Genomic DNA, 55919 nt, shown 5'->3' with positions numbered 1-55919 from the left:
GACGTGCCCGATATGGGGGATGCCCTGCACGGTGGCCCCACACACGTAGATGGACGCCGTTCCACTCTGCGCGGGATGGAACTCCCGCGAGCTGCGCGTCGCCGTGTCGAAGAGGTGTAAGACCACCCGGAAAGGGTACGGGTACCGCGTGAGCGATGGCTCACCGGAGCCCGCATGCTAGCCGACGCCGTGTGCTCGCAGCGCCGCCAGGAGGGCATCGGGGCGGCCGGTGGTCGGCAGTGGGTCGACCAGGGCGAACGCGCAGCCCAGGGCCCTGGCGCCGCCGTCGGCCTCCTCGCTGTCACCCACCATCAGCGTATCTTCGGCGGGCACGCCGAGCCGGTCGACGGCGATCTGGAAGATCGCCGGGTCGGGTTTGATCACGCCCTCCTCGAACGAGAGGACGAACGCGTCGACGTAGGCGTCCCAGCCGCGCGACGCGAACGCCGGCCGGATGTCGAACGCGATGTTGCTCAGCACCCCGACGCGCAGCCCCCGGCCGGACGGCCCCTTGAGCGCGGCCTCGGTGTCCGGGTACGGCGTCCACTGCGTCGGCGTGATCAGCCGGTCGTAGAGCGCGCGCGCCTGCTCGGCACGGGGCACCCCCGACTGTTTGAGGACCTCGAGGTAGACCTTCTTGTGCAGGCCGGGGTCGAGGTCGCGGTTCTCCCAGGCGTGCCGGTGTTCGTCGTCGAGGTCGACCACTTGGCCGACGGGGGCGGTCATCCGTCGCATCAGTTCGGTCTGGGCCTCGAAGTCGAGCCTGTCCCCGCCGTGGTCGGTGAGGTCGGCCAGCCAGGATTCATCCTGCTCGAGGCGGAACAAGGTACCGGAGAAGTCGAACAGCACAGCCCGTATCGTCACTTGCCCAATTCTAGCGTGGAGTTACCGGTCACTGGGGAGCTAAGTGGTTTAAACCATCTACTCGTGAGTGTTCAGGCCGGTTCTAGCCGGTTGGAACGCTCACGAGTCAGGAGCAGTGCCGTCGCGATCGCCGCGACGCCCTCGCCTCGGCCGGTCAGGCCGAGTCCGTCCGACGTCGTGCCGGAGACGCTGACCGGGCCGCCGACGGCCTCGCTGAGCACACGTTGGGCCTCTTCGCGGCGGGTGCCGATGCGGGGCGCGTTGCCGACGATCTGCACGGTCGCGTTGCCGACCCGCCAACCGGCGGCTTCGAGCAGGCCCCGGACCTCGGCGAGCATCTCGGCGCCGTGGGCGCCCACCATGCGCGGGTCGCCGGTGCCGAAGACCGAGCCGAGGTCGCCGAGCCCGGCGGCGGAGAGCAGCGCGTCACACAGCGCGTGTGCCGCGACGTCGCCGTCGGAGTGCCCGGCGCAGCCGTCGACGCCGGGCCACTCGAGGCCCGCCATCCAGCACACCCGACCTGGCTCGATCGGGTGAACATCGACGCCGTTACCGACTCTCACAGGCTTTTCTCGTCTTCCTTCGCCGCCAGGACGGCGTCGGCCAGCACTAGGCCGAACGGGGTGGTGACGCGCATCGCGTTGGGATGGCCTTCGACGACCCGCATTTCGAGGGTGGTGAGGTCCACTTCGCCGGTTTCGACGGCGGCCCGCAGCGCGGCAGGTGTGAAGCCGAGCGGGGTCTGAGCGGTTCGCAGGAGCTCGCGGTCTTGAGTGGCGACAATCACGCCGGTTTCGTCGACGAGCTTCACGGTGTCTGCCATCGGCAGGACGGGGACGACCGCGGGCGCCCCGGCGCGGACGGCGTCGACGACGGTCCGGACCACCGACGGCGGCGTGAACGCCCGGTCGCCGTCGTGGACCAGAGCGACATCAAAGGCGGCAACGGTGATTTCGGGAATTTCGGTGGCTTCGATCGCAAGCCAGAGGGATGCTGCTTCCACCACCCGGCAGGCGTCGCCGCGTGCGCCGAGCTCCCGCAGCGCGGCGGTGAACATGACAGCGCGCCGCGGGGGAGCCACCACGACCACCAGATCCACGTATCCGGCGTCGAGCAGCCCCCGCACGGCGTGCGTCAGGAGCGTTTGACCATGTACCGGTGAAAGTACGTCGAGCTCACCAGGGGCACGATCGGCAGCGGTAACGAACGCGACGACGTTCATCGTCGTGGACGAATCCCTTTCCCGGGGTCAGACCGCCGCGGTTTCCAGAACCTCGTCGAGGAGGACTCCAGCCTTGTCCTCGTCTGTTCCTTCGGCGAGTGCGAGTTCGCTGACCAGGATCTGCCGAGCCTTGGCCAGCATGCGCTTCTCGCCCGCGGACAGGCCGCGGTCCTTCTCTCGCCGCCAAAGGTCGCGCACCACTTCAGCCACCTTGTTCACATCGCCGGAGGCGAGTTTCTCGAGGTTGGCCTTGTACCGACGAGACCAGTTCGTGGGCTCTTCGGTGTGGGGAGCACGCAGTACGTCGAAAACCTTGTCCAGTCCTTCTTGCCCGACCACGTCACGAACGCCTACGATCTCAGCGTTGTCAGCGGGCACTCGAACCGTGAGATCCCCTTGCGCGACTTTGAGGACGAGGTACTTCTTTTCCTCGCCCTTGATCACGCGGGTTTCGATGGCCTCGATGAGTGCGGCACCGTGGTGCGGGTAGACGACGGTCTCTCCGACCTTGAAAACCATGTGTCCTCTGCCCCTTTCGCTAACGCCATCTTAGCACGACGCGCGCGGGGGCACCTACCGGCCCGGATCCGTCGTCGCAGGTCAGCGGCCCTTTGTCACGGCGGACGGGGGTTGACAAACGTGCGTTTCCCATGCTCATGCAGGTGACGGCAAACTGGTTCGCGAATAATCGCAAATCCACTATGGACGGTGGATCTCGCGTTGATCTTCGCCGGGCCCGGCCTGGGGCGGCGCGCCCAACCCACACCAGGTTCTCCCGTGGGCGAGGCGCCCGGCTAGTCTTCGCGGTGTTGAGGCGACAAGCTGGGAAGGACTCGGACGTGAGGCTGCAGAATCGTCGCGTGCTCGGCTCTACCGGGATGGTCGCGCTGACCGCTGGAGCAGCACTGCTGCTCGCCGGTTGCGGGGCAGGCCAGATCACTCAGACGGCCACCCAGCAGCCCGCGGTGAACGGCGCGTATGCGCAGGTCAAGACCCTGGTGCTGCGAGATGCCGCGCTGGAGTTCCCGCCGACCGGGCAGGCTTACACGGCCGGTTCCCCGGCGTCGCTGACACTGCGGATCATCAACCAGGGCGCCCAGGACGACGAGCTGCTCTCGGTGTCCTCCCCGGCCGCCGATAGCGCCACCGTGACCGGCTCCAACGTGATCGTCGCCGGGCACACGCTCGTCATCGGCCCGGTGGACCAGCCCGAGGCGACCGGTGACTCGAACGCGCCGGTGGCACCGTCGACCACTCTGGCTGCGCCGTCGACCACGCCGACCACCCCGGGCACCGGCACGTCGTCCTCGTCCTCGGACAGCTCGTCCGCGACTTCTCCTTCTTCTTCTCCGGCGTCGTCGATCAGCGCCGCGCCGATCACCGTCGGCAAGGCCACGGTCGTGCTGCAGGGGCTCAAGCAGGCGGTGTGGTCCGGTCAGACGATCAACGTCGTCTTCACCTTCCGCGACGCCGGCCCGGTCACCGTGGCCATGCCGATCGCCGCGCCGACCGCCGCGGCTTCGTAAGCGGGAATTGTCGGACCTCGCGGCTAGCCTCTGCTGGTGGTCAAAAAGGTGCTTTCCTCGTACCGCTGCGGCGAGTGCGGGTACGAGGCGGCCAAGTGGGTCGGTCGCTGTCCCGAGTGCCAGGCCTGGGGAACGCTCGAGGAACGCGGTGACTCCCGCCCGGCGATAGCCAGGGTGGCGGCCGGGGCGCCTTCGTCGCCCGCCAGGCCGATCGGCGAGGTCGACATCGAGACGGCCCGCGCGAAGGCGACGGGTGTATCCGAGCTGGACAGGGTGCTCGGCGGCGGGCTGGTCCCCGGCGCGGTGATCCTGCTGGCCGGCGAGCCGGGGGTCGGCAAGTCGACGTTGCTGCTCGAAGTCGCCTATCAGTGGGCCCTGACGACCAGTCGGTCGCTGTATGTGACAGGCGAGGAGTCCGCGGGGCAGGTTCGGCTGCGCGCCGAGCGCACCGGCAACGTCCATGACGACATGTACTTGGCCGCGGAGAGCGACCTCGCGTCCATTTTCGGCCACGTCGACGCCGTCCAGCCCGGGGTGCTGATCGTCGATTCCGTGCAGACCATGGCTTCACCATTGGTCGAGGGCGCGCCCGGCGGGGTCACGCAGGTACGTGCGGTGGCCGCGGGCCTGATCGCGATGGCCAAGGAGCGCGGGCTGCCGGTCGTGCTGGTCGGGCACGTGACGAAGGACGGCTCGGTCGCCGGGCCGCGGGTGCTGGAGCACCTGGTCGATGTCGTGCTGCAGTTCGAGGGGGACAAGCACTCGACGTTGAGGCTGCTTCGTGGGGTGAAGAACCGCTTCGGCGCCGCCGACGAGATCGGCTGTTTCGAGCTACGGGAGGACGGCATCGTTGGGGTGCCGGATCCGTCCGGGCTGTTCATGAGCCGGACCAGCGAGCCGGTGTCCGGCACGGCGATCACCGTCGCCGTCGAGGGGAAGCGGCCATTGCTCGGCGAGGTGCAGGCGCTCGTCGCGCAGTCGAACATGCCCCAGCCGCGGCGCGCGGTCAGCGGACTGGACTCGGCGCGGGTCGGCATGGTGCTCGCGGTGCTGGAGAAGCGCGGCGGACTGAAGCTCGGCGACAAGGACGTCTACACAGCCACGGTCGGCGGCATGAAGATCACGGAGCCCGCGATCGACCTGGCCGTGGTGCTTGCGATCGCGTCTTCGGTCGAGGACCTCCCGTTGTCGCCGCGCTTGGTGTCCGTCGGCGAGGTCGGCTTGGCCGGCGAGATCCGGCGCGTCGCCGGCGTCGGCAGGCGGCTGGCCGAGGCGCAACGGCTCGGCTTCACCCACGCCCTCGTCCCACCGGATTCCGGCAAGCTCCCCGACGGCATCCGCGTCCTCGAAGTCGGCGACGTCGCCAGCGCCCTCACCGCCGCCAACTACGCCCGCTGAGTTCGCGAGTCCCACGTTCGCGACGCCGAGTCCCACGTTCAAGCATGGGGAATCGCACTTTCGTCGTAGGCCATTCAGGGATGGCTGGTGCAATAGTTATCGAATTTCGTGACGATTCCGGTGTCTGGCGGTGATTACCCGCCGGCCACCACTGGGGAAGGATCTGTCATGCGTGGAAGAAAACTCCTGACGGTCGCGGCCGTCTTGATGGCCGGCTTGCTCGCTTTACCAGGCCTGGCGCAGGCCTCGCCCAAGGTCGTGGCGCCCGCGCCGGCCTTCGTCAACGCGCTCGCCGCGCCGGCCAAGGTCGACGGAAACCTCAAACCCAACGCTGTGCTCGGCATCTCGTACCAGGTTCAGGTGACGAGCTACTGGTGTGGCCCCGCGGCGACGCGGATCGCGATGTCCGCGCGGACGTCCAACCTGCCGAGTCAGTCCACTTTGGCCTCTCAGCTCGGCACCACGACCAACGGCACCGACTACATCGGACAGGTCACCGGCGTACTCAACAGCGACCTAGGAACCGGTTGGTACGAAACGAAGAACATGCCCAACGACCCGCCGACGCAAGCCCAGCGCGACTTGTTGTGGCGGGACATCACCCTCGACGTCAACAATGGTTACGCGATCGTCGCGAACATCGTCGCCCCGGCCAACAACCACCCGCCGGGTTACCCGAACTACACGATTTACCACTACTTCACCGTGATCGGGTACGACAGCTCCGACATGACCGTCAAGATCGCGGACCCGGCGAACTTCGGCGGCAACCAGATCTACTGGCTCACCTTCAACCAGCTCGCGACCCTGATCCCGCCGAAGGGGTACTCGGCTTAGGTGCCGGTCAGATCGCCGGTGGTCTGACTAAGTTCCTCGAAGGCTCGGCGGCCGGTCGGAAGATCATCGACGCCGCCGGTGAGCTCGTCCAGAAGCTCAAGAGTGCTTGCGGTGCCAACAGCTTCACGCCGGACACACCGGTGTTGATGGCAGACGGGTCGTGGACACCGATCAAGAACGTCGCCATCGGTGTGGCCGTACTCGTGCACAACGTCAACTGCGTCGACGCCATGCTTGACAACGCGTCCGAGGACAAAGTGCTCAATGTGCACGTAGCGGGCGGAAAATCCATCGACGAGACAAAGGGAGTATTCGACGCTGGGAGCGATTTGGACGCGCTGGTGGACAAGGCCAACAAATGTGACTGCCGTGGCCCCAACCAGAACGGAAACTTCGAACGTCTTGTGGATGCGGGAAGGCCTGTTGGGAATGTTTCAAGGAGCATTGGCGGTCTGCCAACCAACTGGTACATGCTGGTGCAGGATAAATACGGCGGCATCATGACGATGTATCCGATTCCCAAGCCCATCGCGGTGCCGAAATAGGCGCGAGAGGCTAGAATCCAGGGAACCGAGTTGCAGCAGAGGGGCGCGTTGTGGGTATCTCCGTTTACTTGAGGAACCAGGTCCACGCGCAGACGTACGCGGGAACCGAGGTCTCGTTGCAGTTCGAGCGGGTGGTTGCCCAAGCCCAGCAGGATGAGCTCCTGGCCGGTGTCCACCCGCACGCGGACACGATGTTCAACGTCGCGCAGCTGTCCAAGATATCCGAGGAACTGACGACAGTTCAAGAAAGGTGTCCGGAACTGGCGGATGACATTGCCGCGCTGCGGGTGATCTTCGAGACCATTGAACGTCAACGCGGGTATCTCTGGGTTCTCGGGGACTGACCGGAAAAGCCGAAAGCGGCGCTGGGGCCGTCTTCGTTACTGGGGTTGTACGGAAGAGAAAGAACAGGTGTATCCGTCATGTCAAGAAACAGACACCCTCGGGATCACCTGGACCGACAGCTGGCTGATCCTGCCGGACCGCGACTTCGTCTTCAAGATCTTCGACACCGTCGACGACGTGAAGAGCCCGCTGGTCAAGGCCGCCGCGTTGCAGGCTTACCGTGACGGCGCCGCGGCGTCCACACTGTTCGTCCGCACCAGCGTCTTCGATCTCGACAAACGCGACAAGGACAACTACGCGCTGGCGAAGCTCGAACGCGACCAGGCTCGGAAGCTGAAGCAGTCCGCGTCGGCGCTGATGGCGATGCCGGTCACCGACCAGCAGCTCGACCTCGGCTACCGCGACTTCATCTACGACCTCTACCGCTTCATCACCGGCTACCCGAAGGCGAAGGCCGCTGCGCTCGACGCGTTCGGCGCGGGGGAGCCGGACCAGAAGATCTTCCTCAGCAACGGTCTGCTCGCCGCCAAGCGGCAGGACCAGCAGGACGCCATCGCGGCCGACCAGGCCAAGAGTGAGGAAGAGAAGGCGCGTATCGCCGCCCGCAACGCGCGGGCGAACGCGGCCACGGTCGTCCTGCTGACGACCACGGACGCCATGCTCGACCTGCCGGACGACTTCTTCATCCGCAAGCTGCTGGAGAAGGCCACCCCGGGCAGCGAGGTCGCCACGGCCGCGCAGACCGCGTTGAACAGCACCAACCCGGCTGACTGGAAGGCTTACATCGCCACCGGGATCTTCGCCGCCGACAAGCGCGACGTCGACATCGCGAAGGCCAAGAAGGCTGCCGAGGACCGCCGGATCACCGGTGAGATCAAGGCGAAGGCCGAGCACGGGCTCATGCGCCCGCGTCTCGCCGCTGCCGCTGCGGCCGCACTCGCCGGCTCCAACGACGACGTCGCGGCGTTCCTGAAGGACGGTCAGTACGCCGTCTCCGAGCAGTCCATCCGGGCCACGACGCCGGGGCTCAAGGCCTGGTACGTCAGCAGCGCGGGCGGCACCGCGTGGATCACCCCCGGCGACGCCGGCACCAGTGGTACCGTCGCGCTCGCCTCCGCGACCTGGAAGGTCGACGACGGACTCGCCGACCCGAACTGCTTCTCGCTCGAGTCGGCCCAGTTCGCGGGCAGCTACCTACGCCAGAGCGGTCTCCACGTGGCGCTCGACGCGAACGATGGCACCGCGCAGTTCAAGAACGACGCCACGTGGTGCGCGCACGCCGGCAACAACGGCGGCGGGGTCTCGCTCGAGTCGAAGGCCCAGCCCGGCCGGTTCCTGCGCCACTACGGTGCTCAGGTCTACGCGGCGAACAACTCCGAGCAGAACGTGTTCGACGCCGACCGACTGTACAAAGAGGACTCGACGTGGACGGTCGCCGACCCGAACCCGAAGGTCTCGACGGCGATCATCTCGCGCTGGTACAACGACGACGCGTTCCGCGCGTTCGTCGGCAACCCGAAGGCCGACGAGGTCTATGACGCCAACGGTGTCAACGGCTCGCCGGTGCGGTACCGCGACTTCGACAACGCGCGCGTCTACTGGAGCGCGGCCACCGACGTGCACTCGGTCTGGGGTCCGATCCTGGACAAGTACAAGTCCGTCGGCGAGTACAGGTGGCTGCTGCCGACCCAGGACTCGACCGGTGCGCCGGACGGGATCGGCTCGTTCAACCACTTCCAGAGCGGTGCGTCCATCTACTACAGCCCGACGACCGGCGCGCACCTGGTCTACGGCGCGATCTGCGGGCGCTGGGAGGAGCTGGGCTGGGAGAAGTCCTACCTCGGCTACCCGACAGCGGACGAGGCCCCGGCGGGCAACCTCCGGCGGAGCACGTTCCAGCACGGCAACATCGACCACGACCCGGCCACCGGCCGGACCTGGGACTACCGCGTCTAGCCGATAAGCCAGAGCGTCCGGCAACGCGGGGGGTGTGAAACTCCCACCTTGGGAATCTCGTCTTACTATGGGTAAGCATGTGGTCTCGAGGGGTGAGTGGTGATGGGTGAGCCGAACCTGCCCGCGCGGCAGTTGGGGCGGGCGCTCCGGCGGCTGCGGGAGCAGGTCGGGCTCACCCAGGACGAGGCTGGGAACAGTCTGCGTTTCAGCAAGAGCAAGATGTCGCGGATCGAAGGCGGGTACCTGCCCGACTACCACGGCTTCCGCGCGCTGCTCGACCGCTACGGGCTCATCGTGTCGGACTGGGACGAGTACATCGCCGCGTACGACCGTGCCAAGCAACGCGGCTGGTGGTTCCACTACGGCGTCGACAACCGGGGCTTCCTGCCGATCGAGGCCGAGGCGAGCCTGGTGCGGGAGTTCCAGTTCGGATACGTACCCGGGCTCTTGCAGACCGAGGCCTACATGCGCGAGGTCTTCACGTCCGACCGTCGGCCGTTGGCGGGGCAGAAGTTGGAAAACGCCGTCGCGGTTCGACTGCGAAGGCAACGTCGATTGGTCGAAGAACCGATCTTGCGGCTTCACGTGATCGTCGACGAAGGTGCGTTGTGCAGAGCAGTACTCACAGGTGAGGCACACCAGGAGCAGTTGCGGCACCTCGTGAACCAGTCGAGCCTGCAGAACGTGACTATTCAGGTGGTAGCGGAGTCGATCGGTGCCTACCCAGGGCAATTCGGAAACTTGATCGTTGCGTCGTTCCCCGATGACGAAGAACCGGATGTTGCCTACGTCGAGCATGTCTTCGGATCCGTTCACGTCGAGAAGGAGGCAGAGGTTTCCGCTGCTAGAATGGCCTTCAAGGATCTCGCTGATCGGGCACTGGATCAGGCCGACTCGATCGCGTTGATCGAGCGGCTCTGACTGGAGGAATTTGATGTCCACTGTGGACCTTTCCGGAGCGCGGTGGATCAAGAGCAGCTACAGCGGCAGTGGCGAAGGCAGCGCTTGTGTCGAGGTCGCCTTCGTAGCTCCGGCTGTTGCGGTGCGGGACTCCAAAAGCCCTGCTGCGGGCGCGCTGCTGATGTCGCCGTCCTCGTGGTCCGGGCTACTCGCCGCCTGCCGGTGACCGTTTCGGAGCACCCCGAGCACTGGTCATTGCTGGACGAGCCGCTCGTTCTGGACAGCCTGAGGTTCGACTTCGCAGTGACTTTCGTCGTCGGAATCAACGCGGACAGGCTGGAACTCCGTGTCGAGGAGTCCCTGGTTCTCACCGATCCGGCCGGTGACAGGCATGAGGTCGATCCGGAGGGGGATCCAGCGCTCCTTGCGCCGTTGCTGCGGCTGCTTCGGCTCGACGTCAAGCGGTTGGACGCCTTCAAGGACGGACGTCTCGAGCTGGAGTTCGTCACCGGCGACCTGGTCACGGTGGCTCCGTCGCGGAAGTACGAGGCTTGGGGCATCGTCGGCGAAGGCGGTCGGCGTTTCATGTCCGTTCCCGGCGGAGAGTTGGCCGTCTGGTGACGTTTCTGGTCCGGCTGGACCGTCCGACGCGCGCGGTCGGCGTCGGTGTCGACCCGAAGTGGGAGTGGGACTTCTCCCTCTGTTCGCAGCTCGCGACCGACTTAGCCGCGTCACTCGCGCTCGTGTCGCCCGAGGTTTTCTGGGGGAAGCGACATGCGAGTCTGGGTCGACACGGTAGGCGTCATCAGCTGGGTGGCTGCCTACATCCTCGGCGTGTACGTCGTCGAGCAGTTTGGGCGCAGCCGATGGAGGCACGTCGTTCCGTTCGCGGCTTTGCCGGTCGGGTTCGTGGCCTACGTCGTCATCGCCTGGACCCTCGGCCGCTGGGGTGCGCTGGGTGTGGGACTCGCGCTGCTGGGCGTGGGACTCGCCGGGCTCAATGTGGGACTCGCGCGGCGGAAGCAGCCTGGTGAGCGTTGCGGCCGGTTACAACCGGCCGCAACGCCCACAAGCTGTTAGCCCGCCAGCAGGTTGGCGCAGCGGATCAGACCGATGTGCGAGTACGCCTGCGGGTGGTTGCCCAGCGAGCGCTCGGCGATCGGGTCGTACTGCTCCGGCAGCAGGCCGGTTGGGCCTGCGGCGTTGACGAGCTGGTCGAACAGCTCCTGCGCCTCGTTGCGACGCCCGGTGAGCAGGTACGCCTCGATCAGCCACGCCGCGCAGATGTGGAACCCGCCTTCGCCGCCGGGCAGGCCGTCGTCACGCCGGTAGCGATACACCGTCGAGCCGCTGCGCAGCTCGGCTTCGATCGCCGTGACCGTCGACTGGAACCTGTCGTCGCTCGGGTCGATCAGGCCGGTGAGCCCGACGAACAGCGACGCCGCGTCGAGATCGGTGCCGTCGTACGCCGTGGTGAACGCCTGGACCTCGTCGTTCCAGCCGTGCTCGAGCACGTCGGCCTTGATCTCGTCGCGCAGTTCGGTCCAGCCGGCGGGGATCTCCCGGTGGTAGACCTCGCCGAGCGTGACGGCCCGGTCCAGCGTCACCCAGCACATCACGCGCGAGTACACCCGGTGGCGCGGCACGTGCCGCTCTTCCCAGATGCCGTGGTCCGCCTCGAACCAGCGACGAGAAACGGCCTCGGCCATCGCGCGCACCATCTGCCAGTCGGCGTCGTGCAGCTCCCCTCGCGCCTCGGCGAGGGTCTTGACCAGCTCGACGACCGGGCCGAACACGTCCAGCTGCACCTGGTGGTTCGCCAGGTTGCCGACGCGCACCGGCCGCGAACCCGCGTACCCGGGCAGCGACTCGATCACCGCTTCGGCGCCGATCACACTGCCGGACAACGTATACAGCGGGTGAAGCCGCTCCGGGCCGGCGAGTGTGGCGAGCACCCCGTGCAGCCAGCGCAGATAACCCTCTGCCTCGCTGATCGACCCGAGGTGCGCCAGCTCGCGCACGGTCATCGCCGCGTCGCGGATCCAGCAGTAGCGGTAGTCCCAGTTGCGGACGCCGCCGATGTCCTCGGGCAGCGACGACGTCGCCGCCGCGAGCACGCCGCCGGTGTCGGTGTTGACGAGTCCGCGCAGGGTCAGCGCCGAGCGCGCGACGAGCTCCGTTGCCACCGACGGCAGCTTCAACGTCGTCGCCCAGTTGCTCCAGTACACCCCAGCGCGCGCTCGCCGATCCACTTCGGACAGCTCGTGCTCGTTGAGATCCGTTGTCCCGCAACGTAGTTCCAGCACGACTGGCTTATCGGGCGTCGGCTGGACGAGCGCGTGCGCGGTGTCGTTCAGACCGTCGTTCTTGATCTCCCAGTCGACACCGGGCGCGCGCAGCACGAACGGCTCCGACGTGCCGAGCACGCGCAGGCCGTCGCCGTCCGGCTCCAGCCGCACCGGCACGCCGCCGAACTCCGGCCGCGGCGCGAACACCACGTCCGCGGCGGCCTCGCCGGAGATCACGCGCACCAGATCGGTGCGGTGCGGCGGGCTTTCCGGCTCGATGTAGTCGGTGACGAGCAGCCTCGACCAGCGGGTCTCGACCGTCATCGTGTTCGGCAGGTACCGCTGGCCCAGCGGCAGGCCGTTGCGGTGCGGTTTGATGGAGAAGTGGCCCGCGCCGATGCCGCCGAGCAGGTCGGCGAACACCGCCGGCGCGTCCGCGCCGGGATGGCACATCCAGGTCAGCCGGGCGTCCGGGGTCAGCAGCGCGACAGACCGCTCGTTGGCCAGCATGGACAGCCGCTCGATGGGCGGAGCCTGCTCGCCGTAGAGCCAGGCGCGCCGCTCTTCGAGGATGAACGCGAGGACCAGCGCGACGTCGATGGTGTCCGGAACCCGGTACTCGGCAAGGGTTTCCCCTTCGCCGACCTTGACGCCGAGGTCCGGTCCGGACAGCCGGGCGAACGCCTTCTCGTCGGTGACGTCGTCGCCGAGGAAGATCGCCGCGGTCGCGCCGGCCTGGTGGCGCAGGGTGTCGAGCGCGTTCCCCTTGTCCGTCTGGACCACGGCGAGCTCGACCACCTCCTTGCCGTCGGTGGTCGACACGCCTTCCCAAGTAGACGGTCCATTATGGACGTCGGCGAGGACCTTGCGGCCGGCCGCGTGCTCGGCGCGCCGGACGTGCACCGCGATGCTCGCCGGCTTGACCTCGAGGGACACCCCGGGGACGTCGAGGACGAGCTGTTCCAGCTCGGCTTCGAGCTTGCGGTGCAGCTTTCTCGCGTCCTCGTCGAGCGCGTGGATGAACCCGATGTCGAATTCGGAGCCGTGGCTCCCGACCAGGTTCACTTCGGACGGAAGTCTGGACAGGGTGGCCAGGTCGCGCAGCGCGCGCCCGGAGATCACCGCCGTCGTGGTCTCGTGCAGGCCCGCTAGGGACCTCAGTGCGCCTACCGATTCGGGGAGCGGGCGGGCTTCGTCCGGGTTCGCCGTGATCGGGGCCAGCGTGCCGTCGTAGTCGCAAGCGACCAGCAGCCGTGGCGTCCTGGCGATCTGAACGATCGCGCGCCGCAGCTCGGCGGGCAATGCCTCGGCGGTCAACACTCCTCCTCAGGAGCCGATTGCAGCAGGTGGCCGCCGTCAAGAGGTCAGGCGACCGGTTCGGTGCCGAGTGCTTCGAGGAACGAACGCGCCCACCTGTCGACGTCATGGGTGAGGACCTGACGACGTAGGGCACGCATCCGGCGTCTGCCCTCGGCGGGGTCGAGCGTAATGGCTGCCAGTAGGGCGTTCTTAACCCCGTCCAAGTCGTGAGGATTTACCAGGAATGCACTACTCAATTCGGCGGCCGCGCCGGCGAATTCGGACAGGACGAGTGCCCCTCCGAGGTCGTGCCGACACGCTACGTACTCCTTGCACACCAGGTTCATCCCGTCCCTCAACGGGGTTACGACCATCACGTCGGCGGCGGAGAAGAAGGCCGCCAGCTCGGTGCGGTCCACGGACTGGTGAAGGTAGTGCACGACCGGGTGACCCACGCGGGCGAACTCGCCGTTGATCCGGCCGACCATCTGCTCGATGTCGCCGCGCATCCGCTGGTAGTGCTCGACGCGCTCGCGGCTCGGGGTCGCAAGCTGCACGAACGTGACGTCCTCCGGTTTGACCCGGCCCTCGTGCAGCAGCTCGTGCAGTGCCTGCAACCGCAGGTCGATGCCCTTGGTGTAGTCCAGTCTGTCGACCCCGAGCATGACGATCTTCGGGTTACCCAGGTCGCGGCGGACCTGCGCGGCGCGCTCGATGACGCCCTTCGAGCGGGCGAGCGTGTCGAGCCCGGCCGCGTCGATCGAGATGGGGAACGCGCCGACGCGGACCGTCCGGTCCCCGACCTGCACCATGCCGGGCCGCGACCGGACCCCGACCGCGCCGCGGCTCGGCTCCAGGCCGATCAGCTGACGGGCCAGCCACAGGAAGTTCTGCGCGCCGCCGGGGCGGTGGAACCCGACCAGGTCGGCGCCGATCAGCCCGCGCACGATCTCGGTCCGCCACGGGAGCTGCATGAACAGCTCGACCGGGGGGAACGGGATGTGCAGGAAGAAGCCGATCCGCAGGTCGGGACGTAGCTCGCGGAGCATGCTGGGCACCAGTTGGAGCTGGTAGTCCTGGATCCAGACCGTCGCGCCCTGGGCCGCCACGGCGGCGCTGGCCTCGGCGAACCGGCGGTTGACCCGGCGGTAGCTCTCCCACCAGGTCCGCTCGAACTGCGGCCGCGCGACGACGTCGTGGTAGAGCGGCCACAGCGAGGCGTTGGAGAAACCCTCGTAGTAGTCGCGGACCTCGTCGGAGGACAGCGTGACCGGATGCAGCACCAGGCCGTCGTCGTCGAACTCCTCGACGTCGACGTCGGGCACACCGGGCCAGCCGACCCACGCGCCCTTGCGCGAGCGGAGGAACGGCTCCAGCGCGGACACGAGCCCGCCGGGGCTCGCCGTCCACCGCTGGGTGCCGTCGGCGGAACGGTCAAGGTCGACCGGGAGCCTGTTCGCCACGACTACGAAGTCGGCGGAATTCGGGCTAAACGGCTCGGAACTGCTCTCACTCACGTCAGCTGCTCCCTCGCTCTGGGGTCGCCGCCCTGTGAAACCTTATCGCGAGATGACCGTCCGGTCAGTGCGCGGACGGCCTACTCCAGCCGCCGTTTGGCGGGTCGGAGCGGGCCCGCCATCCGCGGACCGGACAGTTTCCGCTCCAGCAGACCGAGGCCCGTTCGCACCGGCTGCGCCAGATATTCACCGAGTACCACGCCCGCTGCCAGGGCAAGCCCGATCGCGACGGCCGTCATCAGCGTCGAGATGTTGCCGCCGGGCTCGACCCCGAGCTGGTACAGCCCACGATAGGTCGACAGCCCCGGCAGCAGGGGAGTGATTCCGGACACGGCGACCACCAGCGGGGTCACCTTGAGCCGCCTGGCCAGCACCCCGCCGCAGAACCCGACCAGCGTCGCGGCGATCGCCGACGAGCTGACCTGGTCGAACTGGGTGAGCATCAAGGCGCCGTAAACCGCGGCACCGATCGTGCCGGCGGCCGCCGCGACCAGCGTCGCGCGCATCGTCGAATACGAGGCCAGCGCGAAGCACGCTGCCGCGCCGGCGCCACCGATGATCACCAGCGGCAGGCCCTGCGGCGTCGAGCTGACGACCTCGGGCAGCGGCGTCCGCGGCAGCCCGAGCAGCAGGGCGATCTTCAGCGCCAGCACGACTCCGGCGATCAGCCCGGCGCTCATCAGCGCGGTTTCCATCGTGCGGCCGGCGGCGGTGACGTTGAACCCGGTGATCGCGTCCTGCACCGCCGACACCGTCGAGAGTCCCGACAGCAGCACGGTGACCGCCGCGGCGACCACCAGCGTGGGTTTGTCCGTGGTCAACAGGTTGCTCGAGACGATGACCATCGCCGACAGCGTCGCCACCAGCCCGCCGACGACCTGCTGGAAGAAGAACGGCAGCGCGTAACGGTTGAGGAGCCGGCCGAGCCGGTCGACCACCATGCTGATCACCATCGCGACGGCGGCGACATCGAAGCCGCCGCCGATGATCAGCGCGATGAAGCCCGCCAGCCCGCCCCAGGCCAGCGTCGCCGTCCAGCGCGGGTACGGGTGTGGCGCGGACGTGATCCGCTGCAGCTCGGACTGGGCTTCCTCGGCGCTGATGTTGCCGCGGGTGATCTGCTGGACCAGCATCTCGGCGGCGGACAGGCGGCTGTAGTCGAGACTGCGCGAGCGGACCACTCGCAACGCCGTCACCGGGGCCATGTCGGTGCCGCGGTGGCAGGTGACGGTGATGGACGTGAAGATGACGTCGACTTCGCAGTGCGGCAGGCCCAGCGCCGAGGTCAGCGCGATGATCGTCGCCGTGACGTCCGAGGCGCCGGCGCCGCTGGACATCTGGACCTCGCCGATGCGCAGACTCAGGTCCAGCACGAAGTTGACGGTGGAGTCGCTCGGCAGCTGCGGGCCGATGGCCTCTTCGGTGTCGGCCGCTGGCTGCTCGCCCGTGTGCGCTTCGAGGATGTGCCAAGCACGCCTGCGCAAGACGTTGCCGGTGTGACGACGGCTGGGTGGCGCGTCTTGCGCGGCCTCCAGCACCTGCCACGCGTGTCTGCTCGCATGCCCCTTGCCGCGCTGGTTGATCTTCATGATCACTCCACCTCCTCACCCGTCGTTCCCGGGGATCATCGGCATCGACGACCTGACCGTTGCACGTAGCGGGAAGTGTCGTCCACCACGTTCCCTCTGGGGCGTGGTGGACGGGCCTAAGCCGGGCGGCCGAGGCCGACGAGGCGGGCGCGTTCGGCGGCTTCGGCGCGGCTGGGGGTGTCCAGCTTCGTCATCACCGCGGACACGTGGTTGCGGACGGTCTTGGGCGCGAGCCCGAGCCGCTGCGCGATGACGTGGTTGGCCTGACCGGCGGCGAGGAGGTCCAGCACTTCCTCCTCGCGCGTCGTGAGGGTCGGGAACGGGCGGGCCGGGGTCACCGCGAACAGCATGTCCAGTACCTGCCGCGCGACGTGTTCGCCGAAGACCGCCGAGCCCGCCGCGACGCCGCGGACCGCGCGGACGATGTCCGCCTCGCCCGCGTCGCCCGGCAGGTAACCCCGTGCGCCCGCACGCATCGCGGCGAACACCGACTCGCTCTCGCGGACGTCGGTCAGCACAAGCACCGCCGTCCGCGGGGCCGCCTTGAGCACCTCCCTGGTCACGGAGATCCCGTCGAGCTCGGGCATCCGGACGTCGATCAGCAGCACCTCGGGCCGGAGCCTGCCTGTCTCGTGAACGGCCTCCCAACCGGTCTTGACCCGCGCCACCACGCTGATTCCCGGCGTGGCGGACAGCGGTACACCGAGTACGACCCTGACGTCCCCTACCGGCGTTCGCATGCTCATCATCGTGCTCAGTGCGCTCTTTGACCGGTATCCGTGGCAGTACGTAAAACGTGCACTTCCCCGGCTGCGTAGTGCGCCGAATGGGACGTTCACCGCTCAGAGTGTCACTTGCCGAGGGCCCATTGGGCCAGCGCCAGCCGTGAAGTCAGGCCGAGTTTGGCGTACGCGTTGCGCAGGTGGGTTTCCACCGTGCGCTCGCTCAGGAAGAGCCGCGCGGCAATGTCCGCATTGGACAGTCCCTCGCCGACGAGTCCGGTGACCTGCGTCTCCCGCTTGCTCAGCGGGCCGGCGCTGCGACCGGACCGCACCCGGACGCCGAGCGATCGGGCCAGCCGCCGGGCGCGGTCGGCCCACGGCGCGGCCCCGGTCTGCTCGAAGACGTCGAGGCAGCTCTTCGTGGCGTCGACGTCCGACGTGAGTTCCGCCCACTCCAGCCGGGTCTGGGCGGCCAGCAGCCGCGCGCCCATCGCGTCGAGCCGGTTCGCCGCCGTGTCCAGCAGCGCCGGTTCGCGGCGGGACAGCCCGTCGAGCTGGTCCGCCTGCGCGTCGAGGAACGGCGCTGTCTGGCCGACGCGCCGGAGCACGGCCGTCGCCGCGGCCACGCCTGCGGAATCTCCGGCGGCCAGCGCGGCGAGGCCGGGGTACAGGAACCCGACGACGAGCACGAGCTGTTCGTCGTGCACGGTCCAGTCGGGTACGGGAGGCGCGGTTCCCGGATGTCCGCTGTGCAACGCCATCGCCGTGTCGACCAGGTGCGTCAGCGTGACCGTGCTCGCGTCGCCGGGGAAACTCCGCCTCGCCTCGGCGACACACGCGGCTGCCTCGGCGAGTTCGCCCCGCTCGGTGTGCAGGAACGCGCGGCACAGCAGAGTCCGGTGCAGCGACCTGTTCAACCCGGTGAAGTTGGTGATGCGGTTGATCGCCCGCATCGCGCTGTCCAGGTCGCCGGCCGCGTAGTGCGACGCAGCCAGCGCGTACTGCCCGGAGGAATAGCCGGACGCCAGGATGAAACTGACGCGGTTGCCGGTGCTCGCCTTCGCGTACCCGATGGCGCCCGGCATGTCCCCGGCCAGCATCGAGAGGCCGACCAGTGCCCGCCTGCTCGCCTGAGCGGGCAGCGGCGAAGACGCCTCGCACAGTTCCGCGTAGGCCAGCGCGCGTTCGGCCTCGACAAGTGAGGTGCCGAAGTCCCGGTTGTACATGGCCACCAGCGAATGCCCGGTGTGGGCGGCGGCCTGCACGGCCGGCGAGTCGTCCTCCGCCGCGACCGCGGCCAGTTTGTCCACTGTGGACTTCGCCTCGGCGAGGTTGCCGGTGCGCATGGCGTAGACCAGGTGCAGGGTCAGCGAGTCGGGCGACTTCGCGGTTTCCTTTCCCGCGTACGCCTCCGCCTGGGCCGCGTTGCCGCGTTCCGACTCCAGCAGCGAAAGCCGGTGGTGCACCATGCTTCGCAGCTCGCCCTCGCCGAAGCGGTCGGCCAGCTCGGCGGCCTCCCGCCAGCCCTCCGCGGCGGCGTCGAGGTTGCCGACGCTCTGCCGTGCCTGGCCGAGCCCGTTCAACAGTCGCAGCAGGAGGTCCGTCCGGCCGGCGTCCCGCGCCCCGGCCAACGCCGCGCCGAGATACTGCTCGGCCTCGTCCGCGGCGAACACGTCGAGCGCACGCCAACCGGCCTCGGCCAGCACTTCGATCGCCCGGGTCGCGTCGACAAGGTCGCCGGCGTCGCGGTAGTGAGGCGCGAGCGCGAGGACGTCGCCCGGGGTCAGGCTGTCGATGATCTCGGCGAGCTGGGCGTGCACACGACGTCGTTCGCCGAGGGTGAGCTCGCCGTAGGCCACCTCGGCGTAGAGCGGGTGAGCCACGCGATAGGTGACCTGGCGGCCGTCTTCGTGCTCGGTGATCAGGCCGTCGGTCCGCAGTTTCCGTACGGTACGGAGGAATTCCGCCTCATCCGACGTCCACGCGGCACGCAGCACCTCGGTGGAACCGGTGTTCCCGGCGACGGCGACGAGTTCCATCAGGCGCCGCTCGGGGTCGTCGAGTCGTTGCAACCGGCTGAGTACGGCGTCGCGCACGATGATCGGCAGCGCCTCCGGCCGCAGCACCGGGCCGCGGACCAGCGCCGTGATGAACAGCGGGACGCCCCTGGCGCGATCGAGCACGCCCCGCAGGAGGTCCGGCGCCGGTTCGTGGCCGAGTAGATCGCCGATCAGGCTCGCCGCCTCGGGATCCGGGAGCGGCGACACCTCGAGCTCGGCGTCCGGCCGGGCCCGGCGCGCGGCCATGGCGAGCTCGCTCAGCGCGTCCGTCGTCTCGCTCGGGCGATACCCGGCGAGGACGAGAACCGGCTGGTCAGCCACCCCGCTGCCGATGTAGTGCAGCAGTTCGACGGTGCCGTGGTCGGCCCAGTGCAGGTCGTCGACGAACAGCAGCACCGGCGCCCGCTCGGCGATCCGGCGGACCAGCTGGGTGACCGCCTCGAACATGCGCGTGCGCTCGAGATCGGGCTCGCCGAGCGGTTCCACCGCGGGCAGCCGCGGATCGGCGAGCAGTCGGCCGAGGTCGGCGAGACCGTCGAGCAGCCGTGCTGATTCGACGGCGGTCAGCGTGGACAGGTGCCGCCGGACGGCCTCGACGATCGGCGCGTAGGCGAGACCGGCGTGGAGCGGATGGGCCTGCGCCGACAGCGTGACGAACCCGCGTCCACCCGCGAGGGCGACGACTTCGGCGGCGAGGCGCGACTTCCCGATGCCCGCCTCGCCCGAGATCAGCACGGTCCGGCCGGATCCCGCGCGGACGTCGTCGAGCGTGCGCGCGAGCGACGCCAGCTCGACGTCTCTCCCGCGCAGCCGAAAATCCATGAGTGTCAAGGTAGCGCAGACTCAACGCCGGGTGCCGGTGATCAACACCGTATCCCCGTCGCCGCCTATCTCGGCCGCGTCGACGTCGACCAGCCCGGCACCTTCCAGCCAGCCGCGATACGCCTTCGGCGGGTGCACCGCGCCGCGCCGGGTACGCAGGTAGAGCGACAGGTCGCACGCCGCCGCCGTCGGCCCGCCTGCCATCGCGTCGACGACGGCGAAAGTGCCGCCCGGCTCCAACGCGGGGACGAGATCCCGGATCAGTTCCGCGCACGAGGGCTCGTCGAACAGATGGCAGACCTGGCCGATCAGGATCAGGTCGTAGGACTCGGGGGCGATGACGGCGTTGAACATGTCGCCCGGCAGGTAGTCGAAGCGGTCGTCGAGGCCCGCGCGCGAAACCGCGTGCCGGGTCGCGCGCAAGACCGGCGGCAGGTCGAGCGCGGTCACACGGCAGCTTGGGCTCGCCGTGGCCAGCGCGATGCTCCACGGCGCCGCTCCAGCGCCGACGTCCAGCAGCCGCTTCGGCGGCCGAAGCCGTTGCGCTACTTCGGCTGGCTGGTCCTGCCACAACCCGGCCAAGAACGCCACGTGCGCCGGGTACACCTCGGCCGCTGTCGCCGGGTCGTCGCCCGCGAAGACCGGGCGGCCGGTGCGCGTCGACTCGGGCAGGTGGTCCCACAGCGGCAGGATCGGGTGCAGCGACGCGAGCCCGGGCACGGTGGGGCGGTAGCGGCCGTCGGCCATGCGCTCCACGAAGCCCCCAGGCTCCAGTGCGGCCAGCACCACCCGGACGCCGCGTTCGTGCGCGCCACAACTGCGGGCCAACTCCGCGGGCGCGGCCGGTTCGCGGTCGATCCGGTCGAGCAAGCCGAGCTGGACCGCGGTGGAATAGGCCGCGACCGTCGACGCCGCCTCGCTCAGCTTCTTGAACGGCGCGTTCACGACTTCGCCGCATGGAGGTTTCCCATGCCCGCATCGTCGTGTCCCGGGCGTTCCGGCGGTATCCGTGGCAGTACTGAGTTTTCAGGTTTCGTGGTCGGTGATCCAGCGGGCGAGGGCCAACCGGGAGCTGAGGCCGAGTTTGGCGTAGGTGTTGCGGAGGTGGGTTTCCACCGTGCGTTCGCTGAGGAACAGCCGCGTCGCGATGTCGGCGTTGGACAGTCCTTCGCCGACGAGCCCGGCGACCTGGAACTCGCGTTTGCTGAGCGGCCCGGACCTGCGCGGAACGGGTAGCCGCAGGCCGAGGGAACGGGCGAGGTGTCGTGCTCGCTCGGCCCATGGCACCGCGCCTGCCCGCTCGAAGACCGCGAGCGTGTCGAGCACCGCGTTGACGTCCGACGTGAGTTCGGCCTGCGCGAGCCGTGTCTGCGCGGCCAGCAGCGGCGAACCGAAGTCGGCGAGGCGTTTCGCGGTCTTCCCGAGCAGGTCGGCGTCGCGAGTGTGGATCCCCGTAGCCCGGTCGACGAGGACGTCGAGGAACGGCGAGGACACGTCAACCAGCGCAGCCGCTTCGGGACCAGCGAAGGCGAGTCTCAACGCCATGGTCGTCGGCTCGTGGTGGACCGCCCAGTACGTCAACGGCGGCACGTCACCGGGACGCCCGGTGTGCGTCGCGATCGCGCCGCGCGCCACCTCGGCCAACGCGACCAGGCCGGGCTCGTGGGCGGTCGGGATCGCGTCGGCTTCAGCCAGGGTCTTCGCCGCCTCGCCGAGCTGTCCCGACTCGGCGAGCAGGAAGGCCTGACACGACAACGCGCGCGCCAGCGACCGAGGCAACCGCGCGCGCCTGGCGTACTCGACGCTGGCCGTCATCTGTAGCAACGCCGACGGCAGATCTCCGGTCAGATACCGCGTCAGCGTCAAGTCGGTCTGTCCGGTGCATCTTGCCGGCGCGACCCCCGACCGCGTCTGGATGTCGAGACCCCGTTCGGCGTACCCGACGGCGGTTTCCAGCTCGCCCGCCAACACGGTGTACCCGACGACGTCGTGCAATGCCCAGTTCTCAACGACAACAGCCCGGCCTTCAGCGCCTCTGCCGTGCTCGGCCGCCTCCAACGCATGGTCGCGTGCGGCCGCGAAGTCACTGTCCAGCACCGCGATCAACGAGTTCCGGAGGCCGGCCGCGGCTCGGACCGCCGGGACCGTGCTGGGCTCCTCAAGCGCCGCGAGCTGGTCGACCGTGGCCCGCAGCGCCGCGCGGTCGCCGTGCCGCACGGTGAAGATCGTGCGCACGGCGATGAGATCCGTGCCGAGGTCCGCCGGCTCGGGCAGGCGGATCGCGCCTTTCGCGGCGTGCCGTTGGGCCGCCGCGAGGTTGCCACGTTCCGATTCCAGCAGCGCGATCCGGAACTGCGTCGAGCTGAACTCCTCCAGCCGCCCGGCTTCGGCGGCCGACGCGGCATTGTCCGTCCACGCCGTGATCGCGTCGTCCATCCGGCCGAGCCCGATCAACGCCTGACCGCTCGCGTTCCTGAGCTGGTTCAACCGCTCCGAACCCTCAGCCGCTTCGTCGATGGCCGAGCCGAGGTACTGGATGGCCTCCTCGTAGGCGTGGATGCGCAAGGCACGGAAACCCGCCTCTTCCATCACCTCTGCGGCGCGTTTCGGATCGACGAGGTCGCCCGCTTCGCGGTAGTGCGGCGCGAGGGAGAGCACGTCGTCGGGGGTGCCCGCGTCGATGGCTTCGGCCAGGACCGCGTGCAGCTGACGTCGTTCGCCCGCGGAGAGTTCGCCGTAGGCGACTTCGGCGTACATAGGATGCGCGACGCGGTAATGCAACGACCGGCCGGCGAGGACTTCGGTGATCAGACCGCCCGAAAGCAGCGCGCGCAACGCGGAGTTCGTGGTTTGACCGGTGGTGCGCAGGACCTCCGCGGACGCGCTTTCCCCGGCGACCGCGATGAACTCCAGCAGCTGCCGCTCCGGGGGCTCCAGCCTTCGCAGCCTGCTCAGGACGAGGTCTCGGATGATCGCCGGGAGCTCGTCGGCGAGCAGCTTCGTGCCGTGGGCGAGCGCGGTGACGAACAGGGGGATGCCTTTGGCGCGATCGGTCACGCCGTGCAGGAACTCCGCCGGGGGCGCGGCACCGAGCACGTCGCGGACGAGTTCGGCGACCGAGGAATCGGTGAGCGGTGACAGCCTCAGTTCGCTGGTGGGCAGGTCGCGGCGGATCGCGGTCAGGAGATCGCTCAGCGCGACGCCGGCGTCGTTCGTCCGTGACGTCGCGAGCAGCACCGTGCGGCTGTCGGTGAGAGCGCGGCCGAGGTAGTGGAGGAGCTCGATCGTGCCGCGGTCGGCCCAGTGCAGGTCGTCGACGAACAGGAGCACGGGGTGTTCCCGCGCGAGTCGTTCGAGCAGCCGGGCGACGGCCTCGAACATGCGCGTCCTCTCGAGCTCCGGATCGCCGAGCGGGACCGCGGCGGGGAACCGAGGGTCCGCGAACAACCGGCCGAGGTCGGCCAATTCGGTGTGGGCGGACAGATATGGGCGCAGCGCTTCGACGATCGGTGCGTACGCCAGCCCGGCGTGCAGTGAATGCGCCCGGCCTTCGGCCACAGTGAAGCCGCGTTCCCTAGCGGTGGTGACGGTTTCCGCGGCCAGCCTGGACTTGCCGATACCCGCCTCGCCGGTGAGGACGAGCATCCGGCCGTGGCCGAGCTTCGCGGCGTCAAGCGCTGCGACCAGCTCAGCCAGTTCGGGCTCTCGGCCGATCAGTCTGTGGTCCACGTTCGTCATTCTGGGGTCATTTCTGGGGTCACGCCGGGTTCTCGGCGGCCCAGCGGGCGAGTGTCAGGCGTGACGTGAGTTCGAGTTTGGCATAAGTGTTACGCAGGTGGGTTTCCACCGTGCGCTCGCTGAGGAACAGCCGCGTCGCGATGTCCGCATTGGACAGTCCTTCACCGACGAGCGCCGCGACCTGGGACTCGCGTTTGCTCAGCGGCCCAGACTTGCGCGGCGTTGGCAGTCGCAGGCCGAGAGAGCGGGCGAGCTGGCGTGCGCGGTCGGCCCACGGCTCCGCTCCGGCCTGTTCGAACACCGCCAGACATGCCCGGACGGCCGCCTTGTCATGGGTGAATTCGGCGCAGCGCAACCGTGTCTGCGCTGCGAGCAGGGGTGCACCCGCCGCTTCGAAGGTATCCGACGCCGTCCGCAGCGGACCCGGTGCGGAGTCAGCCAGACCGTCGAGGGCGTCTGCGATCGCGAGGACAAAAGGCTCGCCCTGGCCGTCTTTTCGCAGCTTGATCACGTGGTCGACGCAGACGTTTCCGGTGTAGGCGGCGAAGAGCAGCCTGATCCACATCATCATCGGATCGCTGAACCAGACCAGCGTGGTCGGCGGCGGGGCCGGACGGCCCGAATGCAAGGCGAGTGCCGTCTGCGCCAGTTCGAACAGCATGGTCAGCTCGGGTTCGTGTCCGTTGTGAAGTTGGGTCGCTTCGTCGAGCGCGGCCGCGGCCTCACTGAGATTTCCGCGTTCTGCCAGCAGGAATGCCTTACAGGACAGGTTGCGGTACAAGGCTCGCGGTACCGAAGACCGCCGGGTGAGGGCGACACCCGCTTCGACGTCGGCCAGCGCGGCGTCGAGCTCACCACCTAGATACCGCACGAACGCCGTCGCCCACGACCAGGAGCCGCGGCCCGCCGGCATCAGGTACTTGGTGAACTGGTGCTGACCCTCTCGGACCAGGTTCAATGCCCCGGTCACGTCGCCGCCGCCGATTTTGAGCGTGGCGAGTTCCCGGTTCACCCAGACGCCCAGCAGCGGCGCGACGTTGTGCTGGCGACCGGCGTAGACGAGCGCGAGTTCGATCTGTTCGCGCGCGATGGCCAAGTCGCCGTCCAGCCTGGCCACGACCGTCCGGCCCAGGTGGCCCGAGGCCAGCGCCACGTCGTCGGCGTCGGGCTCGACAAAAGCGGCCAGTCTTCCGGCGATCAGGTGCGTCTCGTCGAGGTCGCCGTGGCGCATGGTCAGCATCAAGGCGAGAAAGGTGCTTTCCGCGCCTGCCGCCGTCGTGCCGTGCGGCGCGGCCGCGACGGCCGCGCGCCGGTACTGCTCGGAAAGTGCGTGGTTGCCGCGTTCCGACTCGATCAGCGCCAGCCAGTTGTTCAGCTCGTTGGACAGGTCGAGTTCGCCGTTCTGGTCGGCCAGCGTCACCGCGGAGTTCCACACGGCGACCGCGGAGTCGATGTCGTGACAGCCGATATGGGCTTTTCCGAGCCCGACGAGCAGCACGATGGCGGGCTTTCCCTTGGTGCTGTCGGCTGCCGCTTTGAGGTACTCCACCGCCTCGCCGGATTCACCGATGCTCAGCGCCCGCCACCCGGCGAGGGACAGCACCTTGGTCGCGCCTTTGGCTTCGGCCAGGTTGCCCGCGGCGCGGTAGTGCGGGGCGAGGGCGAACGCGTCGTCCGGGGTGAGCGTGCCGATCGCCTCGGCGAGGGTGGCGTGCAGCGACCGCCGCTCGCCCATGCCGAGCTCGGCGTAGGCGACCTCGGCGTACAGCGGGTGAGTGAGCCGGTACGCGATCGTGCGGCCGACGGCGTGCTCGGTGAGCAGGCCCTCGATGCCGAGGCGGCGCAGGAGCGGCAGCGGGTCCGGGCCGTCCCAGACCGCGCCGACGATCTCCGTCGACGCACTTTCGCCGGCGACGGCGATGATCTCGATCAGGCGGCGTTCGGGTTCGCCGAGGCGGTTCAGGCGGCCGAGCACGACGTCCCGCACGATGACCGGCAGCCCGGCCGGGGTGTTGCCGTCGACCAGCGCGGTCACGAACAGCGGGACCCCCTTCGCGCGATTGGTCACCTCCTGCACGAGCCCGGCCGGTGGCTCGCCGTCGAAACGGTGGCGGACGAGCTCGGCGACCGCGGTGTCCGGCAGTGCCGCCAGTACCAGCTCGGTGTGTTCGCGGCGGATCGAGATCGCGAGCTCGCGCAGCGGCCCATCCGCGTCGGCCGTCCGGTAGGTGGCCACGACCAGCGTCCGCCCGGTGACCGGCGAGGTGCCCAGGTAGTGCAGGAGCTCGATGGTCCCGCGGTCGGCCCAGTGAAGATCGTCGATGAAGAGGAACACTGGGCGTTCCTCGGCGAGTAGCTCGACCAGCCGGGCGACGGCCTCGAACATGCGCGTCTTCTCGAGCTCCGGGTCGCCCAGCGGCGCGGCGGCTGGGAACCGCGGGTCGGCGAAGAGGCGTCCGAGGTCGGCCAACCCGGTGTGGCCGTCGAGGTGCGGGCGTAGTGCCTCGACGATGGGCGCGTACGCAAGCCCAGCGTGCAGCGGGTGCGCACGGCCCTCCAACGTCGTGAAGCCGCGCTCGCCGGCGACCGTGAGCGCCTCTTTCGCCAGCCGGGACTTGCCGATGCCGGCCTCCCCGGACAGCAGCACGAACCGCCCCCGCCCGCCCGCCACGACATCGACGGCTTCCCGCAACGCGGCCAGCTCGCGATCACGGCCGACCAGCCGCGGCACCGGCTGGTGATCTTTCGTCCGAGCGCCCATGCTGACCAAGTATGGCCTGATGGCGGCCTACGCAGGAGCAGTCGTTGGGGACTCGATATACTCACCGTGCGCCGCCCGCGGTCGGCGCGATCGATCGGCCGGTATAGCTCAGCTGGTAGAGCACCTGTCTTGTAAACAGGAGGTCAGGGGTTCGATCCCCCTTGCCGGCTCCCCTCTGACCAGGGAGTTTCCAAAGATGGGAAGCTCCCTGGTCGCGGATCGTCTCAGTTTCAGTCTCACTTGTCGTTCTAGCCGGCCTTTTGGGTGTCCTTCGGCGAACCGTCTTCGTCGTCGTTCGGCGTCTTCCAGAGCAGTCCCCCGACCTGCGACGCGATGTTGCGGCGGAGATCGTCAGGCACGTGCTGGTAGCGCTGGGCCATGCTGATCTTGGACCAGCCCATCACGTCCATCACGGCCCGCTGAGCCACGCCGAGCACAAGCAGGAACGTCGCTGCGGTGTGCCGTGCGTCGTGCAACCGCGCCTCGCGGACGCCTGCCGAGACGAGCACGTCCTTCCACTCGCCGTAGTGCTGCCCCGGGTTCAACGCCACCGGACTCGGCGACGATCACCCTCTCTCCGCCGTGGTGAGGATGATCCTGACCCGGCTGGACATGGGCAACCCCCACCTCGGCGCCGGAATCATCGTGCGACTCGCGACCGACCCCGCATTCGCCGACAGCACCGGAGGCTACTTCGCGGTCAAGGACACCAAGCCCCTGCCGTGCCCGGAACTCGGCCGCGACGAGACGGTTCAGCGCGCCCTGTGGGAGGCCACGGCAGCCTTGTTCCGCAACAGCCCGCAGCCCCACAGCACGTTCGCACAGTAAGCAATTCCAGTAGGACACCATGGACGTCAAAACACGGGCCACCTACGGCCGAGCAGCCGGGCAATTCGCCGACGCCGGGGACGGACAACCAGCCCACGCCGCCGGACCCGCTGGCCACCGGCCCGGTGCTGTGGCGCGCGGGGGTAGGCCGTCGCACGCCACAGCAGTCAGCGGATCATCCCCACGTCGGGCAGACCAGCGTCGCGCGACCGACGACGTGACTGTCGGTGCTGAACGCGAACAACGCGCCACTGGTAGTGGCGGTCAGGCCTGTCTTAGGCACATCGAGCGCCGTCACGGTGATGAAGTAGTCGTGCTCACCGGACTTCGCCGGCGGAGCCGCGCCGATGTACCGCGGCATTCCCGAGTCGGCGTTCAGCTGGAAGGCGCCGGCCGGCAGGGTTGTGCTGCTGAGCGCACCGGCGTTGACCGGCAGCGACGTCGTGGTCCCGGGAATGTCGGAGACCAGCCAGTGCAGGAAACCGCTGCCCGTCGGGGCCTCGGGGTCATACATGGACACGGTGAAGCTCTTGGTGTTCTTGGGGAAGTCCGACCAGGACAGCTGCGGGGAGATGTCCTGACCACCCGCACCGAACACCCCGGAGAACTGGGGCTTCGGCAGTGGACGCCCGTCCTTCACGGTCTGACTCGTCAGCTGGAACGACGGAACCTTCGGCAAGTACCGGTACGGGTTCGGACGGCCGATTCCCAGCGACGCGACAATACCGTGCACCGAGATGTCCGGCGCCGACGGCGTGGCGGCCGCGGTGCCCGCGGTACCGACCACCACCGCCGCGGCACCCAGACCCAGCGCGGTGAGCGCCGTGGTGATCTTCAGAAGCTTGCGGTTCATCTGCTGTTCTCCTAAATGGATGACGACGTTACCTGGTCTTGTGACGATGTCTCGCTCGGCCATACCCGCAAGAACGTGGTTCAACACAGTCCATAGTGGATTGCGGGTTACCGATGAGCGGTTACAATAATTTACGAACGGTATTTCCACGCCTGCCTTCACCGTGCGGATGGAACACGTGAAGTTCGTTCACGCCAATTCCGGCCGGAGGGTGGAAAACGACAGCAGTGGATTACGCACAATCATGCCGACCGGCCGGGCCGGTGTCCAACAGGTAAGAAGTCTCACTCCGATAAGTTTCCTGCATGACAGTCTCGGCACAGCCCCTACCAGGCGATATGAGGCCGTTCGTGGTCCTTCCCGCTCACTGCGGGGCCACACCTGTTCATCCAGTCGAGCACTGCTCCAGCTGGATGGTGTCCATCTCCACGGTTCACCCCGGCGATCGGCCGATGCCCGATTTGTCACCGAACGGCGGCCGATCGACACCGGGAGTAGCGGGATGATCATGGGCATTCGGTACTCCCTTCGGTATCGGCCGGTATCTCTTTCGGTCAGGGAAAGACAGGTCAGCCTGGGAGTAGGCAAGCGGCATCGAAAGTGTCAATCTGCTAGGTTCCGTCCATGACGATCTCGCTGCGGCAGCTCGAGTACTTCGTGGCGGTAGTAGACGAGGGGTCGTTCACCGCTGCCGCGGAGTTGTTGCATGTCAGTCAGCCGGGGTTGTCACATCAGATCCTGGCGCTGGAACGTGACCTGGGTGGTCCACTGCTCGAGCGGCTGTCCCGCAAGGTCCGGCTGACCCCGGCCGGACGAACCGTGCTTCCCCACGCTCGCGCCAGCCTTGCCCACGCGGAGCGTGTGAGTATGGCCGCGAAGCGAATCGCTGGGCTCGCCACAGGTGAACTGCACATCGGCACGCTGTACTCGATCAGCGTCGGGGTCATCCCCACCGCGTTGCAGGTCTGGCGGAAGTCCTATCCGGAGGTCCAGGCTCACCTGGTCGAGTTCCGCCACACCGATGACCTAGCGGCCGCGATGGAGGCCGGGCAGGCCGACCTCGCCGTCGGGCCGGCACCGGCCGACTGGGACGGACCCACCGCCGAGATCGGCGCCGAAGAGTTCGTGATCGTGGCGCCACCCGGGTCAAATCTCCCGGCTGAACCCGCTCGTATTCGTCTCGCCGAACTAGCCGAACGCGAATGGGTGCATTTCACCGCTCAAAGTGGCCTGTCGAATTTTCTCGATCAGGCGTGCCTCGCGGCGGGATTCCAACCACGCGTCTCTGTGCGCACCGAGCAAGGCTCAGCGGCCCTGTCCATGGTCCGGGCCGGTCTCGGCCTCGCACTCGTGCCGTGCAATATCATCCAGCCGAATTTCGAGGGCGTCATCCTGCGCCCGGACCCAGTCATCCAGCGGTCGTTGACCGTCTACACCCGGGTCCGGCCGGACCCGATCACGGCCGCCTTCGTCGCGGCCATCGCCGACGCGACAGCCGTCACTCCGCCTTACATCGCGGCGCGCCTGGGCCCCAGCTGAGCTCGGCGCTCCCGCCGGCGGATTCAGAGTTGTTGCCGTTCAAGCCAGTAGATAACGGCGGCGGTGATTGTTTTCAAGGTCTTCCGATTTCCCCGCCTGCTGGTGAACGTGTGATTCGCGTCGAGTATTTCGACCATTTCCATCTTGGGCGGCAACCTGGGGAAGTCGGCCGGTCGCCCGAAGGGGTCGTCACCGCCTTGGACGATGAGGGTGGGTAAGTCGGTGTTGAGCAGTTCTTCCCGGCTGCCGGGACTGTAGAGGGGATAGGCCAGCGCGACGATTGCTTGAGCGTCGAGTTCACGCGCTGTGCGGACAGCGACCTGTGAACCGGCACTGCGGCCCCCGACGATCACCAGGAGGCCGGTCTCCTCGAGGTGAGGCCATAATTCGCGCCATGCGGTGTCGAGATCGGACGAAGTGGCCGTGGTGTAGGAACCCGAGACCAGCCACGGTTGTTCAACGAGCGCCACAGTGATGCCGTGTGCCGGCAGGGTGGCGGCGAGCGCCTGGAGGTCGGGGGAGTCGATGCCGGTGGCAGATCCGTGGCCGAGGGCGAGAACCGCATGGGGTTGTGCGCTGGGGTGCCAAGTGATGCGTGCGTCGCCCACCGAGGTGGCGACGACTTGGGTGCTGGACACGGTACCTCCGTACGTTCGCCGTGGCGTGCGGGGATACCGCACGCCACGGCGATGGATCATCCGGTGGTGAATCAGCCAACGGTGGGGCAGACGATCGTTGCCCGGGCGACGACGTGACTGCCGATGGTGAAGGCGAGCAGGGCGCCGCTGGTGGACGCGGTGCCCCCGGTCTTCGCCTCGTCAAGAGCGGTCACCGTGAGGTAGTAGTCGTGTGTGCCGGACTTGGCCGGGGGCGCGCCGCCGATGTAGCGAGCCGCGCCCGCGTCGCCGTTGAGCTGGAATGCTCCGGCGGGCAGCGTGGTGCTGGCGGGTAAACCGGCGTTGGCGGGCAGGGAGGTCGCCGACCCCGGGATATCCGCGACGACCCAGTGCAAGAAACCGTTGCCGGTCGGTGCCTCGGGGTCGTACATGGATACCACGAAGCTCTTTGTCGACGCGGGGAATCCGGACCAGGAGAGCTGCGGCGAGATGTCCTGCCCGCCGGGAACCTTGAACACCCCGGACAGCTGGGCCGTCGGCAGCGGTTGCCCGTCCTTCACCGTCTCGCTGGTCAGCGTGAACGTCGGCACCTTTGGCAGGTACGCATACGGGTTGGGCCGGCCCTCTGGCGTTGAGTCGGCAGCTCCTTGGGCGGCTGTTGTGGCCGGCGCGGCCGGTGCTGCCGCGGGTGTGTCACTACTGCAGCCGGCGCTGAGACCCGCCAGCGTGAGGGCGGTCGCGACCAGCAGGGATTTGCGGTAAATCATGCTTGTTTTCTCCTGTGAATCTGAGTGGGTTAAGGGCGGATCGAGCTTTCTCGCGGCGGAGTTCAGTGTTGTGCGAAGCGTTCTCCCCACCTTTCCTCGAGCCACTCGACGAGCTGGCTGGTCCAGTTGCGTACTTCGCTCGTCTGCTGAAGGGCCAAGCCCATGCCGTGGGGGCCGTGGGGAAAGACCTCATACCGCACGGGCACGTCGGCCTTCCGGCAGGCGTCGACGAACAGCTCCGAATGCGTGTAAGGAACAAGGGCGTCATCTTTGGTCGTCCAGATGAACACCGGCGGGTGAGACCGGTCGACATGCAACTCGTTCGAGAAGTCACGCCGGAGGCTTTCGGGCGTATCGCGTCGGCCGAAGAAGTTCGCCGCCGAATTGGCGAACGCACCGGGGAAGTACCCGTCGACGAAGGTGATCAACGGATAGCCCAGGATGACGAGATCGGGTCGTGCCGAGACCCGGCCGGCGAGGTCGTCGTCCGGAGCCGCGTACAGGTCGGGCTGGGTGCTGAGCAGCGAAGCGAGGTGTCCACCGGCCGAATACCCCAAGATCCCGATTCGGCCGGGATCGATGTTCCATTCGGCCGCTCGGTCTCGAACAATGCGGATCGCGCGCGCGGCGTCGGCGTAGTTCTCCGGATACGCGTCCGAGGTGCCTTGTGTTCGGTACTCCACTCCCACGCCGACGATCCCTTGTTTCGCCAGCCATTCCGCGGATCCCCCGCCGCTCCCCGCATGCGTCGCATAGGCGCCACCTTGGAATACCAGGACGGCCGGGCTCGGTTTCTGGCTTTGTTGCCGAGGGAAGACGACCTTCATGGCTGGGTGTTCGCCGCCGGGCCACAGCGGCACGGTGAGAGGGGACATCTGGGATACCTCCGGTTTGCTGATTCGCGTCTCCGCGGATGGACACGTCACGGCCGCAGGGCTCTGATGCCTTGTGGATACCGGAACAGTCCGGCCGGATCGCTGGTGTTCTTTATCTTGACCAAGCGTTCGTAGTTGGCTCCGTAATAGGCGTCCCACCAGCGTGGCAGGGTGGGGTCCGGGAAGTTGACGAACGAGCCCGGCCCCAAGACGGGGCTCAGGTCGCGGCGGACCCCGCCGACCCAGGCGGCGGCTCGTTGTGGGGCGGCCGGACCGTCCGCCGCCGTCCAGCGGGAGGTGGCGGCGAGGATGAATGCGGCGTCGCGGTGCACGAAGGCGGTTGCGTCGGGTGCGGGGTCGCTGTCCGCTCCGCCCATCGCGAAGAAGGCCACCGAAGCACCGGAGCCGCTGGAACTGCCCGGCCAGGTGCGCAGGTGCTCGATGATGCAGGCGGCGTCCTGTGTGGACATCGGAGTGCGGGCGACGATCGACGTGGTGGTGAAGGGATTCGAGGCGGTCTCATCGCTGAAGTAGCGTTGCGCGCGGAGCCCGTCGAGCTGCGCGATGTAGGTCGAGGTGGGCCGGGCGACGCTGGTGACCCGGGTCAGGATGGTCTCCAACTCCGATTGTGGCCCGTAGTACCACCCTTCGGCGTACAGGCTGATATTGCCGGCGGCCCGCGCGGCACGGGTCCCCGACGTCTTGGCGCCGAACTGTGCGGCGAACGAGCGCAGCAGGGCGGGGTCCGTGATCAGGTCCTGCATTGCGAGCAGCACGTCGTCGGCCTTTCGCCCGTCGAAGGCGAGCCGGTAGACGGTGACTTCGGGTGCTGGATGAAGCTGGAAAGTAAAGGAGGTGTTGATGCCGAAATTACCGCCCGCGCCCCCGCGACAGGCCCAGAACAGATCCGCGTTCGTGTTCTCGTCGCAGAAGAGGATTTCGCCGGTGGCGGTCACGATGCGAGTGGACAGCAGCGTGTCCGACGCCATGCCGAGGCGCCGGGTGTGCAGGCCCAGCCCGCCGCCGAGGAGGTACCCGGAGATGGAGATGCCGATGGTGGGGCAGCGTCCGAACGCCCACGTCAGCCCCGTGGGCGCCAGTGCGTCGAGCAGGTCGTTGTTGCGCGTGCCCGCTTGGACAGTGGCCGTCGCCGCGTTCGTGTCGACTGTGCGTGCCGTGAGCATGCCCAGGTGGATGAGCAATCCTTCAGTGCTGGAGTATCCCGCGTAGTTGTGGCCGCCGCTGCGGGTCGTGACGGGCAGCTGGTGGTCGTGCGCCCAAGCGAGGGTGGCGGCGATGTCGGCCTCGGTCGTGGGCAGCACGATACCCTGGGGCACAATCCGGTCATAACGGGTGTTGGCGGGCGCGGCGAAGGACGCGAACGCGGAATCCGACGGCTGGAGCACTCGTCCCTGGATCCGCCTGGCCAGCGCTGCCCACGCGGTATCGGCGCTCACTCGCGGTGCCACGCGAGCATCGACCAAGGTGGCTTCACTGAGCACGTCGTCTCCCTTCGCTGGTCTGCGGAACAAGTGGTACCGACATAGATGTCCACCACCGATGAGCCATTCAGGTCGGGTGACGTGAAATCTAGGGTTTTTCCCAGTTGCGGAATTGCCATGACTGTTCGGAGGTGACGCCGGCGGATAACGATCAATCATGCCGCCCGGGTCGCGTCCTGTCCAACAGGTAAGAATTCTTACTCCGATAAGTTTCCTGCATGGCGACGTCGAGTGGGCGACCGGAGGCCTGTCGTCCCTGGTGGAGCGCGCTTACCCAGCCATGCAGGATACTTATCGGAACGAGAATGATTACCTGTTGGACACCGGGTGGCCTGATCGGCAGGATTGGCCGTAATCCGCTGCCGTCGTTACCGAAAAAGTGGCCGGGACCCAGTGAATTCACGCAAAACAAGGAGTGTAAATGCGTTTGTCCATGCATAACTGGATGCGTCCCGAGCCCCTGACCGAAACCTTGGCGAGGCTCGCCCGGTGGGGTTACGACGGGGTCGAGCTCGCTTCGGAACCCCGCACCACCGATGTGGAGACGACACGCCGGCAGCTCGCTGAACACGGCATCGAGTGCGCGGGGACGCTCGCGTTGTTCCTCGGTGGGCGCGACTTGCTCCACGAGGACTCCTACATCCGCGAGGCGGGCCTGACCTACCTGCTGGAGACGATCACACTTACCGCGGAGCTCGGCGGTTCGTTCGTCACGATTCCCGGCACCGTCGGGAAAGTGACCCCTTCGGCCGCGCCCGAGGTCGAGTGGAGCTGGCTGGTCGACGCGCTGTCCGTCGCCCGAGACCACGCGGCCACTGCCGGCGTGCGGCTCGCGATCGAACCCCTCAACCGATTCGAGACCCATCTGATCAACCGCGCGGACCAGGCGCTCGCGCTGGCCGCCACTGTCGGCGGGGACACTGGGGTTTGCCTCGACATCTTCCACATGTGTATCGAGGAGACCGACTGGGCGGCCGCGATCCGCGAGACCGGCAGCCTGCTGGCGAACTTCCATGTCGCCGAGAACAACCGCATGCCGCCAGGGCAGGGCAGTGTCGACTGGGAGCGGTTGCTCCGTGAGCTCGCCGGTATCGGTTACGACGGCTGGCTGTCTGTGGAGTTCATGCCCGCTATGGACCGCAGTCCCGCGGGGCTGCTGCAGATGGCAGAGGCGGGTAGCGACGAAGGGCTCAGCGCGGGAATGCGGAAGTGGATCGTCGACCACGGCTCAGGCGTGCTGCCCGACGAAACCTACGACTTGTTCGTCAAGAACAGCGCCGAGAACCTGCGGCGACACCTGGACAAGGCATGAACGCCGAACCGGTCCTGCGGGTCGGCACCATTGATCTGAGCTTTCATCATGCCGCCTCCGGGGTCGTCCAAGAAGTACTCCGGCTGGCCGGCTATCGCACAGAACAGATCACCGCGCCGCACGTGGACCTGTTCGCGTCGCTCGGTTCGGGAGAGCTGGACCTGCTGGTGTCGGCGTGGCTGCCGGGTAGTCACGGGGAATATCTTGAACCGTTCAAGGACGAGGTGATCAAGCTCGGCGCGTTGTACGAGCCGTTCGCGTTGTGGGGTGTGCCGGACTATGTTCCCGCCGAGTTAGTGAGCTCGGTCGCGGACTTGGCCCGTCCCGAAATCGCCCACGAGATGGTCAAACTCATCCAGGGTATCGGCCCTGGTGCGGGCATCAGCCGTTTCTCTCGCGAGATCGTCAAGAAGTACCGGCTCGACGAGTGGGGATACGAATTCCGTAACGGCTCTCAGGCCGAGTGCGAATCGGCGTTCGAATCAGGGGTCGCCGACCGGCGCTGGGTGGTCGTCCCGCTCTGGGAACCCCAGCACCTGCACCACGTCTATCGGATTCGCGCACTCGCCGAGCCGCACAGCCTCCTGCGTGGCAAGGACGCCGCCACGTTGTTGATCCGAAAGGACGCCGCCGGGCACCTGGACTCCGTCACCCGCACGGCGCTCACCCGGATGCGGCTTGGCAACACCGTGGTGACCGAGCTGGACCACGCGATCTCACGACTGGGCCGTTCCCCGGTAGACGCCGCCGCCGAATGGATGCGGCACAACAAGGATCACGTCGATTCCTGGTACTTGTAACTGGGTTCTTCGGCACTGGCCTGTACTCAAGAGAGAGAAAATGACTATGGCGGTACTTCCGGAACGGGCACGAGCGGTGATCGACGCGCCCGAGTACGCCACGTTGGCGACGTCGGATAAGAACGGTCAACCGCTGCTCTCGGTTGTCTGGGTCAAGACCGACGGCAATGACGTGCTGATTTCCACGACCACGGACCGGCGCAAGTATCGGGACGTCATCCGAGACCCGTGGGTCGGTCTGCTGGTTTTCCCCAAGGAGCAGCCACACGTCTATGTCTCGATCCAGGGCACCGCGACCGTTACGACAGAGGGCGGCGCCGAGTTGATACAGGAACTCAGCCAGCGCTATAGCGGCGAACCGTACACTTTCGACGGTCCCAATGCCGTCCGGGTCGTCATCCGAATCGCGCCGACCAAAGTCATTTTCTCCGACCCTGCCTCACGTCGAGCCTCATCCGCTCGGCGCACCGGTTGACCGTCGTTCCCCGATATCTCCCCGGCGAGGTCCTCGAGCGTCACGGCTTCGGCGTCGGCCAGGCGGTGGCCGAACGGGTCGACGGCGATGTACGGCACGGTACCCAGTCGCCGCTGCCGCAGCCCGGCCATGTCCGGTTCCTAGGCACCGACCCGCGCGATGTCGAGCCTGCCGTTGCGGTCGCCGGTGCCGCTCTGCTCCTGGTGGCTTGCCGCGGACCACGTACCGTCCGGAATCTGCTCCAGCTTCGCTCGCAGTTTGCGCTCGGCGTCGTTCATCTGCTTGTGCATAGCGGCCTTGGTCGTATCGGCCCCGTATCGGTCGACGAGTTCCAGTAGACGTTCCCGGCGCACAGGCGGAGTGGGCAGCGATTCCATGAAGACCCGGTGGTGGTCGAACTCGGGCCCGGTACCGGGGTGTTCAGCGGATCTGATCGTGAGCGGTCTGCCGTGGGTCGCGTTTCCGGTTCAGGTGCAGGAAGCCTTACTCGATTCCATCGGTACCGTGTTGGCTCCCGGCGGTGTGTTCACCACCTTCGGGTATGCGTGGGTCCGCGGTTCTTCGCCTGCTCGCCGTTTCCGGCGGCTGCTCGGCCGTCGTTTCGAGGAGGTCGTCGCCGGACGGACCGTGATCGCGAACGTGCCGCCCGCTTTCGTCTATCACGCCCGTCGGCCCCGGCACGAGAGCGCACTTCGGGAAGGCGACAGCGTCGACCGGCAGGGTGTCGCCGCTCCTGGGGTCTACCCCTGATGAGGCACCTCATCAGCGTAGGATCGCGGTGTTCCCTCGTCATCCGCGCAGCCAGTGGAGTAAGTCATCGTGGCCAAGGACGCCGGACCCGAGCAGGTGGGCCTGCGCTACCTGTCGGTGGCCTTCCGCGTGCGCAAGGTGCTCGACGAGCACATGACCGCCAGCGGTTTGTCGCTCGCGCGCGCGAAGGCCCTGCAGGTGCTGGAGCGGACGGCAGCGATCCGGCAGACGTCGCTGGCCCAGGAACTGGGCTTGGCTCAGCGCTCGATCACGCAGGCCGTCGAGGGGCTGGAGCGGGACGGACTGGTCGAGCGCACGCCGGACCCGGCCGACGGCCGCGCCAAACTCGTCAGGCTCACCGAGGAGGGAGCCGCCGCCCTCGCGGCGAGCACCGACACGGGAAACCAAGTGCTCCAGCGCATTTTCGGCACCCTCGACCGGAAACAGCTGGCGAGTCTGGACGCACTGCTCACCCTCGTCGACACCGCGACGACGGAGAACTGACCTCACGAGCGTCTGCGCACCTGGGATGCCACGGCGGTCTCCACGGCGCCGAGCAGTTCGTCCAGTTCGGCCAGCCGCTGAGGTCCGAGCGCGCCGAAGATCTCCTCGAACGCGTGCTGACCCGCGGCCCAGGCCGCGGTCAGTGCCGCCGATCCTCGGGTGGTCAGGCGCACGACCTTCACCCGGCCGTCCGCGGAGTCCGGCAGCCGATCGAGGAAACCGTCTCGCGCCAGCCCTTCCACGGCTTGGGTGACCGATCTGGCCGCGAGACCGAGTTCGTCGGCCAGCTCACCCTGCCGGAGCGGTCCCCTCCGCTCGAGTACCTCCAGCACCTTCGCTCGCGCGAGTGAGAGACCGCTGGCGACCATGCCCTCGTCGACGCCTTTGCGCACGCGATACGCCGAGGTCAGGTACCTCAGCCCGATCCGGCCCGCTTCGCTGTGACCACCCATGGATGTCACCCTTTCGCGTTGATCAGAGTGATGAGGTACCTCAGTGATGCTAGAGTACTGAGGTACCTCATCAATAATGCCGAGTGGAGAAGCCCCATGAACCCCCGACCGGTCGTCATCCTCACCGGCGCCACCAACGGCCTCGGCAGGCTCGTCGCCCTCGACCTCGCCCAGCGCCGCGTGCACCTGGGCATCGTCGCCCGAAGTGCGGCGAAAGCAGACGCTTTGCGCCAGGAGATCGAAGCGGTCGCCCCGGGGACCCCCGTCGACGCGTTCATCGCCGACCTGACTTCGTTGCGCGGCGTCCAGCGAGCGGGCAAGGAGATCGAGGCGCTCTACGACCGGATCGACCTCCTGATCAACAACGCCGGACTGCACGCGTTTTCCCAGCGTGTCACCCAAGACGGTTTCGCCGAGATGACCGCCGTGAACTACCTCGCCCCCTGGGTGCTCACCACGACCCTGCGCGACAAACTCGTCGCCTCGGCGTCGCCATCGGCTCCGGTGCGGGTCGTCAACGTCGCGTCCGAAGCCGCCCAGCACGCCGGAACCCTCGACCCCGCTCGCGACCTCACCGCCACCGCCGACTACAACCGGCGCGAATCCTCGGCCCTCTACGGCCGATCGAAACTGATGGACATCATGTTCACCCAGGAACTCGGCAGGCGCCTGGCAGGCACCGGCGTCACGGTGAACTGCTGCGATCCCGGGTTCAACACCAGCGGCCTCGGCCGGGAACTGCCGCTGGCCGGAGTACTCGAAAGAATCCTCAAGACCCTGCGGGTCGGCGATCCCCGCCGAGGCGCCGAAATCATAGTGCGGCTCGCCACCGATCCCGCCCTCGCCACCGTCACCGGCGGCTATCTCTCCGTCAAGGACGCCAAACCCCTCGTCTGCCCGGAACCCGGACGCGGCAAGGAAATCCAGGCCGAACTGTGGAACACCACGGCCGCCCTCCTCGAGGGAATCCTGTCCTCCGCTCGCTAGCCCGCCTCACTCTTTCCAGGAGACACAGTCATGCCCGCATCCCCCGCGAAACCGGCCACCGGGGACTTCCCGACGGCCCGGTCCGCCGAATGCCCGTTCGATCCCGCCACCGGCTACACCGAATACCGCGAGACGGACCCGATCGCCCGCGTGTCCTGTCCCGCAGGGGTCGACGCGTGGCTGGTGACCCGCTACGACGACGCGCGGACCGTGCTCGCAGACCCGCGGCTGAGCTCGCGGCGCGCGCCCTCGATGCACGTCGTCCCCAACGCCGACCTCGACGACGTGCCCGACATCCGGTCGATCCTGCAGACCGACGGCGACCAGCACACCCAGCTGCGCCGGCTGCTGACCAGTGAATTCACCGTCAAGCGCATGCAGGCGCTGCGCCCGTACCTCCAGGGACTCATCGACGACCACCTCGACAAGATGCTCGCCGGACCCGGACCGGTCGACCTGGTCGAGGCGCTGGCCTTGCCGATCCCGTCGCTGGTGATCTGCGAACTCCTCGGCGTCCCCTACGCCCAGCGAGACCGCTTCCAGCAGCACAGCAACGTGCTCACCGCGACCGACGTGCCCTACGACACGCTGATGGCGTCCGTCGGCGAAATCCAGGGGTTCCTCCGCGAGCTCGTCGTGGCGAAGATGGCCACCCCTGCCGACGACCTGCTTTCCAGGCTCATCCAGCGGGCCGCGGCCGCGGGCAGTCCGATGACCGTGCCGGAATTGGTTTCCGTCGGGGTCTCGCTGCTGATCGCGGGCCACGAGACCACGGCCAATACCATCGCGCTCAGCGTCGCGACCTTGCTCAGCAACCCCGAGCAGCTCCAGCTGCTGCGCGAAGATCCCGGCCTGATGCCGTCGGCCGTCGAGGAGATGCTGCGCTACCTCTCGGTCCTGCAGTTCGGCTTGCTCCGCTATGTCACCGAGGACATCCCGCTCAGCGAGGAAACCCTGCACGCGGGCGACTGGCTGGTCGTGGCGCTGTCCGCCGGAAACCGCGACGTAGCGGTGTTTCCCGACGCCGACCAGGTCGACGTGACCCGCGCGGCGTCGGCGCACCTCGGGTTCGGCTACGGCGCGCACCAGTGCCTCGGGCAGCAGCTGGCCAGGCTGGAACTCGAACTCGTGCTGTCCACGCTGTTCCGGCGGATCCCGAGCCTCAAGCTCGCGGTGCCGCTGGGCGAACTCCGCTTCAAGAACGACACCCTTGTCTACGGGGTGCGCGAACTCCCCGTCACGTGGGACACCCAGGCCTGAGACCGACACCGCGATCCCCAGGAGAGACCGACCATGCACGTGAGCATCGACGAACAGGCCTGCGTGGGCGCGGGCCAATGCGTCCTGTCCGCACCCGAGGTCTTCGACCAGCGCGACGACGACGGAATTGTCCTACTGCTGGACAATGAACCGCCTACCGAACTCCACACCGCGACTCGTGACGCCGCGACGCGCTGCCCCGCGCTGGCCATCCGGCTGACCGAGTCATGAGCGGACTCGACCGGATCGTCGTGGCCGGCGCATCAGCCGCGGGGATGACCGCCGCCGACACCCTGCGCCGCGAAGGGTTCGCCGGGACAATCACCCTGGTCGGCGACGAGTCCCACCTGCCGTACGACCGGCCACCACTGTCCAAACAGGTCCTGCTGGGCACGTGGGAGCCGGAACGCACCGTGTTCCGGAGCGAAACGGCGTACAAAGAACTCGACATCGACCTGCGGCTCGGCGTCACCGCCACCAGCCTCGACCTCGGCGCCCACTCGGTGGCCCTGTCCACTGGGGAATCGCTGGCCTACGACGGACTGCTCATCGCCACCGGGGTACGGCCGCGCCGGCTCGCCGCCGGTCACCACCTCGGCGGCGTCCACGTCCTGCGCACCCTCGACGACGCGCTCGCCTTGCGCGCCGATCTCACCTCGGCGTCGTCCGTCGTCATCGTTGGCGCGGGGTTCCTCGGAACCGAAGCCGCGGCGGCGGCTCGTACGCTCGGCCTGAACGTCACGTTGCTCGACCCGGCGCCCACCCCGCTGTCACGCCAGTTCGGCGATGAGCTCGGGGGCTGGGTCGGCGATCTGCACCGCGAACACGGTGTCACTCTGCGAACCGGTATCGGCGTCTCGCGCCTGCTCGGCGACAGGCAAGTCACCGGCGTCGAATTGACCGACGGCTCGACGATCGAGACCGACGTCGTCCTGATCGCTATCGGCTCGGTCCCGTCGACCGGCTGGCTGCTGTCCAGCGGTCTTCCGCTGGACGATGGAGTGCTGTGCGATTCGACCTGCCAAAGCGCCCCGGGCGTCTACGCCGCCGGTGACGTCGCCCGCGTTCTCAACCCGCGATACGGCGTTCATGTGCGCGTCGAGCACCGCATGAACGCCGCCGAGCAGGCCGGAGCGGCCGCGCGCAACCTGCTCGGCGCGGCCACCCCGTTCGACCCGGTCCCGTACTTCTGGACCGACCAGTTCGACGCCAAGATCCAGGCATACGGGATCTTCCCGCAGGACGCGGAAATGACGGTGTGCCAAGGAAAACCGGTCGAGCGCAGATTCGTCGCGCAGTTCCGCCGTCAGGATCGGCTGGTCGGCGTGCTGGGCTGGAACATGCCGAGAGAACTCCGAGCGGCCCGCGCCCTGCTGCTCGAAAACTGATCCGAAAGGGACCATCGTGGAATATCGCATTCTTGGTGCCAGCGGCTGCGCTGTGTCGACGTTCGCACTGGGCACCATGACCTTCGGTAACACCACCGGCCCGCCGAGGTCACCGAACGGATCGTCCTGGCGACCAAGGGCCGGTTCCCGACTGGCGGCGAACCCAACGCCGCCGGGCTCTCCCGCCGGCACCTGGACCGGGCGCTCGCCGCGTCGCTGGGCCGCCTCGGCGTCGTCCAGCCGCAGTCCGAAGGCGGAATCCTGCGCCCGGACCCGCCCATCCAGCGGCCGTTGACCGTTTGCACCCGGGCCCGGCCCGACCCCATCACCGCTGCCGACGTCGCCGCTGTCGCCGACGCGACGTCCGTCACCCCACCACATATCGTGGCTCGTCTCGGAGCCCTCTGAGCCACACGGTGAGTCGGGCGATCTTCTAGCTGGGTCACGTTGTCGCGCTCTGCCAGGTCCCCAAGAAGGTGGCGACCCTCTCCCGGATCGCCGGTGCGGCGCTGATCACGTGGCCGCCGGGGTGTTCGAGGATTTCGGGTGACTCGAACTGCCCGGCCAGTGACAGTGAATCGGCGGGACGGACAACCAGATCTGAAGTGCCGATGAGGTGGATCGACGGGATCCGGTATCCGGCTTTCGCCGCGTAGAGTTCCTGATGTGCCGGTGCCTCACTGAGAAAGCCGCCCGCCATGATCGCGAACTCGAAGGAGATCGGGGTCCGAGCGGACACTTTCCCGTCCGGCGCGCGGAGTCCCGCCAGCAAACCCGTGAGGGCAGCCCCTTGACTGAAACCGAACACACCGTCGAAGGGGCCCTTTTCTTCGAACAGCTCCACAATCCGGTCGCGGGTCAGGTCCCAATTTCGGAACGCACCGTGGCTGGACGGGAAGTTACCGTGCCACCAGCCAAAATCGCCATGCGCCTTGGCTGGTGCGTCCACCTCGACGAAATCCACGGCAGAGCGCAGATCGCCGAAGAGCGGCTCCATTTGCTGACGGAGGATATTCGCGCTGCCATGGTAGCCGTGCAGGCAGAGGATACGGAGTCTACGCACAGGATTCGGCCTCCTGCTCGGGAATTACCTCAACGGATTGCTCAAGCATGCCCACTGGGCAGTCCGGTGTCCAACAGGCAGGAATTCTCGACCCGATAAGTTTCCTGCATGACAGCGCGAATCACGGCAGTCAAGGCGGTCAAGGCGGTCTCCTGGTGGCCGCCGGCGGCCGTAGCGCTGGTTCACAGGTCGCTGTCCGCACGGCACGCGAGCTTGACGTCCACGCGATCGTCGCGCTGGCCTACCCGCCTGACGCGAATCACACGTTCGGCAGCAGGCGAGTCCGGGTGCAGACAATGAAAACTCTGACAAACGCAGTGGTGAACTGGTTCGAACGGCAAGAACCGTGGGTCTCAACGCGCTTTATCGGTGATCAGACTTGGTGGGAGACGGATCGCCCCAGGCGGCGAGGAACCCCACCGCTTCCTGAGACCGGGTATCCGCCGGCGCCGTCATGACGAAGATGGTCTGCCCGTCGTCGTGCGCTGAGCGCAGTAGCTGCCAGTCCAGGGTGAACGCACCGGCGAGTGGATGGCGCAGCGACTTGGTACCGAAGGTCTGGTGATCGACGTTGCGTTCGGCCCACCAGGCGCGGAAGTCCGGGTCGTGGACGGACAGGTCGCCGACCACCTCGGCCAGCCGCGGGTCGTCCGGTCGTGCCGCGACCGTCATGCGGAGGAAGGCCACGCAGGTTCGTGCGATGCCGCGCCAGTCGTCGTAGCGGCCGCGGACCTCGGGGTGGAGAAACAGCAGCCGCAGGTAGTTACGGTGGTGCTGCGGCACCTGGTCGAAGTCGAGGAACAACGCGGCCGCCAGCGGATTCCAGGCAAGCACGTCGAAGCACCGGCCGAGCACCATCGCCGGAGTGTTGACCAGGTTGTCGAGCAGCACCTGCGTCTGGGGCCATACATGCTCGACCGGCGCGGGGCGCCGCGTCACCTGCTTGTTTGTGAGCTTGTACAGGTAGTTTCGCTCGTCGTCGTCGAGGCGCAAGGCGTCGACCAGTGCATCCAGCACAGCTGCCGACGCCCCGGTCAGCCGCCCTTGCTCCAGCCGGGTGTAGTAGTCGGTGCTGATCATGGCGAGCTGCGCGACCTCCTCGCGCCGCAGACCGGGCACCCGCCGCCGCCCGCCGACCAGCGGCAGTCCCACCTGTTCGGGGGTCAGCTCCGCCCGCCGAGACCGCAGGAACGCGCCGAGTTCGCCACTGTCCTCGCCGGTAGCGCTCATAGTCACATCGTCGCATGTCGCCAGTGGCTTGCCAGGGACAAAACTATCCCAGGAAACAGTCGGCCCTGTCCGGGGTTCCTTTCCGGGCCGAGGCTGGGGGCAGCCCGAATCTCCCGCCTACCAGCAGAATGAGAGACAGTTCCATGCGCCAGGACATCACCTTCCTCAGTGACGGACGCAAACTCGCGGGTCACCTGTACCTACCCGACGACCGCGCCGCCGACCAGCGGCGACCGGCCGTGGTGGTGGTCGGCGCCTCTTCCGGAACGAAGGAGCAGACCCCGGCTGAGTACTCGCAGCGCCTAGTGAAGCTGGGTTACGTCGCGTTTGCCTTCGACCACTCCACCTATGGCGAGAGCGAGGGAACGCCCCGAAGCGACGAGAACCCGTTCGCCAAATCCGAGGACATCAAGAACGCGGTCACCTTCCTCACCAGCCGCGAGGAGGTCGACCGAAACCGGATCGCGGCACTGGGCGTATGCGGTGGCGGCGGCTTCGCGCCCTACACGGCCGTCGCGGACCGGCGGATCAAGGCGGTGGCCACCGTCAGCGGACTCCCCGACCTGCGCAGTACCCTCACCGACGGGTTCGCCGGTGACTGGCACGACCTCATGACTTACGCGCAGGGCGCTCGCGAAGCGTACGCCGCGGGAGGCGACGCGCAGTACGTGCCGTTCATGCCCCCGGGTGAGCAGAGTGACTGGGTGGAGAACGGCAAGCAGTACTACCTGACCGACCGCAACCCGGACCCGAACTGGAAGAACGAGACCTTGGTGTGGTCTTTCGACAAGATGCTGCAGTTCTCCGCGCTGGACATCATCCAGTTGCTGGCGCCCACCCCGCTGCTCCTGATCGCAGGTTCCCAAGCCGAAACCCTCGGGCAGAGCCAGGCGGCCTACGAGAAGGCCGATGAGCCCAAAGAGCTGCACCTCATCGACGGAGGCACCCACTTCGACTTCTACGACAAGCCGGAGTATGTCGGGCCCGCCGTCGCGAAGATCGACAGTTTCCTGCGGACGCACCTGTAACAAGGGCAAGGAGATCTTCATCGCCGCGAGCAGGCTGCCGGGCCTTCGGGCTGCTGGCCCGGCGCCGAGCCGTCGCCGGAGGTATGACGCCGACAGTCGACGTCCGGTCGGCAGGGCGGTTTGTCGTCGAGTTGCCCCCGCTGGTTGCAGCCGGAGGCCCTCAACGGAATCGACCGACGAGACACGTGGAACTTGCAAACAGGAGGGCAGGGGTTCGATCCCCCTTGCCGGCTCCAAAAAAGTGCCCCTGACCAGGGGATTTAACGCGAATCACGGTTGACTGAATTTTCAGCGAATCACACTTTGTCACGTACACCCGTACCGTTGCCTACGATGACTGGGCAACTACAGCCCTCTTGTCCCGTATGCCGGTTTCCGCTGGGCGCGGCCAGATATCGTCGCAGGGCTGCAACGGCTACCTGGCCCGGTCGGTCATGGACCGTCGTCGCCTTGGCCTGGAAGCCTTGTTCGCCAGACACGCTGAGTGACCAATTTGAGGGATGGCAGACGGCTTTAGTGAGCCGGCAGGTGAGATGGCGTTCCGGGAAGACCGGTTCGGCTTCAGCCCGGGCATCCCGCGCTCACGACCCGCCGCTCCCAGCCAATTCGCCGGTGGATCCAGACTCAGGCGGCGCGGCCTGAGAACGCGACAAGGCGGTCCAGCGCAGGGGCATCCCCGCTGATCGGGATCGCGGGGTCGAAGCCCGCGCGTTCGCGCAGCTCGGGTGTGACGATCTGCTCGGCGAGGCCGAGAACGTAGGTGGCGACCTCGTCGGACACGGCCACCTTCTGCTCGGTGGCTGACGCGAAGTCCCACGCGTGCACGAGGAACTCCACGGACAGGATGCTCGCGGCGATGGTCGCCGGCAGCTTCTGCGGTCCGGCCTGCACCGTGCCCTCGAGGCCTCGCTCCGTCCAGGTCTCGACCGCCTGCTGCGCGGCGTCGGCGATCCGCGACTCGAGGTCACCGGCGGACGCGGGCACGAGCGTGCGGCCGGCAAGGCTGCTCAGCGAGCTCAGCGAACCCAGCAGGTGCGCTTCGAGCTGACCGACCGTGAACTCGGTGCACGGCGTCGACGTGGCGAGGTCGTCCTCGCCGATGCCGCGCAGCACGTGCTGGAGCACGGCGAGCGTGGCGCTGGCAGACGTGAGCGGGTTGAGGTCCGCCGGGGCGGCGGCCCACTCGTCGGGACCCGCATCGCCGGTGATGGCGGCGCGCTCGAGCCGCTCGAAGAAGTGGGTCCAGCCCTCGAGGGTGTCCTGGACGTGGTCCTCGGGAAGGCCCTCGTGGACCAGGCGCACGAGGGTGCCGCCTTCGGCGGGCTCGATCGTGATCGTCACGGTGTCCGTGCGGGGCTCGGCCGACTGCTCCCAGCCGACGCCGAGCACGATTCGGCGGCCGGGGTCGACCTCGATGACGGTGCCGGCTAGGACGGCCATGGGGGTGAGGGTCCAGCGGAACTCCCCGCCCGCACGCAGGTCGACTCGGGCGGAGACGGCGAGCCAGCGTCGCAGGCGGTCGGGCTGGGTGATGAGCGCGAAGGCCTCGTCGGCAGAGACGGGCAGCAGTGCGGACTTCTCGATGGTCATGAGCGGGGCTCCTCGGGTTGCGTGGTGGCCCTCTTGGTGGCGTCGTCCACCAAGAGGTCGAGCTCGGTGCTCCAGAAGCGGTCGATCTCGGCGCGCAGCTGGGTGATGCCGGCGGGTACGACGCTGTAGAAGCGTTGCCGACCGTCCTTGCGGGCGGTCACGAGACCGGCGTCGGCCAGCACCGCAAGGTGCTGGGAGATCGCCGGCCGGGTCACCGTGAACTGCTCGGCCAGATCGCTGACCGTCCGCGGACCTGTCGCCAGCAGCTGCAGCAGGCGTCGCCGGGTCGGCTCGGCTGCTGCGGAGAGGGCGTCGGCCACTCGAAATACGTTAGTACAGACTTACGCATTGGGCAATGGGACGCCGCCATCCCTCGTCGCGAGCACCTGGAACCACGCGACGTCGTTCGGGTCGTCCACATCGACATACGCGACCGCCTCGGCACCGGCCAGCACCGGGATGCGCGTGGCGAGCCAAGCCGGGCACCCGAGTGGTGACCGCGTCTAACTGCTGGATGTGGCCGAAGGTGAACGTGCGCAGGAACGTCCCGAACGTTGAAGGAGCCCGGACCCCGCCGAACAACCGGTCCATCTCGCCGTGCCGCAGCACGTCCATGCCGCCGATCAGCGCGGTGACCTTCGCGGGTGCGTTCGCGGTCCCCGGCCCGCTCGGCCAGCGTGAGCACCGGGACCAACCCCGCGCACGACACCAAGTTCGGGTCATCGAAGACCGCCGTGAACTCGGGAGAGATTCGCACCCGCGAGATGTCCTTACGCGTAGGCGACCAGGAACCTTCAGCAAGTCCCATTCTCCTTGCGCTGCAGGGCATCTCGCGCTCATGACCCCGCCGATCACGGCAACTTCAGCAGTGGATCCAGGCTCAGTCAAGACCGATTTTTGATCGTTTGCGGGGCCACCGGAACCTGGGACAGAGGGGCCAGCAGTACCCGCCACCCCGGGCAACCCACCCTCAACTTCCATACCATCACCCCACGCGCAGCATGATCAACTTAAGCTCCGTGGCATTGGGACTCGGCTTCGGTGCGTGAGCGGGTGGGGGTTAGACCGCACCAGGTGGCCTGGGTGCAATGTCGGTCGCATGACCGGCGTTGGCCAGCTCGGCGGCGGCCGCCAGCTCCGCGAGTGCGGCGCGGGGATCGTCGCCGGACATTGCGGCGCGACGCGCGGCGGCTACGGCCAGGCCGGCGCGGTCGAGCAAGGCCAGTAGCTCGTCATGGCCGGGTTCGGTGACTCGTTTCGTGACGGCCTCGCGGTGAGCGTGGTCACGAAATCTGTCACGAAATTAGCCGTCACAAATCGTCCGTGAGCCCATCTAGCCGTCACATCGCTTGTGACGGCTAGAAATGCGTCTTGACCTAGGCGAAGAGTGCTTGTGACGGCTGTGACGGTGCGTCGGAACCCGTCACAAGGAACCTCAGATGGCCATTGTAAGGGCAGATTCGAGACGTTGGCGGGCAGCCGCCACAGAGAATCGGCCGGCCGGCGCTCGGCGTCGATTGCCACGCGACTGCGGGCGACACGCTGCGCGGTGACGAGTTCGGCCGCCGCGTTGGCGACCCTCTGGAGTGCGGATAGGTGCTCGGTCAGCCGGTCCAGCCCGAGCACGGTGAGGCGGAGTGCCCTCCGGCGTCCTTTGGCTCGGATCTCCACCCGCTGCGTTCGGCAGCTCGACGTGCGGGGCGAACCGTCGCTGGTCGAGGCGCAGGGCGGCTTGGACGGCGACATCTTCGCACCATCGTGTTTCTGCCAACAGGCACGCCACGAACAAGCGGACCTGCAGTAGCAGCAGCGGATCAAGCTCCCGCTGGAAGGTAGGGCCGACAGAGTGCCGGTCCGGCGTCATCGTTCGCCCGCTGGTAGTTGGGCGTCGTCCGGGCCGGGCGAATGGCGGAGGCAGCTCACGCACGGCATACCGGTGGGGCGGTCCGGCAATTCGAGTACGCCTGGACCGAACATCTCGCCGCAGTACACGGTCATCCGGTCCGGTGGCGCGTGGTCCGGCCGGACCGGGAAGAGGTGCGCGACGCGACGGGTTTCGCCGACTGTTCCGGGGAGCGGGCGCGCGATGATCAGTCGAACGGTCATCGTGCGGCTCGCTCGGCATGGTGGTCGGCGGGAACGGGCGCGGTCGGTGCGCTGCCCGCTCCCGCCGACGTCGTGGTCCGGCCGTCCTGCGCTTGTCGAGGCGGGCGCGGCGACGGGACGGCTGGAGGCTGAAGGTGATCGAACTCGGTGAGGTAAGCGAGGCGGTTGACCGGTGCCCGCCCAGCGCCGCGCTCGAGCCTCGTGGGGAACGTCTCGTACAACAGCTTGGCGCCGGTGCCGGCGGCGATACCCGACGCTTGCGCCAGCAACGCGGCCCGGCCTGCCCGTCCGCCGACCGAGAAGCCGGCGGGCTCGCCCGATGGCAACGCGGTGGCGATCTCGGCGATGGCCGCGTCGGAGGGTGCCGCGGGTCGTGCCGGAGCGGGGAGCCGGCCGGTCACGCCGCCCTCCGACCACGACACGTCGGCGGGCAGTACGAGCGTGGCCACTTGGCCTGGTGGGCTGGTGGCGGCGGAGACGGCGTCGGCCACGTCGGCGCCGACCTTGTCGGGACTGGCCGACCAGTGGATGAAGGTCGACACGTTACGGGCCACGGTCTCGATATCGGACTCGAGCTGGGCGTCGTACTGCTTGTGGTGGGTGGCGTGGCCGCCCTCGAAGAGCGCGAGCACGCTGCGCATCTCGGGCGCGGCATCGAAGGCGGCGACGCGGTGCATCCCTGATGTGCCCGGGTTCATGAAGCACGTGTCGACGCCATAGTTGACGAGTGTGCGGATCAGGGCATGGCCACCGTTCATGGGTCAGACATCCCAAGGTGCGGTGAGGTTCCAGGCGGTTGGCATCCATCGACCGTAGTGCATGCTACTGTTGCGTGCTAGTTACTTGCATAAATAAGTTCATGGCATAGAGCGTCGACTTCAGTTTCGCGTTGAAGGAGACAGTTGTGGACGATCACGAGCGAGCCCGGATCCAGCTGCTCGACATTGATTGCCGCCGGATGAACCGGATGCCCGGGCGCAAGCATCCCGTGCTCGCCCTCCGGTTCGTGCTGGCTGGTCGTTTCATCGTTGACGGCTTCTGGCTTCCCGTGGGGAGTTTTCTCGGTCGGTTGATGGGATTGCGGGTATGCCTGTCGGAGGTCACTTTGGGGCCTGCGTCTCGCTTGCCGAATAATGCGAGTAACTCGTTACTGCAAGTAGATCGCGAAAATATGTTCACTTGCATGACAGTCGAACCGTTCGATCGCAAGGAAATCGAGCAGCTCCTCAGCGAGACCTGCGCGTCCGTTGATCATGGTGAGGCCGATCAGGTGCCGAAGCTGTGCGCGGAAGGGTTCGTGCTGCACGCGCCGGGGAGGGACCTCGACCTGGCGCAGTTCGCGCAGGCGATGACCGTTCGCGCCGCGGCGCGGTATGAGACGCGGCATCAATGGAGCAACCTGCGGGTCCTCGACGTCGATGGCGATGCCGCCGACGTCGCGTACGTGGTGTGCATCCATCGCCGCGACGGGGGCGCGGACGTCACCACGCACTCGATCGGCGACTTCGCCGACCGCTGGGCACGGACGCCGGATGGCTGGCGCCTCGCGTCCCGCGCGGTCATACCCGTCCTCGACGCGCCGCAGGCCTAGCGCCGTGCAGCTCTTCCGGACAACTTTGGGGGCGGCCCGCCGCGAGGGCGACGAGCTGGTCGTCCTTGACGGGACGGCCGACGTCGTCGAGTGGGCCATGTCCGACGACGCCTCCAGCGCGGTGGACCCGAACACCGCCCGGATCACCGCGATCCTGCCCGCCGTCCTCGACGTCTGTACCGACGACCGCCACACAGTCGTGCGGTACCTCGTCACCACCTTCGGCAGTACGCCTCGGTGACAGCGCGGGCGGTCGACCGGGAGCGGACGCGTCGCATGACGGGTAGCAGGGCTCGGTATACGAACATGGCCGGTGCGAGAGGGTCTCGCAGTTCGAAAGTCGTTGTGATCGTCACTTCGGTGTCGGCGCCAAGGAACTGGAAGGTGATGTGATCGCGTGCGGACATGCGAGGGCCGTCGATCCGGTAGGTGAGGGTGCGGCCCGGGTCGCACCCCTCGACAGCGAGCGTCAACGGGATCTTCGGCCATGGTCCCAACGGCGCGAACACCATGGAGAACGATGAGCCGTCCCATCCTTGGGGCGGGGTTGGCTGGATGCTGCGCACCGATGGGTCGTAGTCGGGCACGTGGCGTAGGTCGGCGAAGTACTCGTAGGCCGCCTCGACGGGCGCGGTGACCCTGAAGCGCATCTCGCTTGTCTGGTGCATTTCCCGCCTCCAGATGATGCAAGTTATGTGTGCTGTGGGGAAGCAGAAAGACCGCGGTCTGGTCAGAAGCCTGGTTCGAGCTCGACGCCGAAGGAGTTAAGGGCGAAGGCGACCATGTGGTACTGGCCGACGAGGATCGGGACTTCGATCAGCTGCTTTTCGTTGTAGCGAGCGGCGAGCGCGGCCCATGTCGTGTCGCTGATGTGGCTGTTGTGGTGGAGCTCGTCGGCCGCGGTCAGGAGGACGGCGTCGTCGTTGCTCCAGCTGTCGTCGGCGGGGCCGTTGCGGACGCGCTTGATCTCCTCGTCGGTGAGGCCTGCCTGTTTGCCGATCACGACGTGGTGGGCCCATTCGTAGTCCGCATGGCAAGTTGACGCGGTGCGCAGGATGAGCAGTTCGCGATCACGATGGGGGAGGAGTGAACCGTAGAGGAGCCCGCCGGACAGTGGCATCCACTGACGGAGCAGCTGAGGGTGGCGCAGGAACGTGGTGATGACGTTGCTGGCCCCGGTCGTATCACGGCTGATCGTGTCGAGGAGGTCGGAGTGCTCCGTCTCGAGCTGGTCGGCAGGCAAGGGTGGGATGCGCGGTTCGGACATGACTGAGAGGGTACGAGCAACTAGATGTTGCAAGCAACTCGCGTAATCCGGTAACTTGCATGTATTGGGTATAGTTGCCCGATGCATGAAAGGCCATCCACCTGAGGAGTCCTCATGGCTAGGACCTTGCCGACCACGCCGGTTTCGCCCTACAAGCTGTCCCACGCGGTGCTGCGCACCGCTCACCTGGACGAGACAATCCGCCACTACCAGGTGCTGCTCAACGCTCGCGTGGTCTTCGATCAGCGTCCCAACGGGGCCGGGCTCACCTATGACGAGGAGCATCACCGCATCGCGCTCGTCGCCGTGCCTGCCGCCCCGGCCGACCACGGCACGGGCGAGAACATCCACCTCGCCGACGACGCAGGTACCGTCGGGCTGGAATTTTCTTCGGCCCCAGGTCTCGAGCACCTCGCGTTCACCTTCGAGTCGCTGGGTGCGCTCCTTGGCATGTACGTGCGGGCCAAGGCTGCGGGCTTCAAGCCGGTGTACTGCATCAACCACGGCCCCACGGTCAGCATCTACTACGCGGATCCTGACGGCCACAAGAACGAGATGATGATCGACACGATGCCGATGGAGCTGGCCGACGAATGTCTCCACACTCCGGAGTTCGCCGCCAATCCCATTGGCTGGCCCTTCGACCCAGACAAGCTGGTGGCCGGCTACGAGGCTGACGTACCGCTCGCCGAGCTGATGAACATCGGCCGCGAGCGCGCTCCCGCGATCTAGTCGACAGTGACTGGAGTCTGCAAGGGACTAACATTTGCTCGTCCCAGAGAGTCAGGAGTCCGCAGTGTCCGAGAATACCGACATCCGCCCGGTGCCGGGTCGGCGTGAGCGAAAGCGCCTTGAGACGCGAAATGCCTTGGCGGCAGTCGCGCTCGAGCTCTTTGCTGAACGGGGTTTTGACGCTGTCACCGTGAACGACATCGCGGATCGCGCCGATGTCGACCCCTCGACCTTCTTCCGCCACTTCGGCTCGAAGGAGGCGGTGATCTTCTCGGACCTCGGCGACTGGGCCGGCCGGTTGGGCGACGCCGTCCGCGCCCAGCCGACCGGGCTGCCGCTGCTTGAGGCGATGCGGGTGGGGATCAAGGACCTTGCCGCGATGCTGATAGTCGACATCGACAACGAGCGCCACCGCGTCGAGCTCGTCGAGTCGTCTCCCAGTGTCCGGGCGCACGGATTCGCCGTTCGCGAGGCGCTGATCGACGATGTGGCGCTGGCCATCGCCGAACGCATGGCCGTTGACCCCGTCAGCGACAGCCGCCCGTACCTGCTCGCCGCATCCTTGATCCTGGCCGCCAACCGGTACCGCAGCCAGGTAGTGCAGACCGGCGACGTGCCCAGCACCGCCGACGAGGCAGTGGATCGCATCATCGACTTCGTCCGGGGTTTTGTCGCCGTGATCGCCGAACAAGATGCGAGAAACTAGGTGTTGCAAGGGTGCTAGCGTAATCGTCTAGCTTGTCCGTGCCGGACAGTGTTGCCCGACGCCGTCAGGGCTCCGGGCCGACACCGGTCGCTGCTGATTGCGCTGGCGATTGCCGTCGTCGCCACACCCTGAATCGTGACCGTGCGAGGACGCCGGCTCGCGCTGTTGCCATTCGGCGTAAGTGTGCGTAGTGGTCGGGAGCACGCGCCTGCGATGCCGGTGAAGTCCGCTGCTATTTCAAAGTCTCCTTCAGCTTGCCGGCAATAGACCTGAGCGCGGCAAAGGCCAGCTCTGACGATTCGGGTCCGACGGCAAGCATGACAACTCCAGGCTGATGTCACGGCACCTGGACAGTCCTTTGTAGACATTGAAAAGGCGCCGGGCCCGGTGCCCACCTGCCGTGTTCGCGATGATGATTTCCAGCTTGGCTATGGTGCAGGCGCTTTTCTCGGCCTACGGGGCAGGTTGTGGTTGGCGGGCGGCCTCGCGGTCCGGTGTCAGCCCGACCTCGTTGAGGTAGGCCGGGAGTAGGTCGGCATGGGCGGCTGGGAGGAGGGCGGCGAGGTAGCCGTCGGGACGGATCAACACCTGGTCCCCGGGGGTCAGCCCGTAGGTCTGTTGTAGATGGTTGTTGTTGTCGATCAGGTCGCCGTCCGGACCGACGGTGTGGATGTGCAGGCCGGTGCGTGCGGTGATGTCCGGGTGGACCTGGTAGCCGAGCAACGTCCAGTGCGGCCCGCGCAGGAGGGTGAACAGCCGGGTCGGTTGACCGGCCGCGCCCAGCAGTGGGGCGTCGGGGGCGCGGTCGCCGGGCCGGCGGCCGCCGGTGACGCTGCCTGCGGCGTTCAGCGATTCCGGCGGGTTCAGGGACAGGGTTGAATCCCGGTAGGCGAGGTCCAGTTGGTGCACCTCCCGTCCGCGTTGCGGCACGCCTGCGGCCGGTGCCAGTAGCAGCCTGATGGCCATCGTGATCATCTCGGCCGCGATGGGGCGCCGCTCCTGCTCATAGGTGTCCAGCAGACGGTCGGGCGCCCCGGCGAGCACGGCTGTGAGTTTCCAGCCCAGGTTGTAGGCATCCTGGATGCTGGTGTTCAGTCCCTGCCCGCCGGTGGGTGGATGGACGTGGGCGGCGTCTCCGGCCAGCAGCACGCGGCCGACCCGGTAACGGTCGGCCACCCGGGCACTCATGGAGTAGACCGACGCCCAGGACACCGACGTGACCGTGATCCCGGTCCGGCCGGAGGCTGCCGTGAGCAACGCGGTCAGTCCGGCCGGGGAGGGATCGACCTCGGTGTCGGGCTTGAGCATGCCCTGGATCTGGAACAGATCGGTGCCCGGCAGCGGACATACTCCGATGCCGTTGGGCCAGCGATGCCAGGCATCGCGGCCGAGGCCGTCGAGCCGGACATCGGCCACCACGGCGCGCACGCCCAGCGCCTCGCCGGGAAAGCCGATGTCCAGGGCGTGCCGCACCGCGCTCGATCCGCCGTCGGCACCGACCAGGTACGCCGCGCTGACATTGATGATCCCGTCGGGACCGTTGATGGTCGCCGTGATAGCCGACGAGCTCTGGCCGAAGTCCACCAGTTCGTGCTCGTAGCGCGGATGGTGGCCGAGTTCGGCCAACCGCTCGCGCAGTACGGCTTCGGTGCGGAACTGTGCGACCACAAGGGGGAAAGGGTAGGGCTCGGCGGGATTGGCGGCGATCGGCTCCCGCGTGGCCTCGTCGAAGCTGTCGTCCTCGCGGTAGGTGCGGAGAGTCGGCGGGAGGCCACCCGCAGCCATGATCCGGTCCAGCACGCCGAGATCCTCGAAGATCTCGTGGGTACGCGGCTGGATGCCTTTGCCCCGCGAACCTTGAAAAGGCCCGGCGGCTTTGTCGATCAGCAGGAACGCCACCTTGCGACGGGCCAGTTCGATGGACAGGCTCAGCCCGGCAGGTCCCGCGCCGCAGATCAGCACGTCGGTCCTGGCCTGAATCTCATTCACAATCGACTCCTTGGTCTGCGTGTATGCACTTGCTTCAGGAGGAGGTGCGCGCGCCGGTCAGCTGCGCGGAGCGCTCCCACAGCTGCCGGGCCAGGTGCGGGTCGGTGGCTTGCTTGTATTTGGGCTCTTCGGGCGTGAAGCGGTGGAAGTACTGGCCGTTGACCGTGTCGGTGTCCACGGTCGTGGCCAGGTAGACGAGTGGCTCTGCGCCCTGTGCGGGGGTTGAGTTCAGCGCCTTGGCCAGTCGCGATCCGAAGAGCAGGTGATACAGACCGCCTCCCCGGCCGATATCGGTGGCGATCCTGCCTGGGTGGAAGGCGGCTGTGGTTACGCCGGTGCCCTGCGTCCGCCGGGCGAGTTCCCGGGTGGACAGGACGTTGGCGAGCTTGGATGTGCCGTAGGCGCCCGCGCCGCTATAGCGGCCGCGAGTGCGGTCGAGGTCGTCGAGGTCGAGGCGCCCCCGGCGGTAGGCCATGCTGGCCGTGTTGATCACCCGTGCGCCTTCGGGAGCCGTGGTGAGCCTGTCCAGCAGCAGGTTCGTCAGCAGGAACGGTGCGAGGTGATTGACCTGGAAGGTCATCTCATGACCGTCCGCGCTCGTGGTCCGGTCGGAGAAGACGCCGCCGGCGTTGTTGGCCAGGACGTCGATGCGGGGGTAGCTGGCCAGTAGCTCGTCGGCAAGACGGCGGACGTCGTCCAGGTGGCTGTAGTCCACCAGGTGTGCCTCGGCTCCGATCGCCTCCGCGACGGCGGCCGTTTTCTGCGCGGACCGGCCCACCACGGCCACCGAGGCGCCCAGGTCGGCGAGCTGGCGGGCGGCGGCGGCTCCGATCCCGGCACTCGCCCCCGTCACCACCACAGTCCTGCCCCGCATGTCCTGCGTTGCTTGATCACTCATGACACATGTTCTCTTTCCTGAGGTGAGCCGGACCGGTGCGGTCAGCGGCCGGCCGGATTGGTCGTCGAAGTCGTATTCCTGTGGGATCTCGCGGCCTGACCCCGGACTCGGGCGGATTCGCCCGGCACGCGCCTTCCGGTCCGTCAGGGCCAGTCGTCTCAGGCAGACCGATCGGACACTGCTGGCCGGTGTATCGGCTGGCGGACGATCACCGACCTGAATCCCGACGGGCCCCTCGGCTCGGCCGTGCGTCATCGCCTCGGGACCCCCGTGCCTCAAACCAGTGCGGGTGCCGGGGTCCACAGTTCGTCGATGGCGCGTTCGGCCTCGGCGAGACTCTGCTCGGCCAGCGGGATCAGTTCTGCCATGGCGGGGTTGGTGTGGGCGAGGGTGAGCTGGGCGGTGATGAAGCGCAGTTCCA

The 55919-nt window shown here is 67.6% G+C and carries 57 protein-coding genes, 1 tRNA gene and 3 pseudogenes (1 of these 61 running past the window's edge); 28 read left to right on the top strand and 33 right to left on the bottom strand.

Annotated elements, in window-relative coordinates:
- From cysS to JWQ81_RS23370, 5 genes are all read right to left on the bottom strand, one after another.
- Positions 1–126, bottom strand: the start of a protein-coding gene (gene cysS, locus JWQ81_RS23390; RefSeq protein WP_297544640.1) for a cysteine--tRNA ligase. It extends 1266 nt beyond the left edge of the window; the window shows 126 of its 1392 coding nt (coding positions 1–126); its start codon is at positions 124–126; the stop codon falls past the left edge of the window.
- A gap of 51 nt (positions 127–177) precedes the next feature.
- A complete protein-coding gene (locus tag JWQ81_RS23385) occupies positions 178–864 on the bottom strand; it encodes an HAD family hydrolase (RefSeq protein ID WP_297544639.1) in 687 nt (228 codons plus the stop codon).
- Positions 865–935: 71 nt separating this feature from the next.
- Complete coding sequence (gene ispF, locus JWQ81_RS23380; protein ID WP_297544638.1) at positions 936–1427, bottom strand: 2-C-methyl-D-erythritol 2,4-cyclodiphosphate synthase; 492 nt, start codon at positions 1425–1427, stop codon at positions 936–938.
- Positions 1424–2086: a 2-C-methyl-D-erythritol 4-phosphate cytidylyltransferase gene (locus tag JWQ81_RS23375; protein WP_297544637.1), complete on the bottom strand. Its 663-nt coding sequence runs from the start codon at positions 2084–2086 to the stop codon at positions 1424–1426. Before JWQ81_RS23375 ends, ispF begins: the two co-directional genes overlap by 4 nt.
- Before the next feature lie 27 nt (positions 2087–2113).
- Positions 2114–2605: a CarD family transcriptional regulator gene (locus tag JWQ81_RS23370; protein ID WP_297544636.1), complete on the bottom strand. Its 492-nt coding sequence runs from the start codon at positions 2603–2605 to the stop codon at positions 2114–2116.
- Positions 2606–2925: 320 nt separating this feature from the next.
- On the opposite strand from JWQ81_RS23370, the gene JWQ81_RS23365 reads away from it, so the two are divergent.
- The 10 genes from JWQ81_RS23365 (at position 2926) to JWQ81_RS23320 (ending at position 10673) form a co-directional block, all read left to right on the top strand.
- The gene (locus JWQ81_RS23365; protein WP_297544635.1) at positions 2926–3612 is read left to right on the top strand and encodes a hypothetical protein; all 687 of its coding nucleotides are present in this window, start codon (positions 2926–2928) and stop codon (positions 3610–3612) included.
- Between the two features lie 36 nt (positions 3613–3648).
- Entirely contained in the window at positions 3649–5010 is a 1362-nt protein-coding gene (gene radA, locus JWQ81_RS23360) for a DNA repair protein RadA (RefSeq protein WP_297544634.1), read from the top strand.
- Positions 5011–5178: 168 nt separating this feature from the next.
- Entirely contained in the window at positions 5179–5847 is a 669-nt protein-coding gene (locus tag JWQ81_RS23355) for a C39 family peptidase (protein WP_297544633.1), read from the top strand.
- A gap of 146 nt (positions 5848–5993) precedes the next feature.
- Positions 5994–6392, top strand: coding sequence for a hypothetical protein (locus JWQ81_RS23350; RefSeq protein ID WP_297544632.1), 399 nt, complete (start codon positions 5994–5996; stop codon positions 6390–6392).
- 50 nt (positions 6393–6442) lie between these two features.
- A complete protein-coding gene (locus tag JWQ81_RS23345; protein ID WP_297544631.1) occupies positions 6443–6736 on the top strand; it encodes a hypothetical protein in 294 nt (97 codons plus the stop codon).
- 67 nt (positions 6737–6803) lie between these two features.
- A complete protein-coding gene (locus JWQ81_RS23340) occupies positions 6804–8693 on the top strand; it encodes an AbfB domain-containing protein (RefSeq protein WP_297544630.1) in 1890 nt (629 codons plus the stop codon).
- Between the two features lie 102 nt (positions 8694–8795).
- A complete protein-coding gene (locus tag JWQ81_RS23335) occupies positions 8796–9614 on the top strand; it encodes a helix-turn-helix transcriptional regulator (protein WP_297544629.1) in 819 nt (272 codons plus the stop codon).
- 13 nt (positions 9615–9627) lie between these two features.
- Positions 9628–9819, top strand: a complete 192-nt coding sequence (locus tag JWQ81_RS23330; RefSeq protein ID WP_297544628.1) for a DUF397 domain-containing protein — start codon at positions 9628–9630, stop codon at positions 9817–9819.
- Complete coding sequence (locus JWQ81_RS23325) at positions 9816–10214, top strand: DUF6188 family protein (protein WP_297544627.1); 399 nt, start codon at positions 9816–9818, stop codon at positions 10212–10214. The genes JWQ81_RS23330 and JWQ81_RS23325 overlap by 4 nt, the downstream gene beginning before the upstream one ends.
- A 153-nt stretch (positions 10215–10367) precedes the next feature.
- Positions 10368–10673, top strand: coding sequence for a hypothetical protein (locus JWQ81_RS23320; RefSeq protein WP_297544626.1), 306 nt, complete (start codon positions 10368–10370; stop codon positions 10671–10673).
- On the opposite strand, the gene otsB is transcribed toward JWQ81_RS23320, so the two are convergent.
- The 8 genes from otsB to JWQ81_RS23280 all read right to left on the bottom strand — a co-directional run bounded on the left by otsB (position 10670) and on the right by JWQ81_RS23280 (position 26389).
- On the bottom strand, positions 10670–13201 hold the full coding sequence (gene otsB, locus JWQ81_RS23315) for a trehalose-phosphatase (RefSeq protein ID WP_297544625.1): 2532 nt from the start codon (positions 13199–13201) through the stop codon (positions 10670–10672). The genes JWQ81_RS23320 and otsB overlap by 4 nt on opposite strands.
- Positions 13202–13245: 44 nt before the next feature.
- The gene (locus tag JWQ81_RS23310; protein ID WP_297544624.1) at positions 13246–14697 is read right to left on the bottom strand and encodes a trehalose-6-phosphate synthase; all 1452 of its coding nucleotides are present in this window, start codon (positions 14695–14697) and stop codon (positions 13246–13248) included.
- Between the two features lie 80 nt (positions 14698–14777).
- Positions 14778–16286 (bottom strand): threonine/serine exporter family protein, encoded by a 1509-nt coding sequence (locus JWQ81_RS23305; protein WP_297544623.1) that lies wholly within the window; start codon positions 16284–16286, stop codon positions 14778–14780.
- Between the two features lie 116 nt (positions 16287–16402).
- On the bottom strand, positions 16403–17026 hold the full coding sequence (locus JWQ81_RS23300; RefSeq protein ID WP_297544622.1) for a response regulator transcription factor: 624 nt from the start codon (positions 17024–17026) through the stop codon (positions 16403–16405).
- 110 nt (positions 17027–17136) lie between these two features.
- The gene (locus JWQ81_RS23295) at positions 17137–19890 is read right to left on the bottom strand and encodes an AAA family ATPase (RefSeq protein ID WP_297544621.1); all 2754 of its coding nucleotides are present in this window, start codon (positions 19888–19890) and stop codon (positions 17137–17139) included.
- A gap of 21 nt (positions 19891–19911) precedes the next feature.
- Entirely contained in the window at positions 19912–20835 is a 924-nt protein-coding gene (locus JWQ81_RS23290) for a methyltransferase (RefSeq protein ID WP_297544620.1), read from the bottom strand.
- 81 nt (positions 20836–20916) lie between these two features.
- A complete protein-coding gene (locus JWQ81_RS23285) occupies positions 20917–23619 on the bottom strand; it encodes an AAA family ATPase (RefSeq protein ID WP_297544619.1) in 2703 nt (900 codons plus the stop codon).
- Between the two features lie 28 nt (positions 23620–23647).
- A complete protein-coding gene (locus JWQ81_RS23280) occupies positions 23648–26389 on the bottom strand; it encodes a BREX system ATP-binding domain-containing protein (protein ID WP_297544618.1) in 2742 nt (913 codons plus the stop codon).
- A 97-nt stretch (positions 26390–26486) separates the two neighbouring features.
- Here JWQ81_RS23280 and JWQ81_RS23275 point away from each other — a divergent pair.
- A tRNA-Thr gene (locus JWQ81_RS23275) sits at positions 26487–26559 on the top strand.
- Between the two features lie 78 nt (positions 26560–26637).
- Here the strand turns inward: JWQ81_RS23275 and JWQ81_RS23270 are convergent.
- Positions 26638–26934: pseudogene (locus JWQ81_RS23270) on the bottom strand (tyrosine-type recombinase/integrase); the annotation flags it as partial.
- Between the two features lie 37 nt (positions 26935–26971).
- Between JWQ81_RS23270 and JWQ81_RS23265 the strand changes: the two are divergent.
- Positions 26972–27217, top strand: a complete 246-nt coding sequence (locus JWQ81_RS23265) for a hypothetical protein (protein ID WP_297544616.1) — start codon at positions 26972–26974, stop codon at positions 27215–27217.
- 175 nt (positions 27218–27392) lie between these two features.
- Here JWQ81_RS23265 and JWQ81_RS23260 read toward each other — a convergent pair whose 3' ends face one another.
- Positions 27393–28070, bottom strand: coding sequence for a YbhB/YbcL family Raf kinase inhibitor-like protein (locus tag JWQ81_RS23260; RefSeq protein WP_297544615.1), 678 nt, complete (start codon positions 28068–28070; stop codon positions 27393–27395).
- A 624-nt stretch (positions 28071–28694) separates the two neighbouring features.
- Between JWQ81_RS23260 and JWQ81_RS23255 the strand changes: the two genes are divergently transcribed.
- Entirely contained in the window at positions 28695–29609 is a 915-nt protein-coding gene (locus JWQ81_RS23255) for a LysR family transcriptional regulator (RefSeq protein ID WP_297544614.1), read from the top strand.
- A gap of 23 nt (positions 29610–29632) precedes the next feature.
- Here JWQ81_RS23255 and JWQ81_RS23250 read toward each other — a convergent pair whose 3' ends face one another.
- The 4 genes from JWQ81_RS23250 to JWQ81_RS23235 all read right to left on the bottom strand — a co-directional run bounded on the left by JWQ81_RS23250 (position 29633) and on the right by JWQ81_RS23235 (position 33370).
- A complete protein-coding gene (locus JWQ81_RS23250; RefSeq protein ID WP_297544613.1) occupies positions 29633–30217 on the bottom strand; it encodes an alpha/beta family hydrolase in 585 nt (194 codons plus the stop codon).
- Positions 30218–30318: 101 nt separating this feature from the next.
- Positions 30319–30993: a YbhB/YbcL family Raf kinase inhibitor-like protein gene (locus JWQ81_RS23245; RefSeq protein ID WP_366942328.1), complete on the bottom strand. Its 675-nt coding sequence runs from the start codon at positions 30991–30993 to the stop codon at positions 30319–30321.
- Positions 30994–31055: 62 nt separating this feature from the next.
- Complete coding sequence (locus JWQ81_RS23240; protein ID WP_297544612.1) at positions 31056–31868, bottom strand: alpha/beta hydrolase; 813 nt, start codon at positions 31866–31868, stop codon at positions 31056–31058.
- 47 nt (positions 31869–31915) lie between these two features.
- Complete coding sequence (locus JWQ81_RS23235) at positions 31916–33370, bottom strand: FAD-binding oxidoreductase (RefSeq protein ID WP_297544611.1); 1455 nt, start codon at positions 33368–33370, stop codon at positions 31916–31918.
- A 421-nt stretch (positions 33371–33791) separates the two neighbouring features.
- Here JWQ81_RS23235 and JWQ81_RS23230 point away from each other — a divergent pair, with 421 nt between their 5' ends.
- From JWQ81_RS23230 to JWQ81_RS23220, 3 genes are read left to right on the top strand one after another with little or no spacing between them, the layout of a single operon-like run.
- Positions 33792–34682, top strand: a complete 891-nt coding sequence (locus tag JWQ81_RS23230) for a sugar phosphate isomerase/epimerase (protein WP_297544610.1) — start codon at positions 33792–33794, stop codon at positions 34680–34682.
- Positions 34679–35482 carry a glycine betaine ABC transporter substrate-binding protein gene (locus JWQ81_RS23225; protein ID WP_297544609.1) on the top strand — a complete coding sequence of 268 codons (804 nt, stop codon included), beginning with the start codon at positions 34679–34681 and terminating at the stop codon, positions 35480–35482. The genes JWQ81_RS23230 and JWQ81_RS23225 overlap by 4 nt, the downstream gene beginning before the upstream one ends.
- 40 nt (positions 35483–35522) lie before the next feature.
- Positions 35523–35957, top strand: a complete 435-nt coding sequence (locus tag JWQ81_RS23220) for a PPOX class F420-dependent oxidoreductase (protein WP_366942327.1) — start codon at positions 35523–35525, stop codon at positions 35955–35957.
- 140 nt (positions 35958–36097) lie between these two features.
- On the opposite strand, the gene JWQ81_RS23215 is transcribed toward JWQ81_RS23220, so the two are convergent.
- Positions 36098–36334: a hydantoinase B/oxoprolinase family protein gene (locus tag JWQ81_RS23215; protein ID WP_297544607.1), complete on the bottom strand. Its 237-nt coding sequence runs from the start codon at positions 36332–36334 to the stop codon at positions 36098–36100.
- Between the two features lie 58 nt (positions 36335–36392).
- Between JWQ81_RS23215 and JWQ81_RS23210 the strand changes: the two genes are divergently transcribed.
- Positions 36393–36707, top strand: a complete 315-nt coding sequence (locus tag JWQ81_RS23210; protein WP_297544606.1) for a hypothetical protein — start codon at positions 36393–36395, stop codon at positions 36705–36707.
- 69 nt (positions 36708–36776) lie between these two features.
- The gene (locus tag JWQ81_RS23205; RefSeq protein ID WP_297544605.1) at positions 36777–37211 is read left to right on the top strand and encodes a MarR family transcriptional regulator; all 435 of its coding nucleotides are present in this window, start codon (positions 36777–36779) and stop codon (positions 37209–37211) included.
- A gap of 2 nt (positions 37212–37213) precedes the next feature.
- On the opposite strand, the gene JWQ81_RS23200 is transcribed toward JWQ81_RS23205, so the two are convergent.
- Positions 37214–37663: a MarR family winged helix-turn-helix transcriptional regulator gene (locus JWQ81_RS23200; protein WP_297544604.1), complete on the bottom strand. Its 450-nt coding sequence runs from the start codon at positions 37661–37663 to the stop codon at positions 37214–37216.
- Positions 37664–37759: 96 nt separating this feature from the next.
- Between JWQ81_RS23200 and JWQ81_RS23195 the strand changes: the two genes are divergently transcribed.
- From JWQ81_RS23195 to JWQ81_RS23180, 4 genes are read left to right on the top strand one after another with little or no spacing between them, the layout of a single operon-like run.
- Positions 37760–38650: an SDR family NAD(P)-dependent oxidoreductase gene (locus JWQ81_RS23195; protein WP_297544603.1), complete on the top strand. Its 891-nt coding sequence runs from the start codon at positions 37760–37762 to the stop codon at positions 38648–38650.
- 30 nt (positions 38651–38680) lie between these two features.
- Entirely contained in the window at positions 38681–39910 is a 1230-nt protein-coding gene (locus JWQ81_RS23190) for a cytochrome P450 (protein ID WP_297544602.1), read from the top strand.
- Between the two features lie 33 nt (positions 39911–39943).
- Positions 39944–40141: a ferredoxin gene (locus tag JWQ81_RS23185; protein ID WP_297544601.1), complete on the top strand. Its 198-nt coding sequence runs from the start codon at positions 39944–39946 to the stop codon at positions 40139–40141.
- Entirely contained in the window at positions 40138–41298 is a 1161-nt protein-coding gene (locus tag JWQ81_RS23180; RefSeq protein WP_297544600.1) for an FAD-dependent oxidoreductase, read from the top strand. The genes JWQ81_RS23185 and JWQ81_RS23180 overlap by 4 nt, the downstream gene beginning before the upstream one ends.
- 442 nt (positions 41299–41740) lie before the next feature.
- Here JWQ81_RS23180 and JWQ81_RS23175 read toward each other — a convergent pair whose 3' ends face one another.
- Both JWQ81_RS23175 and JWQ81_RS23170 read right to left on the bottom strand, forming a co-directional pair.
- Positions 41741–42361: a hypothetical protein gene (locus JWQ81_RS23175; protein ID WP_297544599.1), complete on the bottom strand. Its 621-nt coding sequence runs from the start codon at positions 42359–42361 to the stop codon at positions 41741–41743.
- Between the two features lie 363 nt (positions 42362–42724).
- Positions 42725–43591 (bottom strand): helix-turn-helix transcriptional regulator, encoded by an 867-nt coding sequence (locus tag JWQ81_RS23170; RefSeq protein ID WP_297544598.1) that lies wholly within the window; start codon positions 43589–43591, stop codon positions 42725–42727.
- Positions 43592–43734: 143 nt separating this feature from the next.
- On the opposite strand from JWQ81_RS23170, the gene JWQ81_RS23165 reads away from it, so the two are divergent.
- Positions 43735–44619, top strand: coding sequence for an alpha/beta hydrolase (locus JWQ81_RS23165; RefSeq protein WP_297544597.1), 885 nt, complete (start codon positions 43735–43737; stop codon positions 44617–44619).
- Between the two features lie 624 nt (positions 44620–45243).
- Here JWQ81_RS23165 and JWQ81_RS23160 read toward each other — a convergent pair.
- The 3 genes and pseudogenes from JWQ81_RS23160 to JWQ81_RS23150 all read right to left on the bottom strand — a co-directional run.
- The gene (locus JWQ81_RS23160) at positions 45244–46209 is read right to left on the bottom strand and encodes a TIGR03086 family metal-binding protein (protein WP_297544596.1); all 966 of its coding nucleotides are present in this window, start codon (positions 46207–46209) and stop codon (positions 45244–45246) included.
- Positions 46206–46529 carry a metalloregulator ArsR/SmtB family transcription factor gene (locus JWQ81_RS23155; RefSeq protein ID WP_297544595.1) on the bottom strand — a complete coding sequence of 108 codons (324 nt, stop codon included), beginning with the start codon at positions 46527–46529 and terminating at the stop codon, positions 46206–46208. Before JWQ81_RS23155 ends, JWQ81_RS23160 begins: the two co-directional genes overlap by 4 nt.
- Positions 46530–46695: 166 nt before the next feature.
- Positions 46696–46966, bottom strand: a pseudogene (locus JWQ81_RS23150) (IS1380 family transposase); the annotation flags it as partial.
- 342 nt (positions 46967–47308) lie between these two features.
- Between JWQ81_RS23150 and JWQ81_RS23145 the strand changes: the two are divergent.
- Positions 47309–47437, top strand: coding sequence for a hypothetical protein (locus tag JWQ81_RS23145; RefSeq protein ID WP_297544594.1), 129 nt, complete (start codon positions 47309–47311; stop codon positions 47435–47437).
- Between the two features lie 632 nt (positions 47438–48069).
- Here JWQ81_RS23145 and JWQ81_RS23140 read toward each other — a convergent pair.
- The gene (locus tag JWQ81_RS23140) at positions 48070–48315 is read right to left on the bottom strand and encodes a hypothetical protein (protein ID WP_297544593.1); all 246 of its coding nucleotides are present in this window, start codon (positions 48313–48315) and stop codon (positions 48070–48072) included.
- Positions 48312–49073 carry a thiamine pyrophosphate-binding protein gene (locus JWQ81_RS23135; protein WP_297544592.1) on the bottom strand — a complete coding sequence of 254 codons (762 nt, stop codon included), beginning with the start codon at positions 49071–49073 and terminating at the stop codon, positions 48312–48314. Before JWQ81_RS23135 ends, JWQ81_RS23140 begins: the two co-directional genes overlap by 4 nt.
- Positions 49074–49219: 146 nt before the next feature.
- Here JWQ81_RS23135 and JWQ81_RS23130 point away from each other — a divergent pair, with 146 nt between their 5' ends.
- Positions 49220–49906: a nuclear transport factor 2 family protein gene (locus JWQ81_RS23130; RefSeq protein ID WP_297544591.1), complete on the top strand. Its 687-nt coding sequence runs from the start codon at positions 49220–49222 to the stop codon at positions 49904–49906.
- 4 nt (positions 49907–49910) lie between these two features.
- On the top strand, positions 49911–50147 hold the full coding sequence (locus JWQ81_RS23125) for a hypothetical protein (protein WP_297544590.1): 237 nt from the start codon (positions 49911–49913) through the stop codon (positions 50145–50147).
- Here JWQ81_RS23125 and JWQ81_RS23120 read toward each other — a convergent pair.
- A complete protein-coding gene (locus tag JWQ81_RS23120) occupies positions 50119–50574 on the bottom strand; it encodes an SRPBCC family protein (protein WP_297544589.1) in 456 nt (151 codons plus the stop codon). The two genes, JWQ81_RS23125 and JWQ81_RS23120, sit on opposite strands and share 29 nt — an antisense overlap.
- A gap of 62 nt (positions 50575–50636) precedes the next feature.
- Positions 50637–51173, bottom strand: a complete 537-nt coding sequence (locus JWQ81_RS23115; protein WP_297544588.1) for a carboxymuconolactone decarboxylase family protein — start codon at positions 51171–51173, stop codon at positions 50637–50639.
- 114 nt (positions 51174–51287) lie between these two features.
- Here JWQ81_RS23115 and JWQ81_RS23110 point away from each other — a divergent pair, with 114 nt between their 5' ends.
- A complete protein-coding gene (locus JWQ81_RS23110; protein WP_297544587.1) occupies positions 51288–51905 on the top strand; it encodes a VOC family protein in 618 nt (205 codons plus the stop codon).
- A 64-nt stretch (positions 51906–51969) separates the two neighbouring features.
- Positions 51970–52611, top strand: coding sequence for a TetR family transcriptional regulator (locus JWQ81_RS23105; RefSeq protein ID WP_297544586.1), 642 nt, complete (start codon positions 51970–51972; stop codon positions 52609–52611).
- A 453-nt stretch (positions 52612–53064) separates the two neighbouring features.
- On the opposite strand, the gene JWQ81_RS23100 is transcribed toward JWQ81_RS23105, so the two are convergent.
- The 3 genes and pseudogenes from JWQ81_RS23100 to JWQ81_RS23090 all read right to left on the bottom strand — a co-directional run.
- Complete coding sequence (locus tag JWQ81_RS23100) at positions 53065–54600, bottom strand: FAD-dependent oxidoreductase (protein ID WP_297544585.1); 1536 nt, start codon at positions 54598–54600, stop codon at positions 53065–53067.
- A 34-nt stretch (positions 54601–54634) separates the two neighbouring features.
- A complete protein-coding gene (locus JWQ81_RS23095) occupies positions 54635–55498 on the bottom strand; it encodes an SDR family NAD(P)-dependent oxidoreductase (protein ID WP_297544584.1) in 864 nt (287 codons plus the stop codon).
- Between the two features lie 275 nt (positions 55499–55773).
- A pseudogene (locus tag JWQ81_RS23090) lies at positions 55774–55919 on the bottom strand (FMN-dependent NADH-azoreductase); the annotation flags it as partial.

The organism is Amycolatopsis sp., assembly GCF_025464955.1.
Taxonomy (GTDB): domain Bacteria; phylum Actinomycetota; class Actinomycetes; order Mycobacteriales; family Pseudonocardiaceae; genus Amycolatopsis.
This window is presented reverse-complemented; position numbering and strand designations above follow the sequence as displayed.

Bases quoted from the DNA above. Each gene is read 5' to 3' on its own strand.
- JWQ81_RS23375 (WP_297544637.1), bottom strand. From the start codon at position 2,086: ATGAACGTCGTCGCGTTCGTTACCGCTGCCGATCGTGCCCCTGGTGAG.
- JWQ81_RS23370 (WP_297544636.1), bottom strand. From the start codon at position 2,605: ATGGTTTTCAAGGTCGGAGAGACCGTCGTCTACCCGCACCACGGTGCC.
- JWQ81_RS23355 (WP_297544633.1), top strand. From the start codon at position 5,179: ATGCGTGGAAGAAAACTCCTGACGGTCGCGGCCGTCTTGATGGCCGGC.
- JWQ81_RS23350 (WP_297544632.1), top strand. From the start codon at position 5,994: ATGGCAGACGGGTCGTGGACACCGATCAAGAACGTCGCCATCGGTGTG.
- JWQ81_RS23335 (WP_297544629.1), top strand. From the start codon at position 8,796: ATGGGTGAGCCGAACCTGCCCGCGCGGCAGTTGGGGCGGGCGCTCCGG.
- JWQ81_RS23330 (WP_297544628.1), top strand. From the start codon at position 9,628: ATGTCCACTGTGGACCTTTCCGGAGCGCGGTGGATCAAGAGCAGCTAC.
- JWQ81_RS23320 (WP_297544626.1), top strand. From the start codon at position 10,368: ATGCGAGTCTGGGTCGACACGGTAGGCGTCATCAGCTGGGTGGCTGCC.
- JWQ81_RS23305 (WP_297544623.1), bottom strand. From the start codon at position 16,286: ATGAAGATCAACCAGCGCGGCAAGGGGCATGCGAGCAGACACGCGTGG.
- JWQ81_RS23300 (WP_297544622.1), bottom strand. From the start codon at position 17,026: ATGCGAACGCCGGTAGGGGACGTCAGGGTCGTACTCGGTGTACCGCTG.
- JWQ81_RS23295 (WP_297544621.1), bottom strand. From the start codon at position 19,890: ATGGATTTTCGGCTGCGCGGGAGAGACGTCGAGCTGGCGTCGCTCGCG.
- JWQ81_RS23280 (WP_297544618.1), bottom strand. From the start codon at position 26,389: ATGGGCGCTCGGACGAAAGATCACCAGCCGGTGCCGCGGCTGGTCGGC.
- JWQ81_RS23260 (WP_297544615.1), bottom strand. From the start codon at position 28,070: ATGAACCGCAAGCTTCTGAAGATCACCACGGCGCTCACCGCGCTGGGT.
- JWQ81_RS23255 (WP_297544614.1), top strand. From the start codon at position 28,695: ATGACGATCTCGCTGCGGCAGCTCGAGTACTTCGTGGCGGTAGTAGAC.
- JWQ81_RS23245 (WP_366942328.1), bottom strand. From the start codon at position 30,993: ATGATTTACCGCAAATCCCTGCTGGTCGCGACCGCCCTCACGCTGGCG.
- JWQ81_RS23240 (WP_297544612.1), bottom strand. From the start codon at position 31,868: ATGTCCCCTCTCACCGTGCCGCTGTGGCCCGGCGGCGAACACCCAGCC.
- JWQ81_RS23230 (WP_297544610.1), top strand. From the start codon at position 33,792: ATGCGTTTGTCCATGCATAACTGGATGCGTCCCGAGCCCCTGACCGAA.
- JWQ81_RS23225 (WP_297544609.1), top strand. From the start codon at position 34,679: ATGAACGCCGAACCGGTCCTGCGGGTCGGCACCATTGATCTGAGCTTT.
- JWQ81_RS23220 (WP_366942327.1), top strand. From the start codon at position 35,523: ATGACTATGGCGGTACTTCCGGAACGGGCACGAGCGGTGATCGACGCG.
- JWQ81_RS23215 (WP_297544607.1), bottom strand. From the start codon at position 36,334: ATGGAATCGCTGCCCACTCCGCCTGTGCGCCGGGAACGTCTACTGGAA.
- JWQ81_RS23200 (WP_297544604.1), bottom strand. From the start codon at position 37,663: ATGGGTGGTCACAGCGAAGCGGGCCGGATCGGGCTGAGGTACCTGACC.
- JWQ81_RS23195 (WP_297544603.1), top strand. From the start codon at position 37,760: ATGAACCCCCGACCGGTCGTCATCCTCACCGGCGCCACCAACGGCCTC.
- JWQ81_RS23190 (WP_297544602.1), top strand. From the start codon at position 38,681: ATGCCCGCATCCCCCGCGAAACCGGCCACCGGGGACTTCCCGACGGCC.
- JWQ81_RS23185 (WP_297544601.1), top strand. From the start codon at position 39,944: ATGCACGTGAGCATCGACGAACAGGCCTGCGTGGGCGCGGGCCAATGC.
- JWQ81_RS23180 (WP_297544600.1), top strand. From the start codon at position 40,138: ATGAGCGGACTCGACCGGATCGTCGTGGCCGGCGCATCAGCCGCGGGG.
- JWQ81_RS23170 (WP_297544598.1), bottom strand. From the start codon at position 43,591: ATGAGCGCTACCGGCGAGGACAGTGGCGAACTCGGCGCGTTCCTGCGG.
- JWQ81_RS23165 (WP_297544597.1), top strand. From the start codon at position 43,735: ATGCGCCAGGACATCACCTTCCTCAGTGACGGACGCAAACTCGCGGGT.
- JWQ81_RS23160 (WP_297544596.1), bottom strand. From the start codon at position 46,209: ATGACCATCGAGAAGTCCGCACTGCTGCCCGTCTCTGCCGACGAGGCC.
- JWQ81_RS23145 (WP_297544594.1), top strand. From the start codon at position 47,309: ATGACCGGCGTTGGCCAGCTCGGCGGCGGCCGCCAGCTCCGCGAGTGC.
- JWQ81_RS23140 (WP_297544593.1), bottom strand. From the start codon at position 48,315: ATGACCGTTCGACTGATCATCGCGCGCCCGCTCCCCGGAACAGTCGGC.
- JWQ81_RS23135 (WP_297544592.1), bottom strand. From the start codon at position 49,073: ATGAACGGTGGCCATGCCCTGATCCGCACACTCGTCAACTATGGCGTC.
- JWQ81_RS23120 (WP_297544589.1), bottom strand. From the start codon at position 50,574: ATGCACCAGACAAGCGAGATGCGCTTCAGGGTCACCGCGCCCGTCGAG.
- JWQ81_RS23115 (WP_297544588.1), bottom strand. From the start codon at position 51,173: ATGTCCGAACCGCGCATCCCACCCTTGCCTGCCGACCAGCTCGAGACG.
- JWQ81_RS23110 (WP_297544587.1), top strand. From the start codon at position 51,288: ATGGCTAGGACCTTGCCGACCACGCCGGTTTCGCCCTACAAGCTGTCC.
- JWQ81_RS23095 (WP_297544584.1), bottom strand. From the start codon at position 55,498: ATGAGTGATCAAGCAACGCAGGACATGCGGGGCAGGACTGTGGTGGTG.